Source organism: Amycolatopsis sp. NPDC104587, from assembly GCF_055583645.1.
Genome location: NZ_JBVJNO010000008.1, coordinates 210913 through 268583 on the forward strand (window position 1 = coordinate 210913; position 57671 = coordinate 268583).

Below are 57671 nucleotides of genomic sequence, written 5' to 3' on the forward strand. Positions count from 1 at the left end.
TCACCCCCCCCACCCCCCCCGTTTTCCCTTCGGACCTCCAAACCCACCGAAGGCCACATTGGGTGCGTTGAACGCACCCAAGGCCACATTGGGGCGCTTGAGGTGACCACATGAAAATGGCGGGTGTTCCCGGAGGAACTACCCGCCATTTCGAACTCGCGTCAGCGTCAGCCTCGAACGACCTTGCCCGCCTTGATGCACGAGGTGCACACGTTCAGGCGCTTGCGCTGGGACACACCCACCTTGGCGTGGACGGTCTGGATGTTCGGGTTCCACCGGCGGTTGGTACGCCGGTGGGAGTGCGAGACCGACTTGCCGAAGCCGGGTCCCTTGCCACAGACGTCGCACACGGCAGCCACGTCGAACTCCTTTGGATCTGGGTCATAGAGATGAGCCCAGATGCACTGGGCAACTCGACCATAGTAACTACTGGCTCAGCGGGGTGATGCACCGGGTCGATACCCTGCCCGAGACCGGTCAGGAGGTTACGGGTGCGGGTGCTGGACACGGCGGCGGTGTCGGCCTGGGCCGCGGGTTGTGTGCACAGCCTGGCGAGCCTGCGGCCGGCCATCAACGAGATCAACGTCTACCCCGTCGCGGACTCCGACACCGGCTCCAACATGCTCTTCACGATGACCGGCGCGGCAGGCGCGCTCGACACCGCCGAGCCGGAGTCCGCCGCCGAAGCGCTGAAGATCCTCGCGCGCGGCGCCGTCGCCTCGGCCAAGGGCAACTCCGGCGTGATCCTCTCCCAGGTCGTGCGCGGGCTGGCCGACCGCGCCGAAGGCGACCTGGACGGCGCGTGGCTGGCCCAGGCGCTCGGACACGCCGACGAGGTCGCCACCGGCGCCGTCAGCCGCCCGGTCGCCGGGACCATCCTCACCGTGCTGCACGCCGTCGCCCTCGCCGTGCGCGGGGACACCCGGTCGCTGACCGAGGTCGCGTGCGCGGCCGCGAAGGAAGCCGCGCACGCGCTCGAGAAGACGCCGCTGCAGCTGCCCGCGCTGGCCAGGGCCGGGGTCGTCGACGCCGGCGCCCGTGGGCTCGTCGCCGTCCTCGACGCCCTGGTCGGCGTGCTCACCGGCACCGCGGTCGAACGGGACCACGCGCTGGAAGTGCCCACGGCCGAAGAGCGGGCCTACGCCTGGGAGGTCATGTACCTCCTCGACGGCGTCGAGGAGACGAGCCTGCCGACCCTGCGCAAGGAGCTGAGCGGCCTCGGCGACAGCGTCACCGTGGCCGGCGACGGCTCGGGCAGCCACGCCGTGCACGTCCACTGCGCCGACATCGGCGCCGCCATCGAAGCCGGCCTGGCGCTGGGCCGGCCGCGCAAGATCCGCGTCGAGCCGCTGCTCACCCCGACGCCGATCGAGCCGGGCGGCGGGATCGACCGGACGGTCGTCGCCGTGGTGCACGGCGGCGGGCTCGCCGAGCTGCTGCGCGCCGAGAGCATCCCGGTCCTGGCCGTGCCCGAAGGCGAGACGCCGAGCGTCGAGGACGTGATCGGCCTGCTCAACGAGGCCGCCGGGCGGCACGTCACGGTGCTGCCGGGCAGCGTCGCGCTCACCGCGGCGGTCGACACCGCGGCCGGGCACGTCATGGCCGCCGACCGGGACGTCGTGGTCATCCCGTGCGTCTCGCCGGTGCAGGTGCTGGCCGCCCTCGCCGTGCACGACGCCGGGCGCCGCACCAACGACGACGTCGTCGCGATGGCCGAAGCGGCCGCCGCGACCAGGCGTGGCGAACTGCGGATCGCGCGCGAGGAGTCGCTAACCTGGGTGGGCCGGGCCCAGTCCGGTGACGTCGTCGGCCTGGTCGACGACGAGGTGGTGCTGATCGAGCCCGCGCCCGCGTCGGAGACGAACCTGGTCGCGGCCGCGATGAAGGTGCTCAACCGGATGCTGGCGCTGGGCGGCGAGCTGGTGACGGTGCTGAGCGGGGCCGCCGCGCCGCCCGGGGTCGCCGAGGAGCTCGCGGACCAGCTGCGGCTGGAGCACCCCGAGGCGGAGCTGGCCGGCTACACCGGCGGCCAGGCGGAGGCCGTGCTGCTGATGGGAGTCGAATAGCCGATGGCCGGACTGCGCGACAAGCTGCCGTTGTTGCTCGGCGCCAAGACGGCGAAGGCGCTCGCCACGGCGTTGGACATCGAGACGGTCAGCGACCTGCTGCGCCACTACCCGCGCCGCTACGCCGAGCGCGGCGAGCTCACCGACATCGCGGGACTGGAGCTCGGCGAGCACGCCACCGTGCTGGCGCGCATCGAAAAGGTGAGCAAGCGGCGGATGAAGGCCCGCAACGGCACCATCCTCGACATGGTGATCACCGACGGGAAACGCCGGCTCACCTGTGCGTTCTTCAACCAGGCGTGGCGCGAGAAGGAGCTGGTCCCCGGCAAGACGGGCCTCTTCGCCGGCAAGGTGTCCGCCTTCCGCGACACCCTGCAGCTGACCAACCCCGAGTACGAGCTGTTCGACGCCGACCGCGAGGCCGAGGCGATGGAGGACTTCCTCGCCGCGATCATCCCGGTCTACCCGGCGGCGCAGGGCATGCCGACCTGGTCGATCGCCAAGTGCGTGCGCCAGGTCCTCGACGTCCTCGAGGTCGACGACGACCCGATGCCGGCCGAGCTGCGCCGCCTGCACCGGCTGGCGGACCTCGACAACGCGCTGCGCGGCATCCACCGCCCCGAGAACTGGGCGCACCTGGAAGCGTCGAAGAAGCGGCTCAAGTGGGACGAAGCCATGGCCGTCCAGCTGATCTTCGCGCAGCGCCGGCATTCCGCGATCTCGCGCCCGGCCAAGGCGAACCCGCACACGACCGGTGGCCTGCTGGACGCGTTCGACAAGCGGCTGCCCTTCGACCTGACCGCGGGCCAGCGGGGGATCGGCGACGAGATCGCCGCGGACCTGGCCACCGAGCACCCGATGAACCGGCTGCTGCAGGGCGAGGTCGGCTCGGGCAAGACGGTCGTCGCGCTGCGGGCGATGCTGCAGGTCGTCGACAGCCGGCGGCAGGCCGCGATGCTCGCGCCGACCGAGGTACTCGCCGCGCAGCACGCGCGGTCGCTGCGGGAGATGCTCGGCGACCTCGGGCAGGCGGGCGAGCTGGGCGCCGCGGAGAACGCCACGCGCGTCACGCTGCTCACCGGGTCGATGGGCGCGAAGGAGCGCAAGAAGTCGCTGCTGGAGATCGTCAGCGGGGAAGCGGGCATCGTCGTCGGCACGCACGCGCTGATCCAGGACCACGTCGAGTTCGCCGACCTCGGCCTCGCCGTCGTCGACGAGCAGCACCGCTTCGGCGTCGAGCAGCGGGACGCGCTGCGCACCCGCGGGGCCGGGGACACCAGCCCGCACGTCCTCGTCATGACGGCGACGCCGATCCCGCGCACGGTCGCGATGACCGTCTACGGCGACCTGGAGGTGTCCGCGTTGCGCGAGATGCCGGTCGGGCGGTCGCCGATCTCGACCACGGTCGTGCCGGTCGCCGAGAAGCCCGCCTGGTTCGACCGGATCTGGCAGCGCGTCCGGGAAGAGGTCGGCAAGGGGCACCAGGCCTACGTCGTGTGCCCGCGGATCGGCGACGAGCCGCCGTCGGACAAGAGTGACAAGCGGCCGCCGCTCGCGGTCCTCGACGTCGCGCCGGACCTGGAAAACGGGGCGCTGCAAGGGTTGCGCGTCGGCGTGCTGCACGGCCGGATGCACCCCGACGACAAGGACGCGGTGATGCGGGCCTTCTCCGCCGGGAGTCTCGACGTGCTCGTCGCGACCACGGTGATCGAGGTCGGGGTCAACGTGCCGAACGCGACCGCGATGGTGATCATGGACGCCGACCGCTTCGGCGTCAGCCAGCTGCACCAGCTGCGCGGCCGGGTCGGCCGGGGCAACAACCCCGGGGTCTGCCTGCTGGTCACCGAAGCCCTCGACGGGACGGCGACGCGCGAACGGCTGGCGGCGGTCGAGTCGACCACCGACGGCTTCGAGCTGTCGCGCCTCGACCTCGAGCTGCGCCGCGAAGGCGACATCCTCGGCGCGGCGCAGTCCGGGAAGCGCTCGACGCTCAAGCTGCTGTCGCTGCTGCGCGACGAGGACGTGATCGCCGAGTCCCGGGCGCTGGCGCAGGAGATCGTCACGAAGGACCCGGAGCTGAAGAAGTACCGGGGGCTGGCGCAGCTGGTCGCCGACGTCGTGGACGTAGAGCGCGCGGAGTACCTGGAGAAGAGCTGATCCGCGCGGTACGTGCTGCCGCCCACGACCGCGTTGTCGGCGAGCGGCCCGGCCACAGCGCGGTCTTGTGGTTGTCTGGCGAAGAACGGACGGACGGGTGAAGGCGTTCTCCCTGCGGCGGGGTCGGCAGCCCGACGACGTCACCCCGGAGGTGGTCCGGCTGTGAAGACCCCGGCTTTCGCCGCCGCCGCAGCAGCCGCGGCCGCGATCCCGGCGTCCTGTGTGGACACTCCCTCCCGGGAGACGAACAGGCGGTAGAAGATCGGCCCGCACGCCACACGCACGACCTCGACGGCGTCGGTGCCCGCAGGGACCTCGCCGCGCTCGACGGCCCGGTCGACGACCACCGCCGAACGGGCGTGGCGGTCGACGTAGAACTCCTGCAGCGCGTCCGCCGCACGGGCGGAGAGGAAGGCCGCCGAGATCGACGCCGTCGGGAGCTCACGCTCGCCCGGCGAGGTGAAGTAGTGCACCAGCTCGGCGTTGATGCCGCGCAGGTCGCCTTCGAGCGACCCGGTGTCCGGCGCGGCCCACTCCTGCTCGGTCCCCATCAGCAGAGCGGCCGCGACCAGGCCTTCGGCGGACTCCCAGCGGCGGTACAGCGTCGTCTTGTGCACGCCGGAGCGCTCGGCGACCGCCTCGACGGTCAGCTCCGCGTAGCCGCGCTCGCCGAGCAGCTCGAGCGTCGCGTTCAGCGCCGCGAGGCGGGTGCGCTCGGTGCGGCCGCCCGGGCGCTGTGAGCCGATGGTCTCCAAATGCCACTCCTGGTGCGTCAGTGCGTCCAGTATGCCGACGGGAACGATTCACCGGCCCGTCGCCGGTCAGGTGTGCCCGTTCGGCTGCTTGCCGTAACGCGCCCGAAGGGCGTTCTCTACCGGTATGTCCGGGCGGAGGCGGGCGCTGATCGTCGCCAATGGCGAGTACGACAACGCGGGGCTGCAGCGCCTGGGCTCCCCCGCGGCGGACGCGGACGCGCTCGCCGGGGTGCTGTCCGACCGCGCGATCAGCGACTTCGAGGTCCGGGTGGTGCGCAACGAAACCGCGCACGTGGTGCAGGCGGAGGTCGAGGACCTCTGCGCCGAGGGCCGCCCCGACGACGTCCTCCTGCTCCATTTTTCCTGCCACGGCTTGAAGGACGACGCGGGCCAGCTGTTCTTCGCCGCCCGCAACACACGCCCGGACCGCCTCCGGTCGACCGCGGTGCCCGCGCAGTTCGTGCAGCAGTGCCTGCGGCAGAGCCGCTCGCGCAGTGTGGTGCTGCTGCTGGACTGTTGTTACGGCGGCGCGTTCGGGCAGGGCGTGGCGGTCCGCGCGTCGGGCGACGCGAACGTCCTGGACAGCTTCCGCGGCGGCCGCGGCCGCGCGGTCATCACGGCGTCGAACTCGATCGAATACGCCTTCGAGGGCGCCCGCCTGGCCGAAGGCGGCGTCGCGCAGCCATCGGTGTTCACGGCGGCCCTGGTGGAGGGCCTGCGCACCGGCGAAGCCGACCGCGACGAGGACGGCTGGATCGCACTGGGTGAGCTGTACGAGTACCTGTTCGACCGCGTCCGCGAGCGCAACCCGAAGCAGACCCCGAGCCGCGACATCGAGATGCAGGGCGAGCTGTACCTGGCGAAGAGCCGGCGCCGCCGCATCAAGCCGTCCCCGATCCCACCCGACCTGGCGGGCGCGATCGCGGCGGAGAACCCGTTCACGCGGCTGGGAGCGGTGGCGGAGTTGAGAAGGCGGCTGGCGAGCTCGAACCTCGAAGTGGCGGTGGGGGCGTTCGAGGCGTTGAAGGCGATGGTGGACACGGACATCCAGCACGTGGCGGCGGCGGCATCGGCGGCCCGGGAGGACGCCGCGGTACGCGCGGACGCGCCGGAGGTGCGGTTCGAGGGGGAGAAGGAGACGGATCGGATCCGGTTGCTGGGGCCGCCGGTGGCGCGGGCGTGCGCGTTCGAGGCGTCTCACGACTGGATCGAGGTCCAGGAGGTCGCGGGCGGCGCGGAAGTCCGGGTGAGGCGTGGGCCGGAGGTGCGGCGGGGCAAGGTCGTGGTGACGGGCCCGACGGGGGAGACCGTGGTGGCGGTCGAAGCGGCGGCGGCCCGGCCGGTGGCGGGAGCGCCGGAACCGGAGACCGTAGCGGCGGCCGAAGCGGCGGCGGCCCAGCCGGTCGCCACGCCGCGGCCCGGAGCCACCGCCGAACCGGAAGCCCCGACGGCCGGTGCCGCGGCACCGGGGCCCGCGGTGGAGGGGGCCGGGCCCCAGCCCGGAGGCGTGGCGGCACCGCCCGACGCGGCCCGGCCGGTGGCGGCAGTGCCGGGACCGGAGACCGTGGCGTCGGCCGAAGCAGCTCAGCCCGCCCGGCCGGTGGCCGCAGCGCCGGAACCAGCCGCCGCCCCTCTCTCACTCCCGGCCGCGCCGATGCCACTCACCACCGGCCTCGGGCTCCTCACCGCCGCCGGCGGGGTGCTGGCCCTGCTGAGCATGGCCTTCGAATACACCTACGACCTCGACGACTACAGCTACACGCTCGCGGGCGCGCAGCCCGGGCTGGAGTGGTTCGTCTGGCCGTTCGCGGTGCTCGCGATCGTCGCCGGTGGCCTAGTCACCCGCCAGGCTCGGACCGGCTGGCTCGCCGGGCCGGGCTTCGCCGCGGTGTGGGGTCTCGTGATCACCTACTCCACCGGGCGGTTCCTCACCTCCGACAGCGACAACCACCTCGGGGCGGGCTTCGGGTTCCTCTTCGCCGGCCTGCTGGCCGTGCTCGCGGCCGGGGTGGGCGCGGTGTGGGCGGTCCGCCGCGAGCTGCGGTTGCGCCGTCCCGACCGGTACTCGTGGGCCGCCATCGCGGCGGCCGTGCTCGGTGTGGCCGGCCTGACTGCCCAGTACGCGGTCGACAGCGGCGCTGGCGGGGGCACCTTCGTCCTCACGGCCACACTGGTGCTGGCCGTCCCGGTCCTGGCCGCCGTTGCGCGGCCGCGGGCCTTCGGCGGCCAGGTCCTCCTCGGCTGGGCCTTCGCCGCGCTGAGCCTGCTCGCCGGCATCACCCGCTCCGGGCACCATCCGAACCTCGCGGGGCTGGTCGTCTGCGGGGTCTCGCTCCTCGTGCTCGCCGTCGTCGGCGGGCTGGCCGGGCGGAACCATCCGAACGGGCGACAGGCCTGAGTTGTCGCCCGGCCGGCGCCGGGGTACCACGACGATCATGAAGATGTGCGCAGCGGCAGTGGCGGCCGTCCTCGTGCTCGCCGGCCAGGCTCCGGCCGGGGCAGCGGGTGGGGTTCAGCAGGATCCGCCCAGCTGGGGGCTCGACCGGATCGACCAGCGCGCCGGGCTCGACCACGCCTACCACTACGCCGGTGATGCCTCGGGTGTCACCGTCTACGTCATCGACAGCGGTGTCGACGCCCGGCACCCCGACTTCCAGGGCCGCGTCGCGCCCGGGCGGGACTTCCTGAACGGGGGCTCCGACACCACCGACACCAACGGCCACGGCACCCGCCTCGCCGGGATCGCCGCCGGCAAGGACTACGGCGTCGCCAAGGGTGCGCAGGTCGTTCCCGTGCGGGTGCTCGACAAGGACGGCGGGGGCGCCACCGACCGCATCATCGCCGGCATCGACTGGGTCGCCCAGAACGCCCAGCAGCCCGCCGTCGCCGTCCTCGGGATCGGCGGGGTGCCGAACGACCAGCTCGACGCCGCCGTGAAGCGGCTCGCCACCGTTGTCCCGGTCGCCGTCCCCGCGGGCAGCGAGACGGCCGACGCGAGCGGGTTCTCGCCGGGCCGGGTGGCCGAGGCGCTGACCGTCGGGGCCACCGACGCCCAGGACCACCCGGACAAGGCGTCGAACTTCGGCCAGGACGTCGACCTGTACGCACCCGGCGTGGACGTCCCGGGCCCGATCGCGGGCGGCTCCGGCGCGGGGCCGGAGTCCGGCACCTCGATGGCCGCGGCCTTCGCGGCCGGGGTGGCCGCGCTCTACCTGGCCCAGCACCCCCAGGCAACCCCAGCCCAGGTGGACGACGCCCTTGTCCAGGCAGCCACACCCAACGCGCTCCAGGGGGTGCCGGAGGGCACCGCCAACCGGCTGCTTTACGCGCCGCCGGGATCCTGAAAGGCTGCCCAGGCCGGTCCTCGGCGAATCTTTCAACGTGCATGATGTCCATCACCTGGTATGGAACTCCCGCAGAGCGGGAAGAACCGGGTAACGTGCGTTGACTTACCGATCCATACGGGAAGGACCGGGCATGTTCCGCAAGGTGCTGGTGGCCAACCGCGGCGAGATCGCCATCCGCGCGTTCCGCGCCGGCTTCGAACTGGGCGCGGGCACGGTCGCCGTGTTCCCCCACGAAGACCGCAACTCGCTGCACCGGCTGAAGGCCGACGAGGCGTACGAGATCGGCGAACCCGGTCACCCCGTGCGCGCTTACCTCTCGGTCGACGAGATCGTGAGCGCGGCCAAGAAAGCCGGGGCGGACGCCGTCTACCCGGGTTACGGCTTCCTGTCGGAGAACCCCGACCTCGCGCGCGCGTGCGAGGAAGCGGGCATCACCTTCGTCGGGCCGAGCGCCGACATCCTCGAACTGACCGGTAACAAGGCCCGCGCGGTCAAGGCCGCGCGCGAGGCCGGGGTGCCGGTGCTCGGGTCGTCCGAGCCCTCGAGCGACGTCGACGCGCTGGTCGCGGCGGCCGAGGACCTGGGTTTCCCGGTGTTCGTGAAGGCCGTCGCCGGTGGTGGCGGACGCGGCATGCGGCGCGTCACGGAGCCGGCCCAGCTGCGCGAGTCCATCGAGGCCGCCGCGCGCGAGGCCGAGTCCGCCTTCGGCGACCCGACCGTCTTCCTGGAGAAGGCCGTCGTCGAGCCGCGGCACATCGAGGTGCAGATCCTCGCCGACGGCGCGGGCAACATCATCCACCTCTACGAGCGCGACTGCTCCGTGCAGCGGCGCCACCAGAAGGTCGTCGAGCTGGCTCCGGCGCCGAACCTCGACCCCGAGCTGCGCGACCGCATCTGCGCGGACGCCGTCAAGTTCGCGAAGCAGATCGGCTACCGCAACGCCGGCACCGTCGAGTTCCTGCTCGACAAGCAGGGCAACCACGTCTTCATCGAGATGAACCCGCGCATCCAGGTCGAGCACACGGTCACCGAAGAGGTCACCGACGTCGACCTCGTGCAGTCGCAGCTGCGGATCGCCTCCGGGGAGACCCTCGACGACCTGGGCCTGAGCCAGGACAAGATCTACCTGCGCGGCGCGGCTCTCCAGTGCCGCATCACCACCGAAGACCCGGCCAACGGCTTCCGCCCGGACACCGGGATGATCTCCGCCTACCGCTCGCCGGGCGGCTCGGGCATCCGGCTCGACGGCGGCACCGCCTTCTCCGGCACCGAGATCAGCGCGCACTTCGACTCGCTGCTGGTGAAGCTCACCTGCCGCGGCCGCGACTTCAAGACCGCCGTCGGCCGCGCGCGCCGCGCCGTCGCCGAGTTCCGGATCCGCGGCGTCGCGACGAACATCCCGTTCCTGCAGGCGGTTCTCGACGACCCGGACTTCCGCGCCGGGCGCGTCACGACGTCGTTCATCGAGGAGCGCCCGCAGCTGCTCACCGCGCGGCAGTCCGCCGACCGCGGCACGCGCCTGCTGACCTACCTCGCCGACCAGACGGTCAACAAGCCGAACGGCGAGCGCCCGAAGACACCGGACGCCACGCTGAAGCTGCCGAGGCTCGCGAAGGACGCCCAGCCGGCCGACGGTTCGAAGCAGAAGCTCGTCGAGCTCGGCCCGGGCGGGTTCGCGGAGTGGCTGCGGAAGTCGCCGCACATCGGCGTCACCGACACGACGTTCCGCGACGCGCACCAGTCGCTGCTCGCCACGCGCGTCCGCACCAAGGACCTCCTGGCGGTCGCGCCGATCGTCGCGAACACCCTCCCGCAGCTGCTGTCGCTGGAGTGCTGGGGCGGCGCGACCTACGACGTCGCGCTGCGGTTCCTCGCCGAGGACCCGTGGGAGCGCCTCGCCGCGCTGCGCGAAGCCGTGCCGAACATCTGCCTCCAGATGCTGCTGCGCGGGCGCAACACCGTCGGGTACACGCCGTACCCGACCGAGGTGACCACCGCCTTCGTCCAGGAGGCGACGAAGACCGGCATCGACATCTTCCGGATCTTCGACGCGCTCAACGACGTCGAGCAGATGCGCCCGGCCATCGAAGCCGTGCGGGAGACCGGGACCGCCGTCGCCGAGGTGGCGCTCTGCTACACCTCGGACCTGTCGGACCCGGGGGAGAACCTCTACACGCTCGACTACTACCTCAAGCTGGCCGAGCAGATCGTCGGCGCCGGGGCGCACGTCCTGGCGATCAAGGACATGGCCGGGCTGCTGCGCGCGCCCGCGGCGACCCGGCTGGTCACCGCGCTGCGCCAGGAGTTCGACCTGCCGGTGCACATCCACACCCACGACACCGCGGGCGGCCAGCTGGCCACCTACCTCGCGGCGATCAACGCGGGCGCGGACGCCGTCGACGGCGCGGTGTCGTCGATGGCGGGCACGACGTCCCAGCCGTCGCTGTCGTCGATCGTGGCGGCCACCGACCACTCCGACCGCACCACCGGGCTGAGCCTGGACGCGATCGGCGAGCTGGAGCCGTACTGGGAGAGCGTGCGCAAGATCTACGCGCCGTTCGAGGCCGGGCTGGCCTCGCCGACCGGTCGCGTCTACCACCACGAGATCCCGGGCGGGCAGCTGTCGAACCTGCGCACGCAGGCCATCGCGCTGGGCCTGGGCGACCGGTTCGAGGACATCGAGGCGATGTACGCCGCCGCCGACAAGATCCTCGGGCACCTGGTGAAGGTGACGCCGTCGTCCAAGGTCGTCGGCGACCTCGCGCTGCACCTGGTCGGCGCGGGCGTCTCCCCGGCGGACTTCGAGGCGGAGCCGAACAAGTTCGACATCCCCGACTCGGTGATCGGCTTCCTGCGCGGCGAGCTCGGCGACCCGCCCGGTGGCTGGCCGGAGCCGTTCCGCACCAAGGCCCTCGAAGGCCGCGCGGCCGCCAAGCCGGTGGCCGAACTGTCCGAAGAGGACCGTTCCGCGCTGGCGTCGGAACCGCGCCGGACGCTCAACCGGCTGCTGTTCCCGGCGCCCACCAAGGAGTTCGAGGCGCACCGCGAGGCCTACGGCGACACGTCCGTGCTGCCCAGCAAGGACTTCTTCTACGGGCTGCGCCCGGGGGAGGAGTACCAGGTCGACCTCGAGCCGGGCGTCCGGCTGCTCATCGAGCTGGAGGCGATCGGCGAGGCAGACGAGCGCGGCGTGCGCACCGTGATGTCGACGCTGAACGGCCAGCTGCGGCCCATCCAGATCCGCGACCGCTCGATCGCCTCGGACATCCCGGCGACCGAGAAGGCGGAGAAGGGCAACCCGAAGCAGGTCGCGGCGCCGTTCGCCGGTGTCGTGACGCTGCAGGTGTCCGAGGGCGACACGGTCGAGGCCGGTGCGACGGTCGCGACGATCGAGGCCATGAAGATGGAGGCGTCGATCACGGCGTCCGCCGGAGGCAAGGTCGGCCGGCTGGCGATCAACTCCGTCCAGCAGGTCGAGGGCGGCGACCTCCTGCTCGTCCTGGAATGACGCTGGTCAACGCGGTCCCGCAGCGCCAGGGCGCGGTGGGACCGCGTTCGGCGGAGCTGCCGGACGGTTGCCTCGCGCTCGCGGAGCTGGCCGGGCACGTGCTCGGCCGGCCGGTGCACCACGTCCGGCAGGCGCGTGATGTGTCCGAAGTGGACCGGGGGATCGCCTCCCGGGCGGTGCTGGCGGGCCCGAACCGCGCGGCGCAGCTGGCGGCGCTGGAGGCGCCCGGCGGCCCGGTCCTGACGATCGGCGGCGACTGCGGCGTCGAGCTGGTCCCGATCGGCGTGGCCCGGTTCCGGCACGGACCCGGCCTGGGCGTGGTGTGGTTCGACGCCCACCCGGACCTGAACACGGCCGGGTCGTCGCCGTCCGGCGCGTTCCACGGGATGGTGCTGCGGTCCCTGCTCGGTGAGGGCGACCCGGAGTTCGCGGCTTCCCCGGCCCTGTCCCCGGGCCGCGTGGCCCTGGCGGGGACGCGCGTGTTCGACCCGGAGGAACGGGCGGCGGTCGCGCGCGGGCTGGCCGTCACGTCGGTGGATGCCTTGGCGGGGGCGGAAAAGCTGTACGTCCACGTGGATCTGGACGTGCTCGACCCGGCGGAGTTCGCCGGCCTGAACTACCCGGAGCCGGCCGGCTGGACGATCTCGCGCCTGGTGTCCGAGCTCGACGCCCTGGCCGGCTACGAGATCGTGGGTGCGGGGATCACGGAGTGCGTGGGCACCCCCGGCGAGGTCGAGGTGCTGGCGCCCGTCCTGGAAGCGGTGGGCCGGCTGCTCGTGAGTGGTAATTAGGGTTCTAACCCGAATTACCACTCACGACCAGGCCGCGCGGACGGCGTTGAGGGCGGTGTCCAGGTCGGCGCCGAGGTCGCGGGCCTCGGTCGCGTAGGCCGCCGCGGCGGACAGCAGCAGCTCCGCCGGGGCCGGGCGGCCGGAGGGGATCGTCACCACCGTGCCACGGGCCCGGGCCGTCGCCACCCAGCCCGCCGCCTCCAGCTCGCGGTACGCCCGGGCCACCGTTCCGGACGCCAGTCCCAGGTCCCGGGCCAGCTGGCGGATCGGCGGCAGGCGCGCCCCCTCCGCCAGCGCCCCGGACGTCACCGCGCGGACGATCTGGTCGTGCACCTGCCGCCACGGGGCAAGCCCGTTTTCCGTGTCGACGACGATCTTCACGCGGCCGCCGGCTGCCGTTTCAGCGGCGCAGTCACCGCCAGGAACGCGGCCAGGCCGGCCACGACCGTCAGCAGCGAGCCGAAGTTGCCCGCCGGCCAGCCGACCGCCGAGCAGGTGGCGATGCCCAGCCCGATCGCGACCCGCGCGCTGCGGCGGCGCAGGGCCAGGTCGGCGCGCGGCGCGCCGGTCGCCGGGCGGCGGACCGCCAGCAGCGTGATCGCCCAGCAGATCAGCGTCGTGCCCGCGGCGATCGCCAGCAGCGTCCATTGCGCGGTCAGCGCCAGGTGCACGATCGCGCCGGCGGACGCCAGCCCGCTCAGCACCAGCGCCCACACCGGGACGACGTCGAGCAGCGTCCGCGGCGCGAGCACCGCCTCCCGGCGCGCGTCCCGGGACGGCCGCTGGGCCAGCAGCTCGGCGATCAGGCCGCCGAGCAGCAACGTGGCCACGACCGACGTCCCCGTCGTGTCACCCAGGATCGGCGGGATCGCCAGGAAGAGCCACGGGTACCAGAGCCGCCGCCGCTTGAGGTAGCGGACGGCGAGCGCGATCTCCCCGGCGTCCGGGTCCGGGACGCCCCACCGTTCGAGCAGGCGCCGCCCGTGCTTGTCCCCCGGCCAGAGGGCGATCAGGATGGCCAGGCCGACCAGGCCCAGGATCAGCCCCACCCCGAGCGCGTTGTCCCACGGCATGCCGTACCTCCTCGCTTGTATCAACCACACGATACAAGCGATCGGAGCGATGCGCGACGTTCGTCCGTTCGTACGCAAGATCCCGCGCACTCGGCGGGGTAGTTGTCAGCACTGTGCAGGCACGGCTCGTGAACTTGTCACAAAGCTGACAAGAAATCGGTTTCCCTTCGAAGGTGTGACACGTTCGGGGTTAGTTTTTCGATGTGTCCGGTGTCACCCCGCACCAGGCGCGGGGTGCTCGGCCACGCGTCGGCGGGGTCACCGGGTGGGAGCAAAGGAGCTGCGATGTCGGTCGAGCGCGGATTCGATCACGCTGCGCCGCCGCCCGCCGCACTACCCCGCAAGCTCGCCGACATCCTGCGCCCCGAGCTCGCCAGCCTCGCCGCCGAGATCGTCGACGAGATCCGCGCGACCATCCCCGCCTACGCCCGCCCGCTCGACGGCCCCTACGGCAAGTCGATCCGGGCCGGCGTCGAGTACGCGATCACGCTGTTCGTCGCGCAGATCGCCGACCCGACGGTGTCCAAGGAGCAGTCCCACGAGGTGCACCACCGGCTGGGGCAGAACGAAATGCGGGAGGGCCGCAGCCTCGACACGCTGCAGTCGGCCTACCGGGTCGGTGCGCGTGTGTCGTGGCGGCGGATCATGCGCGTCGGGCGAAGAAGCGGGCTCTCGTCGGCGGTGATGTCCCAGCTGGCCGACGCGATGCTGGCGTTCATGGACGAGCTCGCCTCCGTCGCGCTCGACGGTTACCTGGAGGCGAAGGCGCGCACGGCGGGAGCGCTCGACACCTGGCGCCGCAAGCTGCTGCACCTGATCCTCGAGACGCCGCCCGCGTCCCCGAAGGCGATCGCCGAGCTGGCCCAGCTGATCGGCTGGCCGGTGCCCACCGACGCGACGCCGGTGGCGGTCTGCCCGGCCGACGGCGTCGCCCCGGCCCGCCGTCACGCGGGCCTGGACGCGGACATCCTCGCCGAGCTCGACACCCCGGACCCGAAGCTGGTCGTCCCCGGTGAGCTCGGCGGCGCCCGGCTGGCGACGCTGCAGGTGGCGCTGCCGGACTGCCGGCTCTCGATCGGGCCGTGCGTGCCGCTCGCGTCGGTCGCGGACTCCCTGCGGTGGGCCCGGAACGCGCTCCAGCTGGCCGAACGCGGGGTGCTGACCCCGCGGCCGGTGCTGCGCGCCGAGGAGCACCTGGCGACGCTGCTGGTCAACTCCGACACCGGCCTGGTCGGCACGCTGCGGCACCGCCTGTTCGCGCCGCTGGCGGACATGACGGGCAAGCAGCAGGAGCGGCTGCTGGAGACGCTGCGGGCGTGGCTGGACAGCCAGGGCAACGTCGTCGAGATCGCGGAACGCCTGGGGGTGCACCCCCAGACGGTCCGCTACCGCATGCGCCAGCTGCAGGCCACGTTCGGCGAGAGCCTGCGCGACCCGTCGGCCCGCTTCGAGATGGAGCTGGCCCTGCGCGCGGGCGCCGCGCCGCTGCCGCTGCGCTACCCGGTCACCGAGCTGCTCCCGGCCCCGCGCTCCGGCGGTCTTCGTCCACAGTGGACGCCGCGGTAGCCGGGCGCTTCGCCCGGCCACCGTGGTCGGTCAAGGGGTGTCGACCTGCCAGGAGGCGTCGGCCGCGTAGCCGGCCGGCGTGTCGTACGGGTGCTGGCCGCTGGAGTCGGCCGCCCACACCTGCGTGCTGTACTGCCGGACGAACCTTCCCCGGGCGCTGAACGACTCCAGCGTGACCCCGGCGCCGGAAAGCCCGGCCTTCGAGCACCACGTCGCGTCCGCGCGGAACTGGTCGGTGCCGTCGGACGCGGCGAGCACGACCCGCAGCCCCTGCTGGCGCAGGTAGTACTCGGGGTGCGCCACCGATTCGAACGAGTGGCACGTCGAGTCCGCCTTGCCGGGGACGACCCGCCACGCCGTGTCCGCGCCGGCCCCGGCGCCGACCACGGCGTCGGTCAGGCCGCGCAGGTACCAGCCCGAAGCCCCGGCGCTCTGCGACCGGACGGACTGGACCAGCACCGCGTCCTCGTACTGGCCGAGCCGCAGGAAGCGGTCGACGTCGTCGTCCGTGCCGGCCATCGCGGTGTTCGCCCCGGCGACCAGCGCGGGGTGCACGCGGCTCTGCTCGGCGCGCGTCCGCAGCTCGAACAGCAGCCGCCGGTCCGCCTCGCCCTTCTTCCGGATCCAGGTGAACCAGTCCTGCAGGTTCGCGCTGTGGATGCCGGTGCCGACGTAGGCCTTCAGCTGGGCGGAATCCATCGTCCGCAGCGCGCGCTCGGCCGCGGCGCGCACCTCGGTGCCCGCCTTCGCGACCTGCCAGAGGTCGAGCACGAAGTTGACGTCCGGCTCGACGAGCTGCCCTTCGGTCGGCACCACGGCGACCACCGCCGCGGCCCGGACCCGCGCGTCCCGCTCCGCCCGGGCCGCCTTCTCCGCTTCGCTCGCCTGGGTGTCGGCGTCGATCGCGTCCTGCTGGTCGGCCGCACGGGCGGTGAAGATCCCGGTGAGGATGAAGTCCCGCTGCGCGGCGGCGTCACCCTGGTAGGCGGCCAGCGCCGCGAGCTTCAGCTTCGGCCCGGAAGCGTTCTCCCACATGGCGAAGGCGAACTCGCGGTCGCTCTGGATCAGCAGCACCGGTGACGGCGTGATGTTGTTGACCAGCGCCGCCCGCTGCTTGGCCTCGCGAGCCGCCCGCGCGACGGCGTCGTCCCGCAGGATCCGGGCCTGGTCGCGGGCGTTGGCGTCGTGGACGCCGGTCTTGATCCACTGCGTCCACTCCGCCTCGACACCCGCGTAGGCGAGCTGCGCCGACGCCCGGACCTCGGTGCCGGTCGCCCGCTGCCACAGCGCGAACACGAAGTTCCGGTCGGTGAGGATCAGCAGGTCGGGGCTCGCGACGAGGCCGATCTCCTGCGCGGCCCGGACCTTGTCGTCCTGGGTGGCGCTGCGGGGCGCGTCGGCCGTGGTGGCGGCTTCGGCCCGCGGGACGAAGGCCGGGGCCGTGGTCCCGAACAGCGCGAGCGCCGCGGCGCCCGCCACGAGCCCCAGCCGGGTTCTCCTTGTCATCGCCGTGCTCCTTCAGCTCGCGGGGTAGACGGTCGCCACGCCGGTGGCGGTGTCGTAGTCGATGCGGCCGCGTTCGAACGTGCTGCGGCGGCCGCCGGGGATGACGACCTCGTCGGACGTCGGGTAGCCGAGCGTGGACTTCTCCCCGCCCAGGGAGAGCCACTTGGCGCGGATCTCGCCGAGCACGACGTGCGCGCCCGCCCGGTCGACCGAGTAGATCGAGCCGCCGCCGGCGAAGTTCACGAACCGGCCGGCCTTGTCGGACGTGCAGGCCTCGTCGGTCACCGGCACCCCGAGCGCCGGGTGCGCGCCCAGGCGCAGGTAGGCGGCCAGGATCTCGGGTGACGCGCAGGTCGTGCCGCGGCCGGTGGTCAGCGGGTGCACCGCGCCGCCGCGGCTCCAGTAGCTGCGGAAGGCGACCTGCCCGGGCGCGGTCCGGCGCTGGAAGTCCCGGTACCGCACGGCGCCGTCGACCTGCTCCGGCCCCAGCGGCGAGACCAGCAGGTCGGTGTAGGGGTCGTAGTCGGGCAGGTACTTGTTGAGCCAGTTGACCGTGATCTCGGTCGAGTCCGGCAGCGGTTCGGTGACCCACCAGTAGAACTCGACGCCGAGCCCGGCGCGGCCGTCGGCCTGCCGCGTCAAGAAGTCCGCGCCGCCGCGCAGGGTCACCCCGGCGCCGGGCAGGATGTTGTCGACGCACCAGGTGGCGTTCCAGCCGAAGTCGACCGTCCCGTCCGCCGGCCGCACGCCGACCTGCGTCTTCTTGCCGTCGAAGTACCGCGCCAGGTAGTAGTTCGGCTTGCTGGGCGATTCGAGGGAGAAGCAGTCTTCGCCGGCCAGCCCGGCGACGATCCGCCAGGTCGCGTCGAGCCCTTCGCCCGCAACGGGTTCCGCGGCGCCCGGCTTGACGACCACGCCGTCGGCGGTCTCGCGCAGGTACTGCCCGGCGATGTTGCCGTTGACGGCGTTGCGGCTGAAGGACTGCGTCAGCGTGTCGTACTGCCCCTGGTCGAGGAACGCGCGCACGGCGTCGACCCCGCCGGCGAGCGCCTGTTCGGCGGCCCGCGCCAGCCGCGGCTGGATGCCGCCCACCACGGCCTGGTGCCGGATGTCGTCGACGAGCGCCCGGTCGGCCTCGGCCTTCTGAGCCAGCACGGCGGCGACGTCACGCCAGTTGGCGTCGTAGACACCGGTGTCGATGAAGCGTTTCCAGTCCGCCCGGACTCGGCTGCGGAGCGCGGTGACGGCGGCCTTCTCGATCTCGCTGCCCGGCCGGGCGCCGTCGGCGATGACCCGCAGGACGTCGTCGTCGGGCAGGCTGACGATGTCGGGGGCCGGGATGACCCGCACGACGGACACCGCGCGGCCCCGGGCCGCCTCCGCGGCTTTGCGGAGCTTCTCGGCCTCGGTGGTCTGCTGGTCGGCGTTGATGGCGTCCTGCTGGTCGCCGGCGTGCGCGGTGCGGAGGCCGTTGCTGATGAGCTCTTTCTGCTCGGCCGGCGTCCCGCCGAGGGCGGCGAGGATCGCGGCCCGCACGCGCGGCCCGGTCACCCGGCCGAAGACGGTGAAGAGGAAGTCCCGGTCGTTCTGGATCACGAGCTCGCCATCGGGCACGACGCCCAGCACGATCAGGGCGGCTTCCTTCGCCTCCCGCGCGACTCGAGCGGCCTCGGCGTCCCGCATCTGCTGCTGCTGGTCCCGCTCGTGGGCGGCGATGATCCCGGACTTGATCCATTCGGTGCAGGCGAGATCGGTCCCGGCGAAGGCGAGCTCGGCGGAGGCGCGCACTTCGGAACCGGTGGCTTGGCGCCAGAGGGCGATCACGAATTCCTTGTCGCGGAGGAGAAGCATCGCGTCGGTGGGGACGACGCCGAGCGTGCGCGCGGCCCGGAGCTTTTCGGACTCACTGGCCACGGGCGGAACTTCGGCGGCGGCAGTGATGCCGACCGGCGCGGGCCGCGCTTCGGCGGCGGGAACGACGAGGGCGGTCGCCGCCACCACGGCGACGGCCAGGGTGGCCAGTGCTCTCACGGTGTCTCTTCTTCCTCCGCGGGGTCGCGGACTTCCCATCCGGACCAGTCGCGGTATTCGTGGTGGTGGGCGGTGAACCCCAGGGCCCGCACGACCTTCACGAGCGCCTCTTCCATGACTTCCTTGACCGCCAGGAAACGCAGGCTGTCGGCCTCGTCCCGCCGCCCCTCGGCGGCGCGTTCGACCACCCGGGTGCTCCAGGACGGGTGCGCGTACCAGAACAAGAACACCCCGGGCGCGTACCGCACCTTCTTGACTTCGACTTCGACCCCGCCCGTGTCCGTGGGGTCGTCGGGCACGGTGAAACCCGCGGTGCGCAGCTGCTCGGTCACCCGCTCGGCGAGCAGGCGGAGGCGGTGTTCGTGGGTTTCGTCGATGAAAAGCTCGGGGTTCAGCATCACGGTCGTCTTCCGTTCGGAGCCGGCGCGGCCAGGGCCAGGGGGAGCGGTTCACCGCCGGCGGGCGCCGCCGGCGCGTCGCCTGGCCTGATGACGATCGTCAGCCGGAAGCCGATGCCCCGCCGGCGCTTGGCCGTGCCGATGTACTTCTTGAGGAGGCTCTTCGCGCCGCTCTGGATGGCCGGTTCGTCATCGCTCCACGGCACGGCCCACGAGATCTTCGCACTCTTGTTGTTCTGCAACGCTCTGGCCAGTTCCGTCTGGCAGTCACCGCACGGCGCGCGCTCGGTGAAAAGGGCCTGGATCTGGTTCGGGGAAAACCCCTTCGCGGCCAGCTTGTCGAGGATTTCGGTTTCCGAATGGCCGCTGAGACTGCTGGACGCGACCACCATGTTGGGGTATGGCCCGTCGGTCCAGCCGGGCACGTACGCGACCGCGACGTTGTGGTCCGCGTCGAAGAACCCCATCGCGATGCGGGCTTCGAAAGCGGTCGTGCTGAGCAGATCGCTGTCATAGGCGATCATGCCGCAGCTGAAGTCCGCGACGTCCGACGTCGTTGCGGCCGGTGGCGCCTTCGCCCCGGCGAAGCCGCCGCCGGCGGGCCCGCCGAGGACACTGAGCCAGCTGCAGTACTTATGCAGCCGGCTGAGGATGCTCAGGACCTTCGCGGCCAGCTTCTCGATGCGCTCCGACCGCAGGATCCACTTGCCGATGTTGGCGACGATCGCCGCGATCGCCTTCACGATCGCCTTGCCCTTGATGAACGGTAGAACCAGGCCGACCACGTTCACCACGGTCCAGAGGCAGGAAGCGATGTCGCCCTCGCCGAGGCAGCTCTTGAGGTCGTTGACGCCGATGAACTCCAGCAGCACCTCGGCCCCGGCGTCGAGCAGGAAGTCCGTGAGGTCCCTCCCGCTCAGGCAGTCGGCGGCCGCGGACCGGTACTCGGCGAGCGTGGCCCGGCCCTCCGGGTCGGAGTTCAGCAGCTCGGCGTCCTGGATGGTGAGGTCGGGCAGACAGCCGGTGCCGATCAGGTTTTCAAGCGCCCGGTGCTCTTCGTCTCGCGCCCGCTGGTCGGCTTCGGCCTGGTCCGCCGCCTTCTGGGCGTCCGCGGCGGCGTCGCGGGCCCGCTGGGCCGCGTTCGACGTCTCCTGCGCGTGGACCCTCGCCCGTTCGGCCGCCGCGGCTGCTTCGCGGGCGTAGGTGTCGGCCTGGTCGGCCGCTTTCCGGGCCGCGGCCGCATCGGTTTCCGCCTGGGTCGCCGCCGCTCGGGCCGCGTTCGCCTGGCCCTCGGCGGCGTCCGCGGCCAGGCCCGCGATCGCCGCGTCCGAAGCCGCGTTGTTCGCTTCCTGCCGGGCCTGGGCGGCGTTTTCGTGGGCTTGCACGTCGTAGCCGTTGGCTGTGTTCGCCGCGTCCCGGGCGGCGCTCGCCGACCCCGCCGCGTCCGCCGCGGACCGCTGCGCTTCGGCCATGGACTGAGCGGCGGCCGATGCCGACTTCGCGGCGTTGGCCGCCGCCTGGAACGCCGCCTTGGTGTCGGCGGCCGCGTTGTCGGCGGCTTGCTGGGCCTGGGTCGCCGCGAGCTTGGCTTCGTCCGCCCGGGTCTGCGCGGCTCGCGCCTGTTCGTCGCCCGCGGCCTGGGCCTGCGCCGCGACCTCGGCGACGAAGTCGGCGTCGAGGTCGGTCCCGGTGAACGGGGCCACCACGACGATCGCGGTGTTCGCCGGTGCGGTGATGGCGGCCGAGGACTCCCGCGCGGCGAGCGCGGCCCGGTTGGCGAGGTTCGCCTGGGTCGCGGCGGAAACGGCCTCGCTGAACGACTCGGCCGCGTTCTGCCCGGCCCGGACGGCGTCCACCGTGGCCAGCCGGGCCTGCTCGGTGGCCTGCTCGGCGAGCGTGGCGGCGGTGCGGGCGGCTTCCGAGGCCTTGACCTCTTCGGCCGTCGCGGTGGCGGCCGCGGCGTTCGCCCGCGTGGCGGACAAATGGGTGTCCGCGGCAGCGGATTCAGCGCTGTCCGCGGCCAGGTCCGCGTTGGCCGCGGCCTGCTCCGCCTCCTGCGCGGCGGCGCGGGACGCGGCGGCGGCCGCGGTGGCCTTGGTCGCCGCTTCGCGGGCCCGCGCGGCGGCACCGGTCGCTTGGTTGGCCGCGTCGCGGGCCTGCCGGGCTGCCGTTGCCGCGCCCTGAGCGTCCGCGCGGGCCTCCTGGGCCGCGGCCCAGGCCGGCGCTTCCTGTGCGGTGCCCCGTGCCGCGGCGGCCGACGCCTCCATTGCCTGTGCGCGGGCTTCGGCGGCGTCCCCGGCCCGCTGGGCGGCCCAGGCCGCGTCCCGCGAGGTCTTGGCGTTCTGCTCTTCCCGCCGTGCGGTGTCCTCGCACCCGGCGGCGATGTCCTCCTGCGCACGGGCACGCGCCAGGTAGGCGGCGGCTTCGCGCTTCTTGGCCTCCGCCTCGCCCCGCGCCCGGCTCGCCTCGGCCGCGGCCTGGTCGGCCTGCTGGCGGTAGCGGGCCGCTTCATCGCGCTGGCGTTCGGCCTCCTGACGGGCCGTGCGCGCCTTTCCCGCCTCCTGCCGCGCGGTCGACAGTGCGTCATACGTGCGTTGCATGTCCTCCCAGGCCTGGTTGCGAGCCGTCTGGGCGACGAACCGGGCCTGGTCGGCACGCACGGCGGCGTCCTTCGCCGCCTTCGCCTGGTCGGCCGCCGCCGCGGCCAGTGCTGCTGCTTGAGCGGCGTGCTCGTCGGCGTGCAGACGCCACTGGCGCGCCTCCTCCGCCCGGGCTGCGGCCTCGTTCTGGTGGCCGATCGCCGCGTCGGTGGCCATCGTCGCGTCGAGCGCGTGCTGGGCCGTCTGGATCGCCGACACCGCCGCCTGCGCCGCGGATGCCATGCCCCGGGCCAGCTTCGCCCAGTCGGCGCCGTAAGGCAGGCCCACCTCGACCAGGATGTTCGCTTCGGCCGTCGACGCCGCCGACGCGTTCTGGGCTTCCGTCGCCGCCTGGCCCGCGAGATCCAGCTGCCGCTGGGCCTCCTGGCGGACCAGGCTGAACGTCTCGGGGGAGTGGTGGCCGCCCGCGGTGTTCGCCGCCAGGATCTGCGCCGCCTGGCGGGCCGCCGTGCCCGCCGAGACCATCGCGTTCGCCGCGCGCTGCAGTGCGCGGACGCCCCGGCCGTTGGCGACCAGGAGGTTCTGCCGGGCGTGGGACGCGCGAGCCGCGCGCTGGGCCAGGTCGCTCGCCGCCTCGGCGGCCTTGTTCCGCTCTTCGAGGTCCTTCAGGTACTGCTCGCGCGCGGCGGCGTCGCGCTGCGCGGCCGCGACGTACCCGCCGTTGAAGAACGCCACGATCGCCGCGTCCCCGGCCGCGAGCGCCTGCTGCGCGGCGAGCTTGACCTCCGGCCCGGCGGAACCGGCCAGCGCCGTCACCCGAGCCCGCAGCTCGTCGGCGCGCGCCTGCGTGTTGTGCCGGGTGCGCTCGTCCCGCTCGGTCGCGATGCCCCGGCCGTAGTCCAGGAACGCGGCCCGGTCGGCGTCCGAACCGGCCAGCACCCGCTCGACCTCGGCGTTGAAGATCGGGCCGCCGGTGCCGCGCAGGTCCAAGACGGCCTCGCGGTTCAGCCGGGCCGTGTTGTCGCGACGCGCCTGGGCCCGTTGCTGCGCTTCGACTTCGCCGTTGTCGAGGAACTCCCAGATCGCGTCCTCGGTGCCGGCGTCCAGTGCCGCCTGCGCCGCCTCCCGCACTTCGGGCTCTTCGGACAGCTGCGCGATGTCGGCGACGAGCTTCCACAGCCGCGGGTCGATCGGCTCGCCCATCCCGCTTTCGCCGTCCCAGCCCGGGTACTCGGTGTGCGGGATCGGCCTCGGGGTGCCGGCCGGCGGGTCTTCGACCGCCACGGCCGTGGGCGCGGGCGTGATCGCACCGACGTCGGTCGTGGCGAACACGGTGAACGCCAGCACCAGGGCGAGCAGCTTCGTGACGATTCCGTGCGGCATTTTCCTCGTCCTGTCGAGAGAGAAGGGAAAGCGCTTACCGAGCCGCCGTGAATTGCGGATTCCGCATCCGGGTTTCCCCGTCGACGGCTTGGGTGAGCAGGTCGGTCCAGAAGCCGGCCTGCCCGGCCGCCCAGTCCTGTTCGGCCGCCCAGGCGGCCCGGGTGGGATCGGCCGCGTCGCGCACGGCCTGCCAGTTCGGCCCGGTCGCGGTCTGCGCGGCGGCGGCGATCGCGGCCCAGTTCGCGGCCTGGTCCCGGGCGACCTGCCCGGCGTCCGCCCAGGCGGTGCGGGGCGGCCCGGTCTGCTCGCCGACCCGCTGCCACGCCCGTGCGGCGGCGTCCCGCAGCTGGGCCTCGACCTCGTCCGCGGCGTCGAGAGCGGCACGTTCGGCTTCCTGCGCGTCGACGACCAGCCGCCGGACGGTGGCCAGCCAGCGGGCCTCCTGCTCGGCGTCCCGCAGGCGGTGTGCCTCCAGGTCGAGCTCCGCGCCGGTGGCCCAGCCGTAGGCGAAGAACTCGACGACGTCGGCGTCGGTGGCGTCCGGCCGGGTCGCCGACGCGGCGGCGGCCCGAACCTGGGCGCCGGGGTCGTGCCCAGCGAGTGTGCGGACGTACTGCCGATCGGCTTCGGCGAGTGCCTGCTGCTGGCTCCCGTCCGCCTCCCGCGCGGCCCGGTCACGCTGCTCGGCGGCCGCGAAACCACTGCGCACGAACAACTCCCGGTCCGACTCGGCGCCGAGCAAGGCGCGTTGCGCGGCGGCGTTCACCTCGGGCGCGTAGGCCGCGGTGTAGGTCAGCAGCACGCGCCGGCAGAAGTCCGAGTTGACCGACGCGGTCTCGGTGGCGCGCTGTTCGGCAGCGGCGAGCCCGAAGTCGAGGAACTCGTAGACGACGTCGTCGTTCTCGTCGGCCCAGGCCACCCAGGCATCGGCCCGCACGGCGGCGCGAGGGTCCTTTCCGGCCAGCCGGCGGACGAGTTTCCGCGCGGTGGCCGCGGGATCGGCGGCGGCCTCCGCCGAGTCCGACGCGGCCGCCGAAGTTGTCGGAACCTCGATGGCTCCGGTGATGGCCGCGGCGGTGAGCGCACCGCACAACAGGACGCGAAGCCGCGCCATCATGGCCTCCCCCCATGGCGACCGAGCGGGCAAAACGCCCGATCCGGTTCAACGTAACATTGCAGTGGAGTGATGATCAATCGGCCGTTCGGCCCCACCGGATTTTTTGTCGTGATCCGATGAAAGGGGAGTTTTTCCTTGTCTGCTCTCCAATTCTCTGGTTAGCCTCCGAAAAGGACGATTCCGAGGGGGAGTCACGGTGGAACCTGCCTTCAAAAGACGGTCTGCGCTGCGCGGGGCGGCGGTGCTCGCCGCGAGCGCGGCCGTGCCGATCGGCATCGCGGCCGCCGACGAGTTCCCGGAGCTGACCTGGCGGGCCACCGCGCCCGGGGCGAGCCCGCCGCCGTTCCGGATGCGGATCATCTCCGGCATCCCGGCTGTCGTCGGCTACGGGACTTCGGTGACCCTCGGCCCGGTGATCGTGCAGGCGATCAGCGATCGTGTCTTCCCGCTGATGGTCCGCAACGGCGGATACAGCTCGGTGTCCGCGACGGTCACCGGCGCGGTGGTGGTGACCGACGCCCGAGGCCTCTCCGGGCGCGTGCCGGTGACGATCGAGTTCCCGCGCGTCACGATGCCGGCCGTCGCGATCGAGACGGTGCTGACCGGAACCGCGACCTTGACCGGGTCACCGCAGCTGCCTGCGGTCCGCAACGCCGGGATGATGACGATCAGGGTCGAGCCCGGCGCCAGGGGTGCCGTCACCGTGTTCAAGGACAGCGGCGCCGGCAGCTCCTTCACCAGCACGATCACCCTGGCCGGCCCCTATCCCGTTCCTCCGGTCGCGACGATCGAGGTGCGTTGACCGTGCTCATGGACGCGAAGACAGCAGTCGCGCTCGACGACGCGAAGGCTCGGCTGGCCGACGAACACCTCAGTGACCCCAACGTGGTCGGCGCCGCGAAGGGCTTCCGCACTCGCGGTGGTGAGCTCACCGACGAGCCGGTCGTCATCGCGCTGGTCCGCAAGAAACGCCGTGCCGCCCTGGTTTCCCGGCGGCGGCTGCTGCCCGCCACCGTCGGCGGGCACGGCGTCGACGTCGTGGAGACCGGCGAGCTCCGGTTCTCCAGCGCCACCAAAGCGGCCGCGGCCACGCCGATCGCCGAACGCTTCCGGCCGCCGCTGCAGGGCAGCAGCCTCGGGTCGCTCGCCGACGGCACCCTGGGCACCCTCGGCTGCCTGGTCCGCGACCGCACCGACGGCTCGATCTGCGTGCTCTCGGCCAACCACGTCCTGGCGAACTTCGGCGCCACCGCGCCCGGCGCCGTGATCGTGCAGCCCGCGCCGCTCGACGGCGGCGCCGCCGAGACCAACACTGTCGCCCGACTCAAGCGGTCGATCCCGCTCGTCAAGGGCGGCCTGAACACCGCCGACGCCGCCATCGCCCAGATCGAACCGGGCATCGACGTCAGCTCGACGGTGGCCCGCAACCTGATGGCGCCGATCTCGGCGACCCACCCGGCGATCGGCCTCGCCTTCCTGGCCAGCGTGCACGGCGGCACGTTCATGGCCAAGATCGACACCGTCCTGGCGCAGCTGGACGTCGAGCTGCTCACCCCGAGCGCCACCGCCGTCGCCGTGGAGGGCCGCCGGATCGAGAAGGTCGGCCGCACCTCGGGCTACACCTCCAGCGTGGTGCTGGACACCACCGCGACCGTGGTCGTCGACGGCTACCGCTTCACCGACCTGATCTACGCGCAGCGGTTCTCGCTCGTCGGCGACTCCGGCGCGGTCGTCTGCGAAGGCGGCAACGGCAAGACCTACACGCCGATGCCCGCGATCGCCTGCCGGATGCTGGGCGCGGCGGGGGCGTTCTACGACCTCCCGCTCGCCGGCGACAACACGCTCGCCGACCGGGCGCGTGACGAGTTCCTCGGGGAGAGCCTGGTCGGGAACCTGGTCGTCCAGCTGGTGTACAAGAACCTCGACCTCGCGGTGAGCCGGCTCGAAGCGGTGACCGCGAGCCCCGAGGAGAAGGCGGAAGCCCGGCGCTTCTACGACAAGTACCGGACACTGGTGACGTCCGTGCTCGGTGATCCCGGCTCGCCGGTCGCGCTGACGCAGGAGCACCTGGACGACGTCCGCGCCGTCTTCGCCGGGATCTCGCCGGAGCTGGTCACCCTGCCGGAGAAGCAGGCGCTGTGGGTGATCTTCGACGACGTCGTCGCGCAGGCGCTCGGCAAGAACCGCGCCCAGCTGCTGGAGCACATGAACGACCTCGCCGTCTACCAGCAGGTCGTGACGAACCTGCGGGAGATACCAGGCCTCGACGTCGACGGCACCTACGGGTTCTCCGCGCGGTGACGGCCACCACGGACCCGGTCCGGTACCACCTCGCCCGGCTCGCCGGTGGGCTTTCCGCGTCGCTGCGGGAAACGGTCGGCGGGCTGGTCGACCGGCCCGGCAAGCTGCTGCGGTCACGGCTGCTCACCGCGTGCGCCGGCTACGGCCGGTGCGACGGCGAACGGGTGGCGCGGCTCGGCGCGGTGGTCGAGCTGGTGCACCTGGCTTCGCTCGTGCACGACGACGTGATCGACCGGGCGGCGGTCCGGCGCGGGGGCCCGGCGGCGCACCGGACGGCCGGGCCGGAGCTGGCGGTGCTCGCCGGCCTGGCCTGCCTCGCGGCGGCCGGGACCGAAGCCGCGGACCTCGGTGAAGGCGTCGCCACGGCGGTGAGCCGCACGGTCGCCGACCTGGCTCACGGCGAGCTGCTCGACGTCGAGCGCGGCTTCGACACGGGACTGTCCCTTCCGGACTACGTGGACCTGGTGCGGCGCAAGACCGGCGTGCTGTTCCGGCTGTGCTGCCTGCTCGGCGCGGTGGAGTCCGGAGTGGACAGCGCGGTCGTCGCGGCGCTCGCCGAGTTCGGCGTGGAGTGGGGGATCGCGTTCCAGGTCCTCGACGACTGCCTCGACCTGGAAGCCACCGACGGGGACAAACCGGCGGGGACCGACCACCTGCTCGGCCTGTTCGGCGCGCCGACCCTGGCGGCGTTGCGCGCCGACACGACGGGCCGGCTGCACCGCCTCCTGCTCGCGCCGTCGTTTTCGGGTGCCGATCTGACGACGGTGCGGGAGCAGGTGACCGCCCACGGCGGCCTCCGCGCGGCGCGCACCCTGGCGGGTGTCCACTTCGGACGCGCACAGGCGGCGCTGGCCCGTACGCCGGACGGGCCCGCGCGGCGTGCGCTGGCCGGGATGCTCGAAGCGAGCCGTCCTTGAGCCACGCCGTTGTGGTCGGCGCCGGGCCGGCCGGCGCCGTGGCGGCGGCCGTGCTCGCACGCGGCGGCATGCCGGTCGTGCTGTCCGGGCGCGAGGATTCTTCGCCGGGCCACGACGTGCTGCTCGGCGGCCCGGCGCGAGAGATCCTGCGGTCGCTCGGCGTGGACGTCGATGTCTGGCCGGTGCTCCCGGTGGCGATCGCCTTCGACGCCGGGACGGTGCACGACGTGGTGGATGCCGGGTATTCCGTGGTGGACGGTGCGGTGCTGCGGAAGACGCTGCGGGAGCACGCTGTCCGGTGCGGGGCCGAGTACCGCACGACGGTGGCGGAGGCCGCGGACGAGGTGCCGCGCGGTGGCGGCGTGGCCGAGTCCGCCGGGCCTGGGGTTTCGGCGGCCTCGGACATCGGCGGGTCCGCGGGTCGTGCGCCGCACGGCGCCGGTGCCGTAGAGGCGCCCCCGGCGGCTCCGCACCTCATCCTGGCCGGCGGCCCCGCCCACCTCGGCGAACCTCCGCCCCACAGCACCGGTCTCGTCTGCGCCCGCCGGTTCGCCGGCCCCGTGCCCGGCGAGCGCGTCCTCCTCCACCTCCTCGCCCCGCCCGCGGACGACCGGCGCGGGACGCCTCGCTGTGCCTGGCTCGTTCCCACCCCCGGCGGGTGCACCATCGGCGCGTCCGCGCTCGGCGACGTCGACGCGGACGACCTCCTCGAAGCCGCGGTCGCGGCGCTGGCCGAGCTGGAACCGCGCGTGGTGAAGTGCCGCCCCGAGGGACCCGTCGCGGCAGGCCCGCTGCACAGCGGCTTCAGCCCGGCATCGGCCGCGAGCCGCCAGGGGCTGCGGGCCGGCGATGCCGCGGGCCTGGTCAACCCCTTCACCGGCGAGGGGCTGAGCAACGCCGTCCAATCGGGACAGCTTGCCGCACAGGCGGTTCTGGCCGAGCGGGCCGACCCGGCCGCCGCCCGGCGCGAGTACGAGCGGTTGCTGGCGGCCGCCTTCGTCGGGTACTTCGAGACCGCGCACCACGCCGCCCGCCGGTACCACCTCGCCTGGCGTGTCCTGGCTGCCGGTGCGGGCAGTGAGCGGCCGTTCTTCGCCAAGGGACGGCGCGCCGTCGTGCTGCCCGAGGGGATCTCGGCGCTCGCCGGGGTCGAGCGTCTCGACCTGCCGTCCGGGGTGCGGGCTCCGCTGCTGCCGTTCCTCGCCGCCTGTGACGAAGTCGCCGTGTCCTGCGTCCGCGGTGAATGGCCGTTCCTCGCCCGGATGTTCGCCGCCGGCCGGGAGGAGGTGCGGCTACGGCCCGCGATCGGGTTGTTCGCCGCGCTCGTCTCCGGAGGCGACGCACCCGCCCGAGGTGGTGCGACCGTGGCAGCGGCCATCGAGCTCGCGACCCTCGGCGCGCTGGCGTTCCTCGGCCCGGCGGTCACTCCTCGCGAGGTACGCGGCGTGGACTGGGAGTCCGCGGCGACCGTCCTCGCGGGCGACTACCTGCTGGGTCAGGCGTCACGGCTGATCGCCGGAACCGCGCCGGAGCTGGCGTGGTCCTTTTCGGACTGGCTCGGCGAGCTGGCCTCGTTGCGCGCCGACGCCGTGACGACCGGCGTCGGCGCCGAAGCGGTCTTCGCGTCGCTGTTCGAGTTCCCGCTGCGGATCGGCGCGGCCCTCGCCGGGGTGTCCGCCGAGCCGTTCCGGGACTACGGCGCCGCGCTGGGCCGGGCGTTCCTCCGCGGCGAGGACGTGCTCGCCCTCCGCGGCGAGCGCACACGCCTCGACGCGACCCTCGCCGACCTCCTCGACGGCCGCATCTCGGCGCTGCCGGAACTGCTGTCGACCCCGGGCCTGACCGCGGATTCCCTGCCACCACGAGCACTTCCGTCCGCCGTCGAGGCCGGACGGCGGGCGCTCGCCGAGCTCGAGCCGGCGTGCGCCGCGGTGGACCACCCCGTGGCGCAAAGGCTGCTGCGCGCGGTGGCCGAGTTCGTGACCGGACCGGTCAGAGGATCGGCAGTGCCGGGCTGAACGTCCCGACCTGACCGGCGCTCAGCGTGCAGGTCATGGACCAGTTCACCCACGTGTTGTTCGACGCCTTGTGGAACTGGAGGGCGAACGTGGCCGGCGATCCGGTGCCGAACGTGATCGACCCGGCCGCACCCGCGACGAACGACTGGGTCGCGCCGGAGAACGGGATCACGGCCGGCATGCCCCAGGTGGTCGCCGGGACCGTGCCGCCGGTGCCGCCCGCGGGCGTCGCGTTGGTCGCGGTGACGGGGATCGCGCCGCTGCCGCGGACGCCGTCGTAACCGACGGCGACCAGCAGCGAGCGGGTGGCGGCGGACAGCGTGAGACCGCCGGAAATTCCGGTGATGGTGAAGGTCGCGCCGGGCGAGACCGTGCTCGGCCCGGCGAACGTCTCGGTGACCGGAGTCGCCTGAGCGGCGATGCCGGGGAAAGTGCAGCGGTACCCGACCGGGCCCGCGTTGTACGTCGTGAGCGCGGCCGCCGGCCCGGCGACCGCGACGAGGGCGGCCGCAGCCGCCGGAACCAGGGTCAGGAGACGACGGAACACGGTTCCTCCACTTCGGATCGGGTCACCGGCTCGCGCGGAAGACCTCCGCGGGGATCGGGACCACTGGCGGGCAGTTGCGGTGGTCCGCTTCCATGCACAGCTGGATGATCGTGAGCCGCGCCGAGGCCTGGTTGCCCGGTCCGGAGTTCTGGCCCGTGAACAGCGAGCTGAGCTTCTCCGCCGCCCCGCAGTTCGTGAACTCGGGCAGGGTGAAGCCGCGGTACTTCGGGTCGGGGTTCTCCGGGTCGGTGCCGATCAGGCCACCGTTGAACGGGTCGTACTCGCCGATCATGTCGATCGGCATCGGCGTTTTCGAGACGCAGTCCGGGCCGGCGTCGAGCGGCACGCCGTTCACCTTGACGTCGCTCAGCCGGGAGACCACGTCGAGGTGGTTGCGCAGGGTCCCGTCGAACAGGGTGCCGAACGAGCGGATCATGGTGCCGCGGCGGTAGTCCGCCGGCAGGAATTCGACGGTCGCACTGATCGGCAGGAACCCGTAGCCCAGGTACGACACCGTGACCGGGGCGAACGCCACCTCGCCGGTGATCTCGCTCCGGATGGGGTCCCCGTTGGCGGTCGTGATGCGGAACCAGACGCCGTTCACCAGCGCGGCCGGTTTGCTGTGGATCTTCGCGCCGGTCTTGGCGACCGACGCGGTGTTGTCGATCTGGTTCGGCTGCAACGGCAGGATCAGCGTGACGTTGTCGTCCGGCGGCGGCTCGTCGTCCAGCAGCGAGTGCTTCTGCGAGCCGTTCGGCCGCGGTGCCGGGGTGGACTTCTTGTCCGGCGCGGGTTTCCCGGCCGGCGGCGCGGTGGCCGCCAGCACGGCGATCGAGCCGAGGGCGAGGTCCTGGCCGCCGTCGGCGGTGCAGGCCACCTGCTCGGCGGGCCGGTCCGGCGGCGCGCCCGTCGGGCCCAGCGCGAGCTTCGGCGCGGTCAGCCGGATCCGCATGATCCCGGCGGTGGACGGCGAAAACGCGGGCAGCTTCCCGGTCGCGACCAGCGGCAGGTCGCCGTCGGCGGGCAGCCCGGTGGCGGCGATGGTCATCGGGACCGCCAGCGCGTCCTTGACCTTTCCCTGCTCCAGCAGCAGCTGGAAGGTCAGCCCACCCTCGAGAGTGCTCGCGGCGCCGAGCAGCTGCTGCGCGGCGGCGCGCGGCAGCGAGAACGCCACGGACAGCTCGGTGATCGTCGCGGGCTTGCCGACGGTCATCGAAGCGGGCAGGGACGCGGTGGTCTTCACCGCGAGCTTCAGCGGCCCCACGGGACCGGCGAAGGGGCAGGACGCCGTGACCGTCTTCGTGACGTCGCGGCCGCCCCTCCCGGCGTCCGGATCGGGCGCCCCGGGCGCGGCGGACCCCGTCCCGGTGAGTGCGCCGGTGGTGACCGACACCGCGCACACCAGCGCGAGCGCGCCGTGGGTCGCCGTCCGCCGGGTCAGCCGTGGGGCCATGCCGTGCTCCTGTCTCCTGCCGCGGGAAAACGAGCCGTAGGGATGGCCGGGGCCCCGGCCATCCCTACGGTGGTGCTACACGCAGCCGATCACGTGATGACGAAGTTCGGCGAGAACGCGAAGTTCTGCGCCGGACTGGTCACCTTGGGGGTGCAGGTCATGGCGTAGTTCGACCAGGTGTTGTTGGACGCCTTGTGGAACTGCAGCGCCGCGGTGATCGGCGTGCCGAGCGACAGCGTGTCGCTGCCCGCGGTCGCCGGAGCGGTGTAGGTGGGGATCGACGAGGAAGCCACCTGGCTGATGTTCACCGTGATCGGTCCACCGGTCGGGTAGATGACCTGCGGGATGTTCAGGCCGCTCGCCGGTCCGGAGACCGAGCCGCGCGCGGCGGTGACCGGGACGGTCGCCGTGCCGCGGATGCCGTCGTAGCCCACGGCGGTCAGCAGCGAGTGGACCGCGGCGGAGATCGTCGCGGTGCCGCCGACGCCGGTCGGCACGGCGGTGCCGCCGTGGACGATCGAGTCCGGGCCGGTGAGGAACGCGGTGATGCCCACGTCCTGCTGCGGGATGCCGGGGAACGTGCACCGGTAGGTGGCGCCCGCGTTGTAGGTGGTGGCGGCCGACGCCACGCCGGTCAGCACCATGCCGAACGCGCTGACGGCGGCCACGGTCGTCGCTGCCTTGAGGGACAGGTTCCTGAGTCGGGTCATGACTGTCAATCTCCTTCGATCATCCAGTTGACGTCTCGGGCGGGCGCTGCCCACGCGCCCCGCGGACCGAACGGGTACCGCGAATTCCCCCGGGTTTTTCCCTGGTCCAGCCCTAACCCTCGCGAGAGGCTGTGATAAATGAGGTTACTCGCCAGTCGGTTGCGCAACAAGGATGTCACGTGGTCGGTTTCCACCGGCCTTTGCCGAGGTGGGTTCTTGTCAACTCCGGAGTAGCGATGTGATGACCTTGGTGCGATGGTGACAAATACTTCGCGGGGTCCCGATCGGCGGTTGTCCGGGTTAGTATCGATACCACGCGCGTACCGCGACCGCGGGAATCGATTCAGCGAAAGAGGATGCCGTGGCCCTCCGTTTCCGCACCACTCCCCGCCGGGCCACCGTGCTGCTCGCCGTGACTCTGGCGGCGGTGCCGGTGGTGTCGGCGGCGTCCGCTTCCGCGCAGGCGCCCGGTGTCGGCGGCGTCGTGGAATGGGGGTTCTCGAACTACATCCTGGGCCCGCCCCCGGAGGCGGCCGAGGGGATGAGCGTCGTCTCCATGGGCGGCATGGACGCGATGGGGCTCAAGGCCGGTCAGGTCCTGGTGTGGGGCGACAACAACTTCGGCCAGACGGAGGTGCCCGAGGCGGCGCTGTCCGGGGTCAGCGCGATCGCCGCGGGCTGGGGCCACGAGCTGGCGCTCAAGAACGGTGGCGTCCTGGCCTGGGGAAACGACTGGTACCGCCAGACGGACGTGCCGGCCGAGGCGAAGTCCGGCGTGGTCGCCATCTCGACCAGCGCGATGCACAACCTCGCGCTCAAGGCCGGCGGGCGCGTGGTGAGCTGGGGCCTGCGCACCGACGTCCCGGCCGCGGCGACGTCGGGGGTCACCGCGATCTCCGCCGGGGGTGACCACAGCCTGGCGATCAAGGGCGGCGCGGTGCTCGCGTGGGGCGCCGACGACCACGGCCAGACCGACGTCCCGGCCGACGCGACGTCGGGGGTCACCGCCGTTTCCGCCGGTCACCAGCACAGTCTCGCCCTGAAGGACGGCCGGGTCATCGCCTGGGGCCGCAACGACAACCACCAGGCCGAAGTGCCCGAAGCGGCACTCTCGGACGTCGTCGCGATCGAGGCGGGGTGGACCTTCAACTTCGCGCTCAAGAGCAACGGGGACTACGTCGCGTGGGGGTCGAACGACGTGACCGAAGGCGACCCGGTCGGCTGGGGTCTCTGCGGGCCGTTCCTCTCCGTCTCCGCCGGTGACCGCTTCACCGTGGCGCTCAAGGAAGATCCCTCCGCACCCTGCTGACCAGGCACGGAAAGAGGGGCGCACCGGCTGGTGCGCCCCTCGTTCCGTGTCCGGCTCAGCCGTCGGTCTTGGCCGCCAGGTCCAGCGAGATCGTGTTGCCCGGCCCGGACACCAGCGCGCCCAGTGCCAGGTCGGCGATGAAGCAGTTCTTGAAGTCCGGGATGGTGTAGGTGCCGGTGACGGTGATCTTCGGGCCGAAGATGTCGACGTCCTTGGCCGTCAGGTCGAGGTCGAGCGGCTTGCTGGCCTTGCAGCTGCCCGGCACCGTCGGGATCGGGATGACCGGGACGACCACGCCGGCCCAGATGTCGTAGATCTCCATGTTGGCCTGGGCGTGCGTGGTCAGCGTGCCGTCGGCGATCGTGCCCGTGGCCGGGCCGGTCGGGGTGATCTTGACCTTCGCCTTGATCCGGAAGATGCCCGACGCCAGCGAGATGTTCGCCTGCGACGGCGGCAGGCTCAGGTTCGCCCGCAGGCCGACCGAGCCGGTCTGGTCGTCGATGACCAGGGCGCCGTCGAGGTTGCCGGGGCCGAGCGCCATCGCGCTGCCGGTCTTCTTCACGACCGTGCTGCCGGTGACGGTGTAGCCCACCGGGATCTCGACCACGTCGGCCGACGCGGGCACCGCGGTGACGACGCTCAGCGCGACGCCGGCGACCGCCGTGACCGCGGCCGCGCGAGCCCATTTGCGGCCGTTCTTCCGAGTGCGCGACAAAACAGGCATGCCAACTCTCCTTCGAATTGTGCAGCGGTGGGGAAAACGGGGTCAGCGGGGCGTCAGCCCGGTAATCTTCCAAGCATTGCCCTCACGTTCCGCGGTCACCGAAAGCTGCGCGGCCGCGGAACTGCTGGAATTGTTGTCGGCGCGGGTGGCTGCCTGGTCCAGGAACACGAGAAGGCGGGCGTGCCCGTCTCGCAGCTCCTGCACCGCGGACGACGTCACCCGTGTCGTCAGCACCAGTTTCTGGGCCGGTGCTTTTTCTTTCACCTGGGCGAACAGCCGGTCGTAGGTGGTGAGCGCTTCGCCGCGCAGGACCTCGCGCGCGGCCTGTTCGGTGACCTCGGTCTTGTCGTAGGAGTAGGAGAAGATCCGGTTGAGCGCCAGCGTCACCGCCGAGGTGACGTCGGCCGTGCCCCCGACGTCGGTGAGCGCGTGGTTGGCCGCGGCCGGGGCGTCCGCCGCCGAGCGCGCCGCCAGCGTGAACGCGACACCCGCGGCGGCCAGCAGCACCGAAACGGCGATCAGCAGCGGCAGCAGCAGACGGCGCCGCGGCGCCGTCTCGACGACCTCCTCGGCCGTCACTTCGGCTTCTTCTTCCGTGCTCGGCAGCGCGTCGGTGCTCATCTCGCCCCCACCGGCAGCTCGTCGAGGGCGCTGAGCTTCCAGCCGCCGTCGGTCCGGGTCAGCCCCGCGGCGAACCGGTTGCGCTTGGTCGCCGGCGCGACCCCTTCCTTCAGCGCGGTGATCTCCACTGACGCAAGCAGCTTCGCGGTGCCCGCGTGCTCGTCCAGCTCGCTCAGCGCGGCGTCCAGGACCTTGCCGGTCGACACCGTCGCGTCCTGGGTGAGGGTCTTCTTGGTGGTGTCGTCGGTGTGGGCCAGCCGGTCGTGCAGCGGCCCGGTCGACGCGTCGAGCCACTGCGCCAGCCCCTGGTCGAGCTGGTGGTAGTCCAGGGTGCACAGCCGCGCGACCAGCTCACGGCCACTGGCCAGCGCCTCGTCGCGGGCGGTCCCGTAGGTCAGCGTGTCGCTGTGCGCGGCGCGGTACCAGCCGATCCCCGCCCAGGCCGCGAACGCGGCGGTGACGACCACCGCGGCCACGGCGGCCCGCAGCGGCCACTTCACTTTCCCAGCCACAGCATCTCCTCGAGGGTCGGGGACACCGGCCGGCCTGCCGAAAAGGTCAGCGGGGATCCCGAGCCGGGCACCGCCGCGGGCGGCACTGGCGGGTGCGCCGTGTTCTGCGAGCCGCGCACCGACGTCTCGTCACCCTTGGCGAGCGTGCACGACGCGCCGGTGTTGAACGGCAGCGGCGAGGTGTCCGTGCTCGGCCGGTACTGCGTGCCCTCGTACCCGGCCCGGCAGGGGACCGGGTCGTAGAACGTCAGCGCCATGCCGAGGTTGCCTTCGTGCCCGCCGAAGACCGTCGACGCCGCCGCGACCGCCTTCGGCGTCGAGACGAGCAGCTGTTCCAGCTGGCCGGTGCGGGCCTGGAACACCTGCGACGTGGTGAGCAGGTTCGCCAGCAGGATCGGCAGCCCCGGGTCGGTCTCCTTCAGCAGGGTGCCGAGCTCGGTCGCGGCCGGCGGCGCGGTGGCGATCAACCGCCGCAGGTCACCGTCCGAATCGGACAGCTGTGCGGCGAAGAGCTTGGCGTTGCTGGTGAACGCGCGCCATTCGGCCGCCGAATCCAGCTGCGTCCGCAGCACGGTCGTGCCGTCGTCGATCAGCTTCGTGGTCTGCGGCAGGTTGGCCGACGCGTCCTTGGTGAACGAGGTCGCGGTGTCGAGCAGCACCTGCAGGTCCGGGCCGGTGCCGCGCAGCGCGTTGTCGAGCTCGTCGACGACCGTGCGCAGGTCGCCGGTCGGCACCGACGCGGTCAGCGAGTCGAGGTCGCCGAGCAGGTGCTGCACCGGCATCGGCAGCGTGGTCTTCTCCCGCGGGATGACCGCGCCGGCGGCCAGGTAGGGCCCGTCGGCGGTCCGCGGCTGCAGGTCGACGTACTGCTCGCCGACCGCGGACCGGTTCGCCACCACGGCCTGGGCGTTCGCCGGGATCGGCGGGGCCGAGCCGTCGATGACGAGGTCGGCCTCCATCCCGGACGGCGTGAGCCGCAGCTCGCCGATCCGCCCGACGGCGACGCCGCGGTAGGTCACCTCGCCGTTGGTGAAGATGCCACCGCCTTCGGCGAGCTCCAGCTTGACGGTGTAGCCGCTGCCGCCGAAGAGCCGGCCGATGCCGGCGTAGTTCGCGCCGACGAACGCGACCGTGACCAGCGAGATCACCACGAACGCGATGACCTGGACGCGGATCCGGGTGGTCAGCATCAGCGCCCTCCCGACGTCGTGACTCCGCTGGCCGGCAGCGGCAGGGTCGGCAGGCCGGGCGGGACGCCTTCGCCGGGCGGCGGCAGCGGGACCCCGGACGCCGGGATCACCGACGCGTAGACGTTGAGGTAGTCGCCCTTGATCGCCGGGATGACCGCGTCGGTGTACGGGAAGGACGGCAGGATCTCCAGCGACTTCGGCAGCGACGCCCCGGCGTCGGCGAGCCGGTGCAGGATCGGCGCCAGCGCGGTCAGGTCGGCCACCAGGTCGGCCCGGCTCTTGTGGATGACGTCGGTGGCGACGCCGGAGAGGTCGTCGAGCGACTGGAGCATCACCACGAGCTGGGTGCGCTGGTCGGTCAGGGTGCGCAGGCCCGGCGTGAGGTCGGTCAGCGCGCCGGACACCTGCCGGTCGCGGTCGGCGAGCGTGGTCGCGAGCCGGTTGACGCCTTCGAGGGCCGCGGTGATGTCCTGGCGGTGCGTGTCCAGCTCGGTGGTGAGGGTGTTGACCCCGGAGAGGAACGAGCGGATCTGCGTCTCGTTGCCGGTCATCACCTTGGACAGCTCGCGGTTGATCGTCTGCAGCTGCCCGATGCCGCCGCCGTTGAGCAGCAGCGAAAGCGCGCCGAAGACCTCTTCGAACTCGGGGTTGCGGTTGGTGCGCGACACCGGGATCACGGCGTTGTCGGCCAGCCGCGCGGTCTGCGGTGAAGGTGAAGCCGCGCCGTCCGGGGCGGCGAGCTCGACGAACTTCTCCCCGAGCAGGCTGGACTGCCGCAGCCGCCCGACGGCGTCGGCGGGCAGCACGACGTCGCCGTTGACCTCGACGACGGCCTCCGCGGTCCAGCCGTCCGCGCCGAGGCGGATGGTCTCCACGCGCCCGACCGGGACGTCGCCGACCTTCACCGCGGCCTGCGGCACCAGGTCGAGGACGTCGGCGAACTGGACGGTCACGTGGTACGGGTGGTCACCGACGTCCGCGCCGCCGGGCAGCGGCAGGTCGTAGACGCCTTTGAACTCGCCGGAACAGGCGGTCAGCACCAGGCAGCAGCCGGCGGCGAGGGCGGCGATGCGTCGCAGTGGTCTCATTTCCCGCCCGTCTCGTTCGTGTAGACGGACCCGGTCACCGGCAGCGGCAGGTAGTCGAGCAGGTCGGTGCGGCTCTGCAGCGCGCCGGTGGCGGGGTCGACCGTCTGGAGCACGTTCGTCGCGGCCAGCGGGGCGGTCTCCAGGGTCTCGGCCAGCGACGCGCGCTGGTCGACGAGGGTCTGCGTGGTCACCGCCAGCTTGTCCACATTGGACTTGATCAGCGCGCGGTTGTCCTTGATGAACCCCTGGATGTCCCCGAGCGCGCTGCCGAGCGAGCGCAGCGCGGACGCCAGCTCGTCACGGTTGGCCGACAGCGTGCCGGACACCGCCGCGAGCTGCTGGTTGACCTGCGCGACCTGGTTGTCGTTGGCGGCCAGCATGCTGGTGAACTGCTGCAGCTCCCGGACCGTCGTGAACAGGTCGCCGGAGTTGCCGGCCAGCGTCCGGGCCAGCTCGGCGAGCTGCTTGACCGAGTCGTTGAACGCGGTCCCGTTGCCCTGCAGGTTGCGGGCGCCGGTCTTCAGCAGGTCCGACAGCGCGCCGTTCTTGTTCGCGCCGTCCGGCCCGAGGGCCTTGGTGAGCGAGTCCAGGCTGGCGTACAGCTCGTCCAGCTCGACCGGGGTCGCGCTGCGGTCGACGCCGATGGTGGCGTTGTCGACCAGCCGCGGCCCGCCGCGCGCGGGCTTCGAGAACTGGACGTACCGGTCGGCGACCACGCTGGGCGCGATCACGACGACGTCGGTGTCGGCGGCGATCGGCGCGGAGCCGTCGTAGGTCAGCGTCACCTCGACCTGCTCGCCGCGCGGGGTCACCGACTCGACCTGGCCGATCCGGACGCCGAGCAGCCGGACGTCGGAGCCGCTGTAGACCCCGACCGCGCGCGAGAAGAGCACGGTCGCGCGGTCGAGCCCGGTGCCGGAGAAGATCCACCACAGCGCGGCCACGACGACCAGCGCCGTGACGAGGGCCACGGCGAGGAACCGGGAGGTGCGGGTCGCGTTCACTTCGGGGCTCCCGACTGCTTCGGCGGCACGCAGGGGTCGCGGTTTTCGGGCAGCAGACCGCAGAGGTAGGAGTCGAGCCAGCGGCCGTTGCCGAGCGCGTTGTTCGCCAGCCGGAAGTACGGCCCGGCGGCGGCGAGGCTCTTGGCGAGGTTGTCGTTCTGCCGCGTCAGCAGGTCGGTCACGGTGTTCAGCTGGCTCAACGCCGGCTTCAGCGCGCCGGTGTTGTCCGCGACCAGCCCGGACAGCTGCGTGGCGAGCGCCTGCGCGCCGGTCAGCAGGTCGTGGATGGCCTGGCGGCGGCGGTCGAGCTCGCCCAGCAGCAGGTTGCCGTCGGAGAGCAGCTGCTCGAAGTCCTCGTTGGAGTCCGCCAGCGTGGTGGTGATCTTCTTGGCGTTGGCCAGCAGCTCGGCGAGCTGGTCGTCGCGGGAGGACACCGTCTTCGACAACGCCGAGAGCCCGTCCAGCGCGGTGCGGACGTGCGCCGGGGCGTTGCGGAACGTGTCGCTGATCGCGGTGAAGCTGTCGGCCAGCTGCGTGGTGTCGATCTGGCCGGCGGTGTTCGCGAGGCCGTTGAACGCCTCGGTGACGTCGTAGGGCGTGACCGTCCGGTTGCGCGGGATCGCCTGGTCCGGGTCCTGCACGCCGTCGCCGGTCGGCTTGAGCGCGAGGAACTTGCGGCCCAGCAGCGTCTTGATCCGGATCTCCGCCGACGTCCGGTCGCCGACCCAGGCGTTCTTCACGCGGAAGGTGACGAGCACGTGGTCGTCGGCCAGCTCGACGTCGCGGACCTCGCCGACCTTGATGCCGGCGACGCGGACCTCGTCGTCGGTCTGCAGCCCGGCCGCCTCGGAGAACTCGGCGCGGTAGGTGGTGCCGCCGCCGACGATCGGCAGGTTGTCGTAGTTGAACGTCACGGTCAGCAGCGCGGCCAGCACCAGGCTCCCGGCGGCGCCGAGGACGATCGGGTTGCGTTCCTTGAAGGACTTCACGCGCCGCACCTCTCCGCCGTGACGGGCGTCCCGCGCGGGGGCGTGGTCTGCAGAGTGGCGCTGCACAGGTAGAAGTTCATCCACGAGCCGTAGGAGGCGATCCGCCCGAGGCCGTTGAGCTTTTCCGGCAGGGTGCTCAGGGTCTGCTCGAGGCCCGGCAGGGTCTTCGCGTCCGCGAGGTTCTGCGAGACGCGGTCGAGGCCGGTGATGCTGTCCTTCAACGGCGTCCGCACGTCGCCGAGCAGGCCGGCGGTCGCCGTCGACAGGTCGGCCAGGCCGCCGATCGCGTCGCCGATCACGGTCCGGTCCGAGGCCAGGCCCGAGACCAGCTCCCGCAGGGTCGAGATCAACGTCGTCAGCGCGGTTCCCTTGCTGTTCACCGTGCCGAGCACGTGGTTGAGGTTGGTGATCACCTCGCCGATGAGCTGGTCGCGGCTCGCCAGCGTCGAGGTCAGCGAGCCGGTGTGCGCGAGCAGCTCCTCGACCGTGCCGCCTTCCCCTTGCAGCACCTGGACGATCTCGCCGGAGAGCTGGTTGACGTCGGTCGGCGAGAGCGCCTGGAACAGCGGCTTGAAGCCGTTGAAGAGGTCGGTCAGGTCGAGCGCCGGGGTGGTGCGCTCCAGCGGGATCTCGCCGCCGACCGGGAGGGTGCCCTTGCCACCGGCGCCGCGTTCGAGGGCGACGTAGCGCTGGCCGACCATGTTGCGGTACTTGATGACCGCGCCGACGTCGGCGGGCAGCTGCCGGCCCTCGTCGAGGGAGAACCGGACGTGCGCGAGGCTGTGGTCGGCGATCTCGAGCTCCTCGACCTGCCCGACGCGGACCCCGGAGATCCGGACGTCGTCCCCGACGTTCAACGACGTCGCGTCGGTGAACATCGCGCCGTAGAGGTCGGTCCGGCCGACGCCGGTGTTGGCGATGGAGACCGCGAGCAGCACGGTCGCGGCGGTGGTGACCAGGATGAAGATCAGGCTCTTGACCAGCGGGGCGGCGAACTTCCTCACTTGAGCGTCACCTCCGTGCCGCGGTAGAGCGCGCCGACGAGCACGCTGCTCCAGTCCGCGACCTGGCCGGCGGGCACACCCAGCTGCGGCGCGAGCACCGTGGCGAGCAGCTCCCGCTCCTGGGGCGAGTTCGCGACGCCGAGGTCGTCCCGCGTGCCGGTGACCAGCGGGTGCTGGGGCGCGCCGGGCGCGACGGCGGCGGTGCCGGTCGTCGGGGAGACGCCGCTCGGGTAGCAGCGCGGGCCACCGCCGGCCGACGGGATCATGGGGTCGTCCTTGCCGGGCACGTACTTGCCGCGCGCCTGGGTGACGGTGATCCGGGCGTGCATGCCGGGCTGGTTCGTGCCTTTGCCCAGCGCCTCGTCGACCGGCTCGCGCAGCGCGTCCATCGCCTTGAGGGTGCAGGGGAAGCTGGGGGAGTACTCCGCGGCGACTTCGAGCGCCGCGCGGCTGTCGGCCGAGAGGGCGATGATGTTGTTCTTGTTGCGGCTCAAGAACTTCTCCACCTCACCCGCGGAGCTCGTCACCTGCTGGTACACCGTGGCGAGGTCGGCCGCCTTGTCGTGCACCGTGTTCAGCGTGACCGCCGAGTCGGTGAGCGCGTCCAGCAGGTCGGGCGCGATGTCGCCGTACAGCCGGGAAACCGAGGCGAGGTCGCGGACGTCCTGGGTGAAGTTCGGCAGCTGCGGGGTGAAGTCCTTCAGGTAGTCCGCCGCGGTGGAAAGGGTTTCGCCGATCTGTTCGCCGCGGCCCTGCAACGCCGTCGACACCGCGGTCAGCGTCGTCGCGAGCTTCTGCGGCTGGACGGCCTTGAGCAGCGGCAGCAGGTTGTCGAAGACCCGTTCCAGCTCGATCGCGTTCGCCGACCGGTCCTGGTTGATGACGTCGCCCGCGACGAGGTGGGTGTCCTTCACGCCGTCCGGAATGGACAGCTGGACGTACCGTTCGCCGAAGAGCGTCTTGGGCACGAGCAGCGCGGAGACGTTGCGCGGCAGCATGTCCACCTTGTCCGGCTCCAGCGCGAGCGCGATCTCGGCGCCCTCCGGTGTCGCGCGGACGTCACGGATCTCGCCGACGAGCACCCCGCGGGCCTTGACCTGGCCGCCCGCCGAGAGCTGGTTGCCGATCCGGCTCGCCTTGAGCGTCACCGGGACCGTGCTGACGAAGTCCTTGTCGTACACCTTGATGGAGAGCGTCACGAGCACGCCCAGCACCACCAGGAACAGCACCCCGGCGGTGCGGACCCCGGCCTTGCGGCGGGTTTCCCGTCTCATCCCGCCACCTGCACGGTGGTCGTCGCGCCCCAGATGGCCAGGCTCAGGAAGAAGTCGATGATGCTGATCGCGACGATCGCGGTGCGCACCGCGCGGCCCACGGCGACCCCGACACCGGCCGGGCCGCCGCTCGCGCGGAAGCCGTAGTAGCAGTGGGCCAGGACCACGACGACGCTGAACACGAGCACCTTCCCGAACGACCAGAGCACGTCGCCGGGGGGCAGGAACAGCAGGAAGTAGTGGTCGTAGGTGCCCGCGGACTGGCCGAAGAACCAGACGGTGATCTGCCGCGAGGCGAGGTAGCTCGAGAGCAGGCCGATCGCGTAGAGCGGGATGACGGCGAGGAACCCGGCGATCACCCGGGTCGTCACCAGGTACGGGACGCTCGGGATGCCCATGACCTCCAGCGCGTCGATCTCCTCGGAGATGCGCATCGCGCCGAGCTGGGCGGTGAAGCCGCAGCCGACGGTGGCGGACAGGGCCAAGCCACTCACGAGCGGCGCGATCTCGCGGGTGTTGAAGTAGGCGGAGACGAACCCGGCGAACGCCGACGTGCCGACCTGGTTGAGCGCGGAGTACCCCTGCAGCCCGACGACCGTGCCGGTGGCGACGGTCATCCCGATCATCACGCCGATCGTGCCGCCGATGACGGCGAGCGCCCCGCTGCCGAAGCTCACTTCGGCCAGCAGCCGGACGACCTCGCGCAGGTAGCGGCGCAGCGCGCGCGGCGTCCACGCGATCGCGCGGAGGAAGAACAGGATCTGGTCGCCGAGCGTGTCGAGGAAACCGAACCGGCGGTCGACGGCTTCACGGACCCGCGTGGTCCTGGGGACTTCCGTGGTTGTCACGTTCAGCTCCCCTTGGGCGGCACGAGCTGCAGGTACACGGTGGTGAGCACCAGGTTCAGCACGAACAGGAGCAGGAACGTGATGACCACGGACTGGTTGACCGCGTCGCCGACACCCTTCGGCCCGCCTTTGGGGTTCAGCCCGCGGTAGGCCGCGACGACCCCGGCGACGAACCCGAAGATGAGCGCCTTGATCTCGCTGATCCACAGGTCGGGCAGCTGGGCGAGGGCGGAGAAGCTCGCCAGGTAGGCGCCGGGCGTGCCGTGCTGCATGATCACGTTGAAGAAGTAACCGCCGAGCACGCCGACGACGCTGACCATGCCGTTGAGGAAGACCGCGACGCCCATGGCGGCGAGCACCCGCGGCACGATCAGCCGCTGGACCGGCGAGACGCCGAGCACCTCCATCGCGTCGATCTCTTCGCGGATGGTGCGCGCGCCGAGGTCGGCGCACATGGCGCTGCCGCCGGCGCCGGCGATGAGCAGCGCGGTGACGATCGGGCTGGCCTGCTGGATGATCGCGAGCACGCTCGCCGCGCCGGTGAAGGACTGCGCGCCGATCTGCGTGGTCAGCGACCCGATGTGCAGCGCGATCACCGCGCCGAACGGGATGGACACCAGTGCCGTCGGCAGGATCGAGACGCTCGCGATGAACCAGAACTGCTGGATCAGCTCACGCAGCTGGAACGGGCGCCGGAACGTCAGCCGGACGACGTCCAGCCCGAGCCCGTAGAGCCGCCCGGTCTGCCGCAGCGCGGCGGCCCCGGGGAACGACGCCGTCGTCGTCCGTTCGGCCATTCGTGTGCCTCCCCAGCGGTTTCGACGGCACGCCGAATACACCCGAGTCGAGCAAAGGGAAATGGTCCGAACGGGGTAACAATTGTCGGCCATTCACGGTCTCGGGGGTCACCGTGCCGTTTCCTACTGGTCGGTACGCTAACCACGGCCATGCTGGGAGACAAGAACTTGAGCACGATCACGCGGTCACGAGCGGGTAACCGCGCATTTCTTGTCCGGGACTGACAACCGGGCCCGATCTTGTTGTCAACGGAGGAAAAGAAATTCCCGCCCCGGAAGCCGGACCTGTCTATTCCCGCTCACCGGCGTGCGTGCCGGAAGGGTCGGCACGCGTGTCCGGAGGGTCGACACGCGTGATCAGGAGGTCGACACGCCGCAGCAGGGTGAGCCGCGCCGTGTCGACCCTTCAAGCACGCGTGCCGACCCTCTGGTCACGCGTGCCGGCGTTCTCACGGTCAGGACTTGAGGCCGGCGATCAGCTCGTAGGAGCGGACGCGGTCCGCGTGGCCGTGGACCATCGTCGTGATCATCAGCTCGTTCGCGCCGGTGTCGGCGAGGAGCTGCTCCAGTCCCTTGTGGACCGTCTCGGGGGAGCCGATGATGCTCGAGCCGAAGCGGTCGGCGAGGAACGCGCGGTCCATCTCCGTGTACGGGTACTCCGCGGCCTCCTCCGGCGTCGGCAGCGCGATCGGGCGGCCGCGGCGGAGGCTGAGGAACGTCAGGCCGGACGGCCCGGCCAGGAACTTCGCGCGCTCGTCGGTCTCCGCGGCGACCACGGACACCCCGAGCATCACGTGCGGCTCGGCGAGCACCTCGGACGGCTGGAAGTTCTCCCGGTAGAGCTGCACGGCCGGGATCGTGTTCTCGGCGGCGAAGTGGTGCGCGAAGGAGAACGGCAGCCCGAGCCGCCCGGCGAGCTGGGCGCTGAAGCCGCTCGAGCCGAGCAGCCACACCGGCGGCTGGTTGCCCTCGGCCACCACGGCGTTGACCCCGCGGGCCTCCGAATGGGTGAAGTAGCCGATCAGCTCCTGCAGGTGCTGGGGGAAGTTCTCCGCGGACAGCCCGCCCGGCCCGCGCAGGGCCAGCGCCGTCCGCTGGTCGGTGCCGGGCGCGCGGCCGATGCCGAGGTCGATGCGGCCCGGGTGGAACGCCTCGAGCGTCCCGAACTGCTCGGCGACCACCAGCGGCGCGTGGTTGGGCAGCATGACGCCGCCCGAGCCGACGCGGATCCGCTCGGTCGCGCCGGCGACGTGGCCGATCAGCACGGCCGTCGCCGAGCTGGCGATGCCGGGCATGTTGTGGTGCTCGGCCAGCCAGTAGCGGTGGTAGCCCAGCCGCTCGGCGTGGCGGGCGAGGTCGAGGGTGTGGCGCAGGGTCTCGCCGACGGTGTTCCCCTCGGACACGGGGGACAGGTCGAGCACGGACAGCGGCACGTCAGGCAGTGAGCTCACAACCGGGTCCAACGCCCCGGTGCCGCGGATGCTTCCCGGACGCCGGTGATGATCTTCACGCCCGTCCGGGTCGATCGGCCACGCGGGGTGCGGGTGACCCGATACGGTGGGCGCGGAAAATCCGGCGGAAACAGGAGGACGAGGTGCCGCGTCCGGAGCGCCCCTTGGATCCCGGGGACGATCTGCTGATCGAATTCGCCGCCGATCTCCGGCGTTTGCGCGAGAGCGCCGGGAATCCGACCTACCGCGAGCTCGGCCGGCGCGCGCACTACTCGGCCGGGACGCTTTCGGAAGCCGCCGGCGGGCGCAAACTCCCCAGCCTGGCGGTCACTTTGGCCTACGTGCGGGCCTGTGGCGGGGTGCCCGGTGAATGGGAGGAACGCTGGCACGTCGTCGCCGAAGATCCGGGCGGGGGCGGTGCCGATTCACCGGCCGAGCCCCAAGCCGGGGAAATTCCGCCTTACGTCGGGCTGGCCGCATTCACCTCAGCTGACGCGGGTCGATTCTTCGGCCGGGAACGGCTCGTCGAAAAGCTCGTCGCCCGCCTTTCGGGACAACGTTTTCTCGCCGTCCTCGGCGCGTCCGGCTCGGGGAAGTCGTCCCTGCTGCGGGCCGGCCTGCTGCCCGCCGTGAAGGGCCCGGTGGTCCTGCTCACCCCGGGCGCCCGGCCGCTGCAGGAGTGCGCGGTGAAGTTCGCCGCCGCCCTCGGCGTCGCTCCCGGAGCGCTGCTCGACGACTTCGCCGCGCACCCGCGCAACCTCGGCCTGGCCGCCCGCCAGCTGGCCGAAGCCGACGACACCGACGTCGTACTGGTCGTGGACCAGTTCGAAGAGGTCTTCACGCTCTGCCAGGACGAGCAGGAGCGCGCCCGCTTCCTGGCCGCGCTGGTCACCGCGACCACCGAGCCCGGCAGCCGCGCGCAGGTCGTCCTCGGCATCCGCACCGACTTCTACACCCACTGCGCACGCCACGCCGAGCTCGCCGAGGCCATGCAGGACGCGCAGGTCCTGGTCGGCCCGATGACCACCGAGGAGCTCCGCCAGGCGATCTCGCGCCCGGCCGTCGACGCCGGTTACCGCGTCGAGAACGCGCTGGTCTCCCGGCTCGTCGCCGACGCCACCGGCCAGCCCGGGGTGCTCCCGCTGCTCTCGCACGCGCTGCTGGAGACGTGGCGCCGCCGCCGCGGGACCACGCTCACCCTGGCCGGCTACGAGTCCAGCGGCGGGATCGAGCGGGCCATCGCGCAGACGTCCGAAGGCACCTTCGCGAAGCTCTCGGCCCGGCAGCAGCGGCTCGCGCGGCAGATCTTCCTCCGGATGACCGCGCTCGGCGAAGGCACCGAAGACACGAAGCGCCGGATCAGCCGCGCCGAGGTCGACACCGACGACGAGGACACCGCCGTCGTGCTCGGCGAGCTGGCCGCCGCGCGGCTGGTCACCCTCGACGACACCGGCATCGAGATCGCGCACGAGGCCCTCATCCGCGGCTGGCCGCGCCTGCGGGAGTGGCTGACCCAGGACCGCGAGGGCCTGCGGGTGCACCGGCAGCTCACCGAGGCGACCGACGCCTGGGAGTCGGTCGAGGAGGACCCGGGCTGGCTCTACCGCGGCACCCGGCTGGCCATCGCGCGGGAGTGGGCCGCGCGCCAGGAGACCGCGCTGTCCCGGCGGGAACGGCGGTTCCTCGACGCGAGCCTCGCCGTCGAGCACGCCGAGCAGGACCGCGACCGGCGCCGGACGCGGCGGCTGCGGCAGCTCGTCGCGCTGCTGGCGGTGCTGCTGCTCGTCGCCGTGACCGCGTCCGTCTACGCCGTGCGCGCCGAGACCACGGCCACCGACCAGCGCAACAGCGCCCTCGCCCAGAAGGTCGCCGGCCAGGCGCTGGCCATGCGGGCCACCAACCCCGCGCTGGCCGCGCAGCTCGCGCTCGCCGCGTACCGCCTCGACCCGAGCGCCGACGCCCGCAGCAGCGTCCTCGGCGTGGCCGCGACGCCGTACGCGACCCGGCTCACCGGGCACACCGGCCGGGTCAACACCGTCGCCCTCCGCCCGGACGGCCGAGTCCTCGCCACGGCCAGCTGGGACGGCACCGCGCGGCTGTGGGACGTCCACGACCCGCACCACCCGGCGCCGCTGGGCGTCCTGTCCGGGCACACCGGCAACGTCAACTCCGTCGCCTTCGCGGCCGACGGCCGCAGCGTCGCGACCGCGGGCTTCGACGGGACTGTCCGCGTCTGGGACGTCACCGACCCGGCGCGGCCGGGCCCCGGCGCCGTCGTCGAGCAGCACGAAGGCAAGGCGTACGCGGTCGCCTTCAGCCCGGTGGGCCCGCTGCTCGCGACCGGCGACGTCGAGGGCACGCTGCGGCTCTACGACACCACCGGCCCCGGGCGCCCGCGGCCGGCGGGGGAGCTGACCGGGCACACGTCGTACGTCAACAACCTCGCCTTCAGCGCCGACGGCAAGCTGCTCGCCTCCGCGTCGGCCGACAAGACCGCGCGGATCTGGGACGTCGCCTCGCGGCGCCAGCTCGGGGTCGCGACCGGGCACACCGACGTCGTGCACTCGGTCGCCTTCAGTCCCGACGGGCACGTCCTCGCGACCGCGAGCCAGGACCAGACCGCGCGGCTCTGGGACGTCACCGACCCCGGGCACCCGGCGCAGCTGTCGTCGCTCGGCGCGCACAAGGCGATCGTCCGCTCGGTCGCGTTCACCGCCGACGGCCGCACCCTCGCCACCACCGGCTTCGACCGCACGGCCCGGCGGTGGGACGTCGCCGACCCGCGGCACCCGCGTGAGCTGCCGGCCCTGCCCGGGCACACCGGCGCCGTCGTCTCCGCGGTGTTCAGCCGGGACGGCCGCACGCTCGCCACGGCCAGCGACGACCAGACTGCCCGGCTCTGGGACCTGCCCGGGCCCGCCTACCCCGCGCACACGGCGCAGACGTGCCGCGCCGCCTTCGGCGCCGGCGGGAAGCTGCTGGCCACCGGCGGCTACGACGAGGTGGTGCGGCTGCACGACCTCACCGACCCGGCCGCGCCGCGCGGGGTCGCGACGATCGGCGGGTTCGGCGACGCGGTCTGCGGGGTCGCGCTCAGCCCGGACGGGCGCACGCTGGCCACCGGCAGCTGGGACCACACGATGACGCTGCGGGACGTCACCGACCCGGCCCGCCCGGGGCCGCCGGTGGTGGTCAACCGGCTGCACGACGACGTCGACGCGGTCGCGTTCAGCCCGGACGGGCGGCTGCTCGCCACCGCGGGGGACGGCCACACCGCCCGCCTCTGGGACCTCGCCGACCGCCTGCGCCCGGTGGAGATCGCGCGGCTGCAGGGCCACGAGGACGACGTCCACACGCTGGCCTTCAGCCCCGACGGCCGCACGCTCGCCACGGCCGGCTGGGACCACACCGCGCGGCTGTGGGACGTCTCGGCGCCGCGCGCGCCGAAGCCGCTGGCGACGCTCGAAGGGCACACGGACACGGTCTTTTCGGTCGCCTACAGCCCCGACGGCAAGCACGTCGCGACCGCGAGCGCGGACCGCACGGTGCGGCTGTGGGACGTGGCCGACCCGGCCCACGCGCGGCTTTCGGCGGTGCTGGCCGGGCAGGCCGACAACGTCATGTCGGTGTCCTTCAGCGGGGACGGCGCCACGCTGGCGTCCGGCAGCTACGACCGCACGGTCCGGCTGTGGGACGTCGCGAGCGCGGCGCCGTACGCGGTGCTGCCCGAGGAGCGCGACCGCGTCTACGTCGTCCAGTTCGCCCCGGACGGCCACACGCTGGCCGAAACCGTCGCGGATGGGACGGTCCGGCTGTGGGAGACCGACCCCGGCCGGGCGGCGACGAGGATCTGCGCGGTGACGGCGCCCCGCATCACCGAGCCCGAGTGGACGGCGAGCCTCCCCGGCCTCGACTACGCGCCACCCTGCCCCTGAGCAGTTGTTCGGCGTTGTTGTTCGGTGCCCGGGCGCGGACACCGAACAACCCGGATCGGCTAGACATGCCTCGGACGGACCGCACGTCCGAAGACGTTCATTTCACCGGGGGTCTGAAGGGCTCCTTCAAGGGCACGGGAACCCCGCCTCCCGCCCCTCGAAGGAGCCCTTCAGCGTGTCCGGCCGCGACTCTTCGGGTCAGCTCGGCAGCCAGTCCGGGTTCGACGCCAGCACCGTCAGCTGCTGCGTCGCCCGGGTCAGCGCCACGTACAGCACCCGCCGCCCGGTCGTCGACTCGGTGATCAGGTCGTTCGGCTCCACGAGCACCACCGCGTCGTACTCCAGGCCCTTCGAGTCGAGGCTGCCGACGACCTTCAGCCGCTCGTCACCCTGGTCCGCGAGCCAGCCCGCGACCTCCGGGACCCGGTCCATCGCCGTGATGACGCCGACCGTGCCCTCGACCGCGCCCAGCAGCTCCTTCACCGCCGCCTGGGTCGCCGAGGCCAGGCCCGCCGCCTCGACCGGGCGGACGTCCGGCTCGACACCCGTCTTGCGGACCGCCACCGGCAGCTCGCCCGACTCCGCGTGCCCGGACACCACCTTCGCCGCCAGGTCGAAGATCTCCGCCGAGTTCCGGTAGTTCGTCCGCAGCGTGAACCGCCGCCGCGCCGTCTTCACGCCGAACGCCTGGTCGCGCGCCTGGGCCGCCTCCGCCGGGTCCGGCCACGAGCTCTGCACCGGGTCGCCGACGACCGTCCAGCTCGCGTACTTCCCGCGTCGGCCGACCATCCGCCACTGCATCGGCGAAAGGTCCTGGGACTCGTCGACGACGACGTGCGAGTACTCGTCGTAGTGCTCGGGCCGGGTCGGGGCGCCGCCGGAGCGCTGCGGCTCGACCTCGATCATCTGGCGGCGCTTCCGCTTCGGCGGCGGCCCGATCAGCACGCGGAGCTCGTCCAGCAGCGCGACGTCCGCGATCGACCAGCCGCGCGAGCGGTCCGCGAGGTCCGCGGCCAGCATCGAGATCTCGTGCCGGTTCAGCACGCCCTTCGCCACCGACGCCAGCCGCTTCTCCTCGCCCAGCCACTTCAGGATCTGCGCGGGGTACAGCACCGGCCACCACACGACCAGGAACCGGTGGAAGTCGATCCGCTCGCCCAGGTCGGTGATCAGCTCCGCCCGTTCGAACGGCTTGCCGTCGGCCTTCGCGTACTCCTCGGCCTTCGCCGCGAGCGCGTCCAGCAGCAGCTCGGCCGCCCGGATCCGCGACCGGTTCGGCGGCGCGCCCTGCGTGTGGGCCTTGCGGCGGACCTTCTCCAGCTCCCGCGCGTTCAGCTTCAGGACCTCGCCGCGGTAGACGATCCGCATCTCCTCGGGCGCCTCCGGCGGGGTGTCCCGCAGCGCCCGCAGCAGGATCTTCCGCATCCGCAGCGACCCCTTGACCGCGGCGAGCGGCGCCGGGTCCTGCCGGGTCGCCTCGAGGCCGTCGAGGACTTCGCCGAGCGCGCGCAGCTCGACGTTCGTCTCCCCCATCGAGGGGAGGACGCGCGAGATGTAGCTCGTGAACACCCCGGACGGCCCGATCACGAGCACGCCGGCCCCGCCCAGCTGACGGCGGTAGCGGTAGAGCAGGTAGGCGGCGCGGTGCAGCGCGACGGCCGTCTTGCCGGTGCCCGGCCCGCCGGTGATCTCGGTGACGCCGCGCCACGGCGCCCGGATGACCTCGTCCTGCTCCTTCTGGATGGTCGCGACGATGTCGCGCATCTTCTCGCCGCGCGAGCGCCCCAGCGCGGCCATCAGCGCGCCTTCGCCGACGATCTGCATGTCTTCGGGCACGGCGTCGGCGATCAGGACGTCGTCGTCGACGTCGAGGACGTTCTGGCCGGAGCAGCGGATCACGCGCCGCCGCACGACGTCCATCGGCTCCTCGGCCGTGGCCTGGTAGAACGCGGCCGCGGCCGGCGCGCGCCAGTCCGTCACGAGGTTGTCGAACTCGGCGTCGCGGATGCCGAGGCGGCCGACGTAGGTGCGTTCGCCCTCACGGTCGTCGAGGCGGCCGAAGACAAGGCCTTCGTACTCGGCGTCGAGCGTCTGGAGCGTCTGGTTGGCGTGGTAGACCATCATGTCGCGCTCGAACAGCATCGACGCCTGCTCGAAGATCGCCTCGCGCTGCGCGCCCTGGCCGATCTCGTAGCCCTTGGTGCGCATCGCCTCGGCTTGGGCCCGCAGTTCGTCCAGACGGGTGTACACGCGATCGACGTGGGCTTGTTCGATGGCGATCTCGGCCCGTCTGACCCGAGGTTCCGACACGCATGGCTCCTTGACAGCTTCTGGATCGCCTCCGAGGGCGAAGAACGACTCTACGCGTTGGGTGCGGCGGGTTCACCAATGTCCCGGCCATCAGTGCGCCGTGTCATCCCCGCACAATCAGGGGGTGACCAGGATCGTGGCCGGGACGGCGGGCGGGCGGCGGCTGAAGGTGCCGCCGAAGGGCACCCGGCCGACGTCGGAACGTGTACGGGAAGCCCTGTTCAACGCCCTGGAGACGGCCGGCGAGGTGGACGGCGCCCACGTCCTCGACCTCTACGCGGGCTCGGGCGCGCTCGGTCTCGAAGCCCTCTCCCGCGGCGCCGCGGACGCCCTGTTCGTGGAGTCCGACCGGCGCGCGGTGGACGTCCTGCGCGGCAACGTCGCGGCTCTGGGACTGGGCGGCACAGTCCGGCCGGGGGCGGTCGAAACTGTGGTCGCGGCGCCCGCGCCCCGGCCGTTCGACCTGGTGCTGGCCGACCCGCCGTACGCCGTCGACTCGGCCGCACTGGGACGCGTGCTCGCCGCGCTGGCCGCGGGCGGCTGGCTGGGGGAGTCCGCGCTGGTCGTCGTCGAGCGCGCGGCCCGCGACGGCGAGCCGGACTGGCCGGGCGGCTTCGAGCCCTCGCGCGCGAAGAAGTACGGCGACACGGCGGTGTACTGGGCGGAGTACGCGGCTGTGGTGTGAACCACCCCGCGGGGGACGGGCGGGCGGCGGCCGGGCACGGTAGCGTCCGCGCCATGCGGCGTGCGGTCTGTCCCGGTTCCTACGATCCGGCCACCAACGGGCACCTCGACATCATCGAGCGGGCGGCCCAGCTGTTCGACGAGGTCGTCGTCGCGGTGGGGGTGAACAAGAGCAAGAAGGGCCTCTTCGAGGTCCCCGAACGGCTCGACATCCTCCGCGAGATCACCGCGAAGCTGGGCAACGTGCGGGTCGACTCGTGGGAAGGCCTGCTGGTCGACTACTGCCGCGACAACGGCATCGCGGCGATCGCGAAGGGCCTGCGCTCGGTCAGCGACTTCGACTACGAGCTGCAGATGGCCCAGATGAACCGCGAGCTCACCGGCGTCGAGACGCTGCTGATGGCGAACAACCCGGCGTACGGGTTCGTGTCCAGCTCGCTGGTCAAGGAGGTCGCGGCGCTCGGCGGCGACATCGAGCACCTGGTGCCGGCCGTGGTGTACGAGCGCCTCTCGGAGAAGTTCCCGAAGCTCGGCGCCTGACCGGCCCCTACGTTCGTCGGGACTTGCGGCCGTTACCGCGCGAGTTCACGTTCTCGTCTTCTGACGATCATTCGATCGAGCTACGGTCCGAAAATGACCAACAATCGATCACGCCTGGTCGCGATCCTGTTCGCGCTCCTGGCCACGTTCTCCATGGGGGTCACCGCCGCCGAAGCGGTGACGAACACGACGGCCGCCCAGAACGCGTGCGGGAACCTCTCCGGCTTCTCGCACACGACGCTCCCGGCCCTGCCCGCCGAGGCGACGACGACGTACAACCTGATCCAGAAGGGGGGACCGTTCCCGTACCCGCAGAACGACGGTGTCGTCTTCGACAACCGGGAAGGCATCCTCCCGTCGTGCGCGTCGGGCTACTACCACGAGTACACGGTGCCGACGCCCGGCTCGAGCAACCGCGGCACGCGCCGCATCGTGACCGGCAGCGGCGGCGAGTACTTCTACACCGGTGACCACTACGCGACGTTCAAGGTCATCGACATCTCCGGCGGCGGCCAGACGCACGCGTGCGGCGACCTGTCCGGCCTGACGAAGATCGGCTACTCCCAGCTTTCCGCGGCGGCCCGCACGGTGGTCGACAACGTCCGAGGCGGGGCGTCCAGCAGCACGACCTACGAGAACCGGGAAGGCGTGCTCCCGGCCTGCGCGTCCGGCTACTACAAGCTGTTCAACGTCGGCACGAACGACCGCGTGATCTCCGGCAAGGCGGGCGAGCTCGCCTACACGCCCGACCACTACGTGACGTTCAAGCGGATCGACCTGAGCTTCTGACGTTCGTGAGGGGACACGCCCGGCGCCGTGCGCTTTCACCGGTTCGGCGCCGGGTACGGGCAGACTGATCTCAGCGACAGGGGATTGGAGTTGCCGTGTACCGGGTTTTCGAGGCGCTCGACGAGCTCGTCACCATCGTCGAGGAGGCGCGCGGCGTCCCGATGACGTCCAACTGCATCGTGCCCCGCGGCGACGTGCTCGAGCTCCTCGACGACGTGCGGGACGCGCTGCCGGCGGAGGTCGACGACGCGCAGGACGTGCTCGACAAGCGCGACGACCTGATCCACGCCGCCCGCAAGGAGGCGAGCGAGACGGTCGCCGGCGCGAACGCCGAAGCCGAGCGCGCGCTCGCCGACGCCACGGACGAGGCCGAGCGCATCATGGCCGACGCCCGCGCCCGCGCGGAGCAGATGCTCGCCGACGCCCACGACCAGGCCGACCGCACGGTCGCGGCGGGCCAGGCCGAGTACCAGAACCTCACCGACCGCTCCCGCGCCGAGTCCGAGCGCATGATCCAGGCCGGCCGCGACGCCTACGACCGAGCCATCGAGGACGGCCGCGCCGAGCAGGGCCGCCTGGTCGCGCAGACCGAGGTGGTCCAGGCCGCGCACGCGGAGTCGGCCCGCATCGTCGACGAAGCCCACGCCGAGGCCGACCGCCAGCGCGTGGACTGCGACGCGTACGTCGACGGCAAGCTGGCGGAGTTCTCGGAGCTGCTGGCGACAACGCTGAGGACGGTCGACTCGGGCCGCAACCACCTGCGCTCCCCGGCCAACCTCCCGAACAGCGGCGGCCGCCCGACCCTGTACGACTACCAGGTGTGACGCTGGTCTCCGCTCGGTCTGCCGGGCTCCGGTCCTAGCGTCGCGACACCGGGGCCGCGCCGCCGTCCGTCCGACCTGCGCGGGTGCCAGCTCGAAAGAGGTCGCGCCCCCTGCGTACCCTGGACGGGATGTCCGAGAACAAGACCCCCCAGCTCGACGACCGCAGCCCCTGGGTGATCGACACCCGTGAGCTCGGCCGTCACGCCGGCCTGAGCCGCGCTATCACGCGCAGCGTGCCGGTGGAGACGCCGCTCGGCGTCCCCGACGTCATCACCATCGACGCCGGCTCCGAACTCGAGCTCGACCTGCTGCTCGAGTCCGTCGTCGAAGGCGTCCTGGTCAGCGGCACCGCGAAGGCCACGGCGAAGGGCACCTGCGCCCGCTGTCTCGACCCGCTGACCGAAGAGGTCGAGGTCGAGGTCCAGGAGCTGTTCGCCTACCCGGGGTCGGCCACCGAGGAGACCACCGACGAGGACGAGATCCCCCGGCTGGTCGACGACAAGATCGACCTCGAGCCCATCGTCCGCGACGCCGTCGTGCTGGCCCTCCCGCTGGCGCCGCTGTGCACCGAGGACTGCGCCGGGCTCTGCACGGAGTGCGGCGTCAAGTGGGCCGATCTCGAGCCCGGACACGGGCATGAGAAGATAGACCCTCGGTGGGCCGCACTGGTCGAGCGTTTCGACGAGAATGCGGGCGAAAAGCCTGCGCCGGGTCCCGCTGAGCAAGCCTGACGAGCGCCCCAGCTCGTTGCGGAGGAAGTTCGCTCGCGACCGCGAGCAGACCGTCATAAGGAGATCTACTCGTGGCCGTCCCGAAGCGGAAGATGTCGCGATCCAACACGCGCTCCCGCCGCAGCCAGTGGAAGGCGGCTCCGGTGCAGCTGGTGCCCTGCTCCAACCGCGCCTGCAAGCAGCCGAAGCTCCAGCACATCGCGTGCCCGTCGTGCGGCCAGCACAACGGCCGCCAGGTCGTCGAGCCCGCCTGATCGGGTAGCCGACATGGGGGGCAAGACGCCCGGGGGACCACCGGCCGATCCGGCGCCGTTGCTCGAAGCGCTCGGGGTCACACTCGACCCCGAGCTGCTCGAGCTGTCGCTGACCCACCGTTCGTACGCGTACGAAAACGGGGGCCTGCCGCCGAACGAGCGGCTGGAGTTCCTCGGTGACGCCGTGCTGGGCCTGGTCGTCACCGACCACCTCTACACCACGCACCCCGACCTGCCCGAAGGTCAGCTCGCGAAGCTCCGCGCCAGCGTCGTCAACATGCACGCGCTGGCGCGGGTCGCCCGCGGGCTCGGCGAGGGCGGGCTCGGGGCGCACCTGCTGCTCGGCAAGGGCGAAGAGCTCACCGGCGGCCGGGACAAGGCGAGCATCCTCGCCGACGGCCTGGAAGCCGTGATCGGCGCCGCCTACCTGGCGCACGGCATCGAGATCGCGCGCAAGCTCGTGCACCACCTCTTCGACGGCCTGCTCGCCGAAGCGCCGTTGCGCGGGGCGGGGCTCGACTGGAAGACGAGCCTGCAGGAGCTGACCGCGTCGGCCGGCCTCGGCGTGCCCGAGTACAAGGTCGAGGACACCGGTCCGGACCACCGCAAGGAGTTCACGGCCACCGTCCTCATCGCCGGCCGCCCGCTGGGCAACGGCACCGGGTCGACGAAGAAGGAAGCCGAGCAGAAGGCCGCCGAGACGGCCTGGCGTTCGCTGTCGGCCGAGCTCGAAGCCGAGAAGGCCGAGAAGGCCGAGAAGAACGACGACCCGGAGTCCTGAGCACCGGGAACCTCCGTTGACGATTCCGCCCGCCTCTCAGTAGCGTGATGATCATCCGCCGCGCTGGTACTCGCTGAGAGGTTGGGCGGATGCGTCTTTTCTCCTTCCCTTGATCGCGATCGCGCCGGTTCGACCCTGACGATCAAACGGTCCGGCACCACCTCCGCGCCGGTCACGGTCATCACCGAGCACGTTGGCAAGACCACCATCACCGGCTCGAAGACCTTCTCGTTCGCGAGCGGCAACCACGCTGCCGAGCGGGTCGACGGTCAAGTACGCGACCCGGGTGCCGCTGGTGAAGGCCGACGTCGGACCGGCCGCGCCGTAAACTGTCGTACCCGGCGGGCACAATGGTCGTATGCCCGAACTTCCCGAGGTCGAAGTCGTCCGAGTGGGCCTGCAGGCACACGTCGCGGGCCGGACCATCCACGCGGCGGAGGTCCTGCACCCGCGGGCCATCCGCCGGCACGCGCTCGGCGCGGAGGACTTCACAAAGCGGCTGGCCGGCACCCGCGTCGAGGCGGCGCGGCGCCGCGGCAAGTACCTGTGGCTGGAGCTGTCGGACAAGGAGGCGCTGCTGGCCCACCTCGGGATGAGCGGGCAGATGCTCGTCCAGCCCGAGGGCGCGCCGGACGAGAAGCACCTGCGGGTGCGGCTGCGCTTCGACGACGACGGCCCGGAACTGCGCTTCGTCGACCAGCGGACGTTCGGCGGCCTGGCCCTGGACGACCTGCACGACATCGGCGGCGAGGTGCTGCTGCCGGACACGATCGCGCACATCGCGCGTGACCCGATGGACCCGGCGTTCGACCTCGACGCGGCGGTGCGCGCGCTGCGGTCGCGGCGCACCGAGGTCAAGCGGGCCCTGCTCGACCAGACGCTCGTCTCGGGCATCGGCAACATCTACGCGGACGAAGCCCTGTGGCGCGCTCGCCTCCACTGGGCCCGCCCGACGGAGAAGCTGACGCTCGCGAAGGGCCGTGAGCTGCTGTCGGCGGCGTCGGACGTGATGAACGCGGCGCTGGGCGCGGGCGGCACGTCGTTCGACGCGCTGTACGTGAACGTCAACGGGCAGTCGGGGTACTTCGACCGGTCGCTGGACGCGTACGGCCAGGAGGGGCTGCCGTGCGGCCGGTGCGGCACGGCGATCCGGCGGGAGCCGTTCATGAACCGGTCGTCGTTCTCGTGTCCGCGCTGCCAGCCGCGGCCGAGGGCTAGCTCGCGTTGATTAATGGTGTTCGCCTTTCAGCTAAGATGAATGTGCCTGGCAGCTGAGGGAGTGCATCGTGGTCAAGGAGCCCGGAAAGTCGACGCTGGCCGACAAGATCGACCAGCTGTTCCACGTGGTCCGCAGGCCCGATCGGGAGCCGTACAGCAACGAAGAGGCCGCGAAGGCCTGCCGCGAGGCAACGGGGGAGAGCTTCTCGACGACCTACCTGTGGCAGCTGCGCACCGGCCGCCGGGACAACCCGACCAAGCGTCACCTGGAGGCGCTCGCCCAGTTCTTCGGCGTGCCTCCGGCATACTTCTTCGACGACGAGCAAAGCAAGAAGATCGCCGAAGAGCTGGCCCTGCTGGGCGCGCTGCGTGACGCGGGAGTCCGGGACCTGGCCCTGCGCGCGGTGACCCTGTCGGCCGACGGGCTCGACACGATCAGCGACATGATCGACGCGATCGCCCGTCGCGAAGCCGGCCGCGGGGGAGCGAAGTAGCAGGCCGGAACCGCGCGGAGGGTTCGGGATCGGCTGGGGAGTGATCTGCCGGCCGG

General features: G+C 72.3%; 47 protein-coding genes. 22 read left to right on the top strand and 25 right to left on the bottom strand.

Annotated elements, in window-relative coordinates; all coding sequences use genetic code 11:
• Positions 1-167: 167 nt before the first annotated feature.
• On the bottom strand, positions 168-359 hold the full coding sequence (gene rpmB / locus ACZ61C_RS26020) for a 50S ribosomal protein L28 (RefSeq protein WP_003091970.1): 192 nt from the start codon (positions 357-359) through the stop codon (positions 168-170).
• A 132-nt stretch (positions 360-491) separates the two neighbouring features.
• Between rpmB and ACZ61C_RS26025 the strand changes: the two genes are divergently transcribed.
• Positions 492-2066, top strand: coding sequence for a DAK2 domain-containing protein (locus ACZ61C_RS26025; RefSeq protein ID WP_465310429.1), 1575 nt, complete (start codon positions 492-494; stop codon positions 2064-2066).
• Between the two features lie 3 nt (positions 2067-2069).
• Positions 2070-4223, top strand: coding sequence for an ATP-dependent DNA helicase RecG (recG, locus tag ACZ61C_RS26030; protein WP_465310430.1), 2154 nt, complete (start codon positions 2070-2072; stop codon positions 4221-4223).
• A gap of 140 nt (positions 4224-4363) precedes the next feature.
• Here the strand turns inward: recG and ACZ61C_RS26035 are convergent, their stop codons facing one another.
• Positions 4364-4978 carry a TetR/AcrR family transcriptional regulator gene (locus ACZ61C_RS26035; protein WP_465310431.1) on the bottom strand — a complete coding sequence of 205 codons (615 nt, stop codon included), beginning with the start codon at positions 4976-4978 and terminating at the stop codon, positions 4364-4366.
• Between the two features lie 124 nt (positions 4979-5102).
• On the opposite strand from ACZ61C_RS26035, the gene ACZ61C_RS26040 reads away from it, so the two are divergent.
• The 4 genes from ACZ61C_RS26040 to ACZ61C_RS26055 all read left to right on the top strand — a co-directional run bounded on the left by ACZ61C_RS26040 (position 5103) and on the right by ACZ61C_RS26055 (position 12624).
• Positions 5103-7376 carry a caspase family protein gene (locus tag ACZ61C_RS26040; RefSeq protein WP_465310432.1) on the top strand — a complete coding sequence of 758 codons (2274 nt, stop codon included), beginning with the start codon at positions 5103-5105 and terminating at the stop codon, positions 7374-7376.
• A gap of 43 nt (positions 7377-7419) precedes the next feature.
• Positions 7420-8322 carry a S8 family peptidase gene (locus ACZ61C_RS26045; RefSeq protein WP_465310433.1) on the top strand — a complete coding sequence of 301 codons (903 nt, stop codon included), beginning with the start codon at positions 7420-7422 and terminating at the stop codon, positions 8320-8322.
• Positions 8323-8455: 133 nt separating this feature from the next.
• Positions 8456-11833, top strand: coding sequence for a pyruvate carboxylase (locus ACZ61C_RS26050; protein ID WP_465310434.1), 3378 nt, complete (start codon positions 8456-8458; stop codon positions 11831-11833).
• Positions 11830-12624, top strand: a complete 795-nt coding sequence (locus tag ACZ61C_RS26055) for an arginase family protein (protein WP_465310435.1) — start codon at positions 11830-11832, stop codon at positions 12622-12624. Before ACZ61C_RS26050 ends, ACZ61C_RS26055 begins: the two co-directional genes overlap by 4 nt.
• A gap of 21 nt (positions 12625-12645) precedes the next feature.
• On the opposite strand, the gene ACZ61C_RS26060 is transcribed toward ACZ61C_RS26055, so the two are convergent.
• The gene (locus ACZ61C_RS26060; RefSeq protein WP_465310436.1) at positions 12646-13005 is read right to left on the bottom strand and encodes a GntR family transcriptional regulator; all 360 of its coding nucleotides are present in this window, start codon (positions 13003-13005) and stop codon (positions 12646-12648) included.
• Complete coding sequence (locus tag ACZ61C_RS26065; RefSeq protein WP_465310437.1) at positions 13002-13697, bottom strand: hypothetical protein; 696 nt, start codon at positions 13695-13697, stop codon at positions 13002-13004. The genes ACZ61C_RS26060 and ACZ61C_RS26065 overlap by 4 nt, the downstream gene beginning before the upstream one ends.
• Before the next feature lie 285 nt (positions 13698-13982).
• Between ACZ61C_RS26065 and ACZ61C_RS26070 the strand changes: the two genes are divergently transcribed.
• The gene (locus ACZ61C_RS26070; protein WP_465310438.1) at positions 13983-15263 is read left to right on the top strand and encodes a PucR family transcriptional regulator; all 1281 of its coding nucleotides are present in this window, start codon (positions 13983-13985) and stop codon (positions 15261-15263) included.
• Positions 15264-15293: 30 nt separating this feature from the next.
• Here ACZ61C_RS26070 and ACZ61C_RS26075 read toward each other — a convergent pair whose 3' ends face one another.
• The 5 genes from ACZ61C_RS26075 to ACZ61C_RS26095 are packed head-to-tail and all read right to left on the bottom strand — an operon-like array spanning position 15294 to position 24295.
• A complete protein-coding gene (locus ACZ61C_RS26075) occupies positions 15294-16769 on the bottom strand; it encodes an AbfB domain-containing protein (RefSeq protein WP_465310439.1) in 1476 nt (491 codons plus the stop codon).
• A 12-nt stretch (positions 16770-16781) separates the two neighbouring features.
• Entirely contained in the window at positions 16782-18800 is a 2019-nt protein-coding gene (locus tag ACZ61C_RS26080; RefSeq protein WP_465310440.1) for an AbfB domain-containing protein, read from the bottom strand.
• On the bottom strand, positions 18797-19198 hold the full coding sequence (locus ACZ61C_RS26085) for a hypothetical protein (protein WP_465310441.1): 402 nt from the start codon (positions 19196-19198) through the stop codon (positions 18797-18799). The genes ACZ61C_RS26080 and ACZ61C_RS26085 overlap by 4 nt, the downstream gene beginning before the upstream one ends.
• On the bottom strand, positions 19198-23181 hold the full coding sequence (locus ACZ61C_RS26090; RefSeq protein WP_465310442.1) for a nucleic acid/nucleotide deaminase domain-containing protein: 3984 nt from the start codon (positions 23179-23181) through the stop codon (positions 19198-19200). Before ACZ61C_RS26090 ends, ACZ61C_RS26085 begins: the two co-directional genes overlap by 1 nt.
• A gap of 34 nt (positions 23182-23215) precedes the next feature.
• On the bottom strand, positions 23216-24295 hold the full coding sequence (locus ACZ61C_RS26095) for a hypothetical protein (RefSeq protein ID WP_465310443.1): 1080 nt from the start codon (positions 24293-24295) through the stop codon (positions 23216-23218).
• Positions 24296-24494: 199 nt separating this feature from the next.
• On the opposite strand from ACZ61C_RS26095, the gene ACZ61C_RS26100 reads away from it, so the two are divergent.
• The 4 genes from ACZ61C_RS26100 to ACZ61C_RS26115 are packed head-to-tail and all read left to right on the top strand — an operon-like array spanning position 24495 to position 29534.
• A complete protein-coding gene (locus tag ACZ61C_RS26100; protein ID WP_465310444.1) occupies positions 24495-25100 on the top strand; it encodes a hypothetical protein in 606 nt (201 codons plus the stop codon).
• A 2-nt stretch (positions 25101-25102) separates the two neighbouring features.
• Positions 25103-26599 (top strand): hypothetical protein, encoded by a 1497-nt coding sequence (locus tag ACZ61C_RS26105; protein ID WP_465310730.1) that lies wholly within the window; start codon positions 25103-25105, stop codon positions 26597-26599.
• The gene (locus ACZ61C_RS26110; RefSeq protein ID WP_465310445.1) at positions 26596-27516 is read left to right on the top strand and encodes a polyprenyl synthetase family protein; all 921 of its coding nucleotides are present in this window, start codon (positions 26596-26598) and stop codon (positions 27514-27516) included. The genes ACZ61C_RS26105 and ACZ61C_RS26110 overlap by 4 nt, the downstream gene beginning before the upstream one ends.
• Positions 27513-29534: a hypothetical protein gene (locus ACZ61C_RS26115; protein ID WP_465310446.1), complete on the top strand. Its 2022-nt coding sequence runs from the start codon at positions 27513-27515 to the stop codon at positions 29532-29534. Before ACZ61C_RS26110 ends, ACZ61C_RS26115 begins: the two co-directional genes overlap by 4 nt.
• Here the strand turns inward: ACZ61C_RS26115 and ACZ61C_RS26120 are convergent.
• The 3 genes from ACZ61C_RS26120 to ACZ61C_RS26130 all read right to left on the bottom strand — a co-directional run bounded on the left by ACZ61C_RS26120 (position 29509) and on the right by ACZ61C_RS26130 (position 32244).
• Positions 29509-30081, bottom strand: a complete 573-nt coding sequence (locus ACZ61C_RS26120; protein ID WP_465310447.1) for a DUF6801 domain-containing protein — start codon at positions 30079-30081, stop codon at positions 29509-29511. The two genes, ACZ61C_RS26115 and ACZ61C_RS26120, sit on opposite strands and share 26 nt — an antisense overlap.
• Positions 30082-30103: 22 nt before the next feature.
• Positions 30104-31534: a DUF6801 domain-containing protein gene (locus ACZ61C_RS26125; RefSeq protein WP_465310448.1), complete on the bottom strand. Its 1431-nt coding sequence runs from the start codon at positions 31532-31534 to the stop codon at positions 30104-30106.
• An 89-nt stretch (positions 31535-31623) separates the two neighbouring features.
• On the bottom strand, positions 31624-32244 hold the full coding sequence (locus ACZ61C_RS26130) for a DUF6801 domain-containing protein (RefSeq protein ID WP_465310449.1): 621 nt from the start codon (positions 32242-32244) through the stop codon (positions 31624-31626).
• Between the two features lie 412 nt (positions 32245-32656).
• Between ACZ61C_RS26130 and ACZ61C_RS26135 the strand changes: the two genes are divergently transcribed.
• The gene (locus ACZ61C_RS26135) at positions 32657-33553 is read left to right on the top strand and encodes an RCC1 domain-containing protein (RefSeq protein WP_465310731.1); all 897 of its coding nucleotides are present in this window, start codon (positions 32657-32659) and stop codon (positions 33551-33553) included.
• 55 nt (positions 33554-33608) lie between these two features.
• Here the strand turns inward: ACZ61C_RS26135 and ACZ61C_RS26140 are convergent, their stop codons facing one another.
• From ACZ61C_RS26140 to ACZ61C_RS26195, 12 genes are all read right to left on the bottom strand, one after another.
• Positions 33609-34277 (bottom strand): hypothetical protein, encoded by a 669-nt coding sequence (locus ACZ61C_RS26140; protein ID WP_465310450.1) that lies wholly within the window; start codon positions 34275-34277, stop codon positions 33609-33611.
• A 42-nt stretch (positions 34278-34319) separates the two neighbouring features.
• Positions 34320-34898, bottom strand: a complete 579-nt coding sequence (locus ACZ61C_RS26145) for a hypothetical protein (RefSeq protein WP_465310451.1) — start codon at positions 34896-34898, stop codon at positions 34320-34322.
• The gene (locus ACZ61C_RS26150) at positions 34895-35410 is read right to left on the bottom strand and encodes a hypothetical protein (protein WP_465310452.1); all 516 of its coding nucleotides are present in this window, start codon (positions 35408-35410) and stop codon (positions 34895-34897) included. The genes ACZ61C_RS26145 and ACZ61C_RS26150 overlap by 4 nt, the downstream gene beginning before the upstream one ends.
• The gene (locus ACZ61C_RS26155) at positions 35395-36600 is read right to left on the bottom strand and encodes an MCE family protein (protein WP_465310453.1); all 1206 of its coding nucleotides are present in this window, start codon (positions 36598-36600) and stop codon (positions 35395-35397) included. The genes ACZ61C_RS26150 and ACZ61C_RS26155 overlap by 16 nt, the downstream gene beginning before the upstream one ends.
• Entirely contained in the window at positions 36600-37688 is a 1089-nt protein-coding gene (locus ACZ61C_RS26160) for an MCE family protein (RefSeq protein ID WP_465310454.1), read from the bottom strand. Before ACZ61C_RS26160 ends, ACZ61C_RS26155 begins: the two co-directional genes overlap by 1 nt.
• Positions 37685-38692 carry an MCE family protein gene (locus ACZ61C_RS26165; RefSeq protein WP_465310455.1) on the bottom strand — a complete coding sequence of 336 codons (1008 nt, stop codon included), beginning with the start codon at positions 38690-38692 and terminating at the stop codon, positions 37685-37687. Before ACZ61C_RS26165 ends, ACZ61C_RS26160 begins: the two co-directional genes overlap by 4 nt.
• On the bottom strand, positions 38689-39681 hold the full coding sequence (locus ACZ61C_RS26170) for an MCE family protein (protein ID WP_465310456.1): 993 nt from the start codon (positions 39679-39681) through the stop codon (positions 38689-38691). Before ACZ61C_RS26170 ends, ACZ61C_RS26165 begins: the two co-directional genes overlap by 4 nt.
• Complete coding sequence (locus ACZ61C_RS26175; protein WP_465310457.1) at positions 39678-40685, bottom strand: MCE family protein; 1008 nt, start codon at positions 40683-40685, stop codon at positions 39678-39680. Before ACZ61C_RS26175 ends, ACZ61C_RS26170 begins: the two co-directional genes overlap by 4 nt.
• The gene (locus ACZ61C_RS26180; RefSeq protein ID WP_465310458.1) at positions 40682-41959 is read right to left on the bottom strand and encodes an MCE family protein; all 1278 of its coding nucleotides are present in this window, start codon (positions 41957-41959) and stop codon (positions 40682-40684) included. Before ACZ61C_RS26180 ends, ACZ61C_RS26175 begins: the two co-directional genes overlap by 4 nt.
• Complete coding sequence (locus ACZ61C_RS26185) at positions 41956-42807, bottom strand: MlaE family ABC transporter permease (RefSeq protein ID WP_465310459.1); 852 nt, start codon at positions 42805-42807, stop codon at positions 41956-41958. The genes ACZ61C_RS26180 and ACZ61C_RS26185 overlap by 4 nt, the downstream gene beginning before the upstream one ends.
• Positions 42808-42809: 2 nt before the next feature.
• Positions 42810-43604: an MlaE family ABC transporter permease gene (locus ACZ61C_RS26190; protein ID WP_465310460.1), complete on the bottom strand. Its 795-nt coding sequence runs from the start codon at positions 43602-43604 to the stop codon at positions 42810-42812.
• Positions 43605-44059: 455 nt separating this feature from the next.
• The gene (locus tag ACZ61C_RS26195; RefSeq protein ID WP_465310461.1) at positions 44060-45055 is read right to left on the bottom strand and encodes an LLM class flavin-dependent oxidoreductase; all 996 of its coding nucleotides are present in this window, start codon (positions 45053-45055) and stop codon (positions 44060-44062) included.
• Between the two features lie 143 nt (positions 45056-45198).
• Here ACZ61C_RS26195 and ACZ61C_RS26200 point away from each other — a divergent pair, with 143 nt between their 5' ends.
• Complete coding sequence (locus ACZ61C_RS26200) at positions 45199-48990, top strand: nSTAND1 domain-containing NTPase (RefSeq protein WP_465310462.1); 3792 nt, start codon at positions 45199-45201, stop codon at positions 48988-48990.
• Positions 48991-49188: 198 nt separating this feature from the next.
• Here ACZ61C_RS26200 and ACZ61C_RS26205 read toward each other — a convergent pair whose 3' ends face one another.
• Entirely contained in the window at positions 49189-51300 is a 2112-nt protein-coding gene (locus ACZ61C_RS26205; RefSeq protein WP_465310463.1) for a HelD family protein, read from the bottom strand.
• A 124-nt stretch (positions 51301-51424) separates the two neighbouring features.
• Here ACZ61C_RS26205 and rsmD point away from each other — a divergent pair, with 124 nt between their 5' ends.
• The 9 genes from rsmD to ACZ61C_RS26250 all read left to right on the top strand — a co-directional run bounded on the left by rsmD (position 51425) and on the right by ACZ61C_RS26250 (position 57615).
• Positions 51425-51985, top strand: a complete 561-nt coding sequence (gene rsmD / locus ACZ61C_RS26210; RefSeq protein ID WP_465310464.1) for a 16S rRNA (guanine(966)-N(2))-methyltransferase RsmD — start codon at positions 51425-51427, stop codon at positions 51983-51985.
• Positions 51986-52038: 53 nt separating this feature from the next.
• Positions 52039-52524: a pantetheine-phosphate adenylyltransferase gene (gene coaD, locus ACZ61C_RS26215; protein ID WP_465310465.1), complete on the top strand. Its 486-nt coding sequence runs from the start codon at positions 52039-52041 to the stop codon at positions 52522-52524.
• A gap of 93 nt (positions 52525-52617) precedes the next feature.
• Positions 52618-53313, top strand: coding sequence for a ribonuclease domain-containing protein (locus ACZ61C_RS26220; protein WP_465310466.1), 696 nt, complete (start codon positions 52618-52620; stop codon positions 53311-53313).
• A gap of 95 nt (positions 53314-53408) precedes the next feature.
• Entirely contained in the window at positions 53409-54137 is a 729-nt protein-coding gene (locus ACZ61C_RS26225; RefSeq protein ID WP_465310467.1) for a DivIVA domain-containing protein, read from the top strand.
• 128 nt (positions 54138-54265) lie between these two features.
• A complete protein-coding gene (locus tag ACZ61C_RS26230) occupies positions 54266-54868 on the top strand; it encodes a YceD family protein (protein ID WP_465310468.1) in 603 nt (200 codons plus the stop codon).
• 71 nt (positions 54869-54939) lie between these two features.
• Positions 54940-55122 carry a 50S ribosomal protein L32 gene (gene rpmF, locus ACZ61C_RS26235; protein ID WP_013223689.1) on the top strand — a complete coding sequence of 61 codons (183 nt, stop codon included), beginning with the start codon at positions 54940-54942 and terminating at the stop codon, positions 55120-55122.
• A gap of 13 nt (positions 55123-55135) precedes the next feature.
• A complete protein-coding gene (rnc, locus tag ACZ61C_RS26240) occupies positions 55136-55903 on the top strand; it encodes a ribonuclease III (RefSeq protein ID WP_465310469.1) in 768 nt (255 codons plus the stop codon).
• Between the two features lie 358 nt (positions 55904-56261).
• Positions 56262-57131 carry a bifunctional DNA-formamidopyrimidine glycosylase/DNA-(apurinic or apyrimidinic site) lyase gene (gene mutM / locus ACZ61C_RS26245; protein ID WP_465310470.1) on the top strand — a complete coding sequence of 290 codons (870 nt, stop codon included), beginning with the start codon at positions 56262-56264 and terminating at the stop codon, positions 57129-57131.
• A 58-nt stretch (positions 57132-57189) separates the two neighbouring features.
• Positions 57190-57615 carry an XRE family transcriptional regulator gene (locus ACZ61C_RS26250; RefSeq protein WP_465310471.1) on the top strand — a complete coding sequence of 142 codons (426 nt, stop codon included), beginning with the start codon at positions 57190-57192 and terminating at the stop codon, positions 57613-57615.
• Positions 57616-57671 lie beyond the last annotated feature (56 nt).

Coding starts and splice junctions, on each gene's coding strand:
- recG (WP_465310430.1), top strand. CDS start 2,070: ATGGCCGGACTGCGCGACAAGCTGCCGTTGTTGCTCGGCGCCAAGACG.
- ACZ61C_RS26040 (WP_465310432.1), top strand. CDS start 5,103: ATGTCCGGGCGGAGGCGGGCGCTGATCGTCGCCAATGGCGAGTACGAC.
- ACZ61C_RS26045 (WP_465310433.1), top strand. CDS start 7,420: ATGTGCGCAGCGGCAGTGGCGGCCGTCCTCGTGCTCGCCGGCCAGGCT.
- ACZ61C_RS26050 (WP_465310434.1), top strand. CDS start 8,456: ATGTTCCGCAAGGTGCTGGTGGCCAACCGCGGCGAGATCGCCATCCGC.
- ACZ61C_RS26055 (WP_465310435.1), top strand. CDS start 11,830: ATGACGCTGGTCAACGCGGTCCCGCAGCGCCAGGGCGCGGTGGGACCG.
- ACZ61C_RS26065 (WP_465310437.1), bottom strand. CDS start 13,697: ATGCCGTGGGACAACGCGCTCGGGGTGGGGCTGATCCTGGGCCTGGTC.
- ACZ61C_RS26070 (WP_465310438.1), top strand. CDS start 13,983: ATGTCGGTCGAGCGCGGATTCGATCACGCTGCGCCGCCGCCCGCCGCA.
- ACZ61C_RS26075 (WP_465310439.1), bottom strand. CDS start 16,769: ATGACAAGGAGAACCCGGCTGGGGCTCGTGGCGGGCGCCGCGGCGCTC.
- ACZ61C_RS26085 (WP_465310441.1), bottom strand. CDS start 19,198: ATGCTGAACCCCGAGCTTTTCATCGACGAAACCCACGAACACCGCCTC.
- ACZ61C_RS26090 (WP_465310442.1), bottom strand. CDS start 23,181: ATGCCGCACGGAATCGTCACGAAGCTGCTCGCCCTGGTGCTGGCGTTC.
- ACZ61C_RS26095 (WP_465310443.1), bottom strand. CDS start 24,295: ATGGCGCGGCTTCGCGTCCTGTTGTGCGGTGCGCTCACCGCCGCGGCC.
- ACZ61C_RS26125 (WP_465310448.1), bottom strand. CDS start 31,534: ATGGCCCCACGGCTGACCCGGCGGACGGCGACCCACGGCGCGCTCGCG.
- ACZ61C_RS26130 (WP_465310449.1), bottom strand. CDS start 32,244: ATGACCCGACTCAGGAACCTGTCCCTCAAGGCAGCGACGACCGTGGCC.
- ACZ61C_RS26140 (WP_465310450.1), bottom strand. CDS start 34,277: ATGCCTGTTTTGTCGCGCACTCGGAAGAACGGCCGCAAATGGGCTCGC.
- ACZ61C_RS26145 (WP_465310451.1), bottom strand. CDS start 34,898: ATGAGCACCGACGCGCTGCCGAGCACGGAAGAAGAAGCCGAAGTGACG.
- ACZ61C_RS26155 (WP_465310453.1), bottom strand. CDS start 36,600: ATGCTGACCACCCGGATCCGCGTCCAGGTCATCGCGTTCGTGGTGATC.
- ACZ61C_RS26160 (WP_465310454.1), bottom strand. CDS start 37,688: ATGAGACCACTGCGACGCATCGCCGCCCTCGCCGCCGGCTGCTGCCTG.
- ACZ61C_RS26180 (WP_465310458.1), bottom strand. CDS start 41,959: ATGAGACGGGAAACCCGCCGCAAGGCCGGGGTCCGCACCGCCGGGGTG.
- ACZ61C_RS26190 (WP_465310460.1), bottom strand. CDS start 43,604: ATGGCCGAACGGACGACGACGGCGTCGTTCCCCGGGGCCGCCGCGCTG.
- coaD (WP_465310465.1), top strand. CDS start 52,039: ATGCGGCGTGCGGTCTGTCCCGGTTCCTACGATCCGGCCACCAACGGG.
- ACZ61C_RS26220 (WP_465310466.1), top strand. CDS start 52,618: ATGACCAACAATCGATCACGCCTGGTCGCGATCCTGTTCGCGCTCCTG.
- ACZ61C_RS26230 (WP_465310468.1), top strand. CDS start 54,266: ATGTCCGAGAACAAGACCCCCCAGCTCGACGACCGCAGCCCCTGGGTG.
- rnc (WP_465310469.1), top strand. CDS start 55,136: ATGGGGGGCAAGACGCCCGGGGGACCACCGGCCGATCCGGCGCCGTTG.
- mutM (WP_465310470.1), top strand. CDS start 56,262: ATGCCCGAACTTCCCGAGGTCGAAGTCGTCCGAGTGGGCCTGCAGGCA.